Origin of the sequence: Pseudomonas sp. PONIH3, assembly GCF_002934345.1 — a bacterium.
GTDB lineage: Bacteria > Pseudomonadota > Gammaproteobacteria > Pseudomonadales > Pseudomonadaceae > Aquipseudomonas > Aquipseudomonas soli.
In genome coordinates, this window is the sequence record NZ_CP026386.1 from 5,647,451 (window position 1) to 5,704,177 (window position 56,727).

Genomic DNA, 56,727 nt, shown 5'->3' on the forward strand with positions numbered 1-56,727 from the left:
AGCGAGCCGGCGCGCCTGTCGGAAGGCGCGCAGATGTTCGCCAATCGCCTGCAGAAGAACTTCAAGCAGCTGGGCAAGTGGGCCCGTCGCGAGAAAGTCGATTGCTACCGCGTGTACGATGCCGACATGCCCGAGTACGCGCTGGCAGTCGACCTGTATCACGACTGGGTACACGTGCAGGAATACGCCGCGCCCCGCTCGATCGATCCGGACAAGGCCCAGGCGCGCCTGCTCGACGCGCTCAGCGCGATTCCCCAAGCCCTGGGCGTCGATCCGCAGCGCGTGGTGCTCAAGCGCCGGGAACGCCAGACCGGCACTCGCCAGTACGAACGCCAGGCCACCGAAGGACGCTTCCAGGAAGTCAGCGAAGGCGGCGTCAAGCTGCTGGTCAACCTCACCGACTACCTGGACACCGGCCTGTTCCTCGACCATCGCCCGATGCGCCTGCGTATCCAGCGCGAGGCGGCGGGCAAGCGCTTCCTCAACCTGTTCTGCTACACCGCCACGGCCAGCGTGCACGCAGCCAAGGGTGGCGCGCGCAGCACCACCAGCGTCGACCTGTCGAAGACTTACCTGGACTGGGCACGGCGCAACCTGTCGCTCAACGGTTTCTCCGAGCGCAACCGCCTGGAGCAGGGCGACGTCATGGCCTGGTTGGAGAACGCCCAGGACAGCTACGACCTGATCTTCATCGACCCGCCGACCTTCTCCAACTCCAAGCGCATGGAAGGGGTGTTCGACGTGCAGCGCGACCATGTGCAGCTGCTCGACCTGGCCATGGCGCGCCTGGCGCCGGGTGGTGTGCTGTACTTCTCCAACAACTTCCGCAAGTTCCAGCTCGACGAGCACCTGGCGACGCGGTATGCGGTGGAGGAAATCAGCGCCCAGACCCTGGATCCTGACTTCGCTCGCAACAACCGCATCCATCGCGCCTGGCAGCTGCGTTTGCGCTGAGCCGACGAGGTACATGGCGTGGCCACTGGCCAGCGGCTATAAAGCAGGACAGGGCGGGACAATACGCAGGACGCTGACGTTGCTGAGAGTCCTCTATGTCGAACCCAGGCGTACCTGCGAAGCCGCTTGGCCTGTTCGGTGACGAGCTGTCGGCCTGGGGCGTGGCCCTGGCGGCGCTGGTCGCCGGGGCGCTGCTCACGGCCGCGCTGGCCATGGCCACGCAGACCTTCTTCAAGCAGCAACTGCGCCAGCGTTTCGAGCTGTTGGCCAGTGAGCGCTACAGCCGTATCGTTGAACGATTCGAGGAGCAGGAGCTGCGCCTGGATGGCCTGCGCCGCTTTATCACATACTCCAGTGAAGTCACGCCCTACGCGTTCGATGGTTACGCACGCCCATTGCTGCATCGCACCCAGGCCTACTCCTGGGCACCGCGGGTAGCGTCGGGGCAGCGTAGCGCGTTCGAGCAGCGCTCCAGCGCCTTGCTGGGTCAGCCATACCAGATCCGTGACCTGGACGCCCAGGGCCGATTACAGCCGGCTGCGATGCGCGACCACTATTACCCGATCCTGTATACCCAGGCGGCGAGCCATGAGGCCCAGCCCTATGGTTTCGACCTGGGCGGGCAGGCGCCGCGCGCCGCGCCACTTGCCCGGGCCCAGGCACGCGGCAGCATGGCGGTGTCCGCGCCGCTGGACATGATCAATGTCCAGCCGACCTACACCCGTGGCCTGCTGATGGTCGCTCCCGTCTTTGGCGATGAGGCGTCTGCGAATGGGTTGCCCCGAGGTTATGTGATGGCCTTGCTGAGCCTGCACCAGTTGATTGCCGAGAGCCTGCCCACCGTAGCCGACGACAACCTGGTGGTGCGCATTCTCGACCTGTCCAACGAGGGTGGTCACGAGGTGCTGTTCGATTCTGGCGGGCCGCCTGCGCGCATGGGCCTTGCCAGCAGTCACCTGCTGCACCTGGCTGACCATCACTACCAGCTCGACATTCGCCCAAGCCAGGACTTTCTATTGGCCAACCAGTCGTCGGCGGTACCGGTGGTGGCATTGCTCGGCGGCCTGTTGAGCGTATTGCTGGCGCTGTTGCTTTACAGCCTGTTCAGCCAGCGCCAACGTGCCCTGGGCCTGGTCGCACGGCGTACTGCCGAACTACGTGTCAGCGAGCAGTCGTTGCGCGAGACTCACAATCAGTTGCGCAGCGTGCTTGATGCTGCGACTCAGGTTGCGATTATCGCCACCAGCTTGCGCGGGGTGATCGGCACTTTCAATGCGGGTGCCGAACGCATGCTGGGCTATTCGGCCAGTGAAGCCCTGGGCCAGCTGCGTCTGGAGGACCTGGTACTGGCTGATGAGCTGCACCAGCGCGCCCATGCCCTGAGTCAGCGTTTTGGTCGCGAGGTCGGCGCCGGCCAGGCGATGTTTGCCGAGACTGCGCAGGAAGGTGGCGCACAGCCAGCGGACTGGACACTGGTGCGCAAGGACGGCAGCCATCTGCTGGCCAACATGCTGGTGACGGCGGTGCTGGATGAGCAGGGGTTGTGGGTGGGTTACCTGGCAATCTGCATCGATGTCACCGAGCGGCGTCGGGTACACGAGGCCCTGGCGGCCCGCGACCGCTTGCTGGAGAAACTCAGTGCCGAGGTACCTGGCGGAATCTACCAGTATCGCCTGGATGCTGATGGACATTCCTGTTTCCCCTACGCCAGCCAGGGGCTGCACGAGATCTATGAAGTGGACCTGGCGGTGTTGCGCGAGGATGCCACGGCGGTGTTCGAGCGAATTCACCCGGACGACCTGGAGCGGGTACGGCGTTCGGTGCGCTATTCCGCCGAGCACCTGACGCCATGGCGGGAGGAGTACCGGGTGTGCCTGCCGCAAGCGGGGCTGCGCTGGGTGCGCGGGGAGGCGACGCCGGAGATCGGCGAGCACGGCAGCACGCTTTGGCATGGCTACCTGACGGATATCTCGGATCTCAAGCGGGTCGAGGAAGAGTTGCGCGCATTGTCGGTGACCGACGCCCTGACCGGCATTTACAACCGTCGCTATTTCCAGGAGCGGTTGCGCAACGAGCTGGATCGGGCGCAGCGCGAAGGTCTGGACCTGGCGGTGATCATGCTGGACATCGACCATTTCAAGCGTATCAACGATCAGTTCGGGCACGCGGTCGGGGATCATGTGCTGCGCAGCTTGTGCCAGCGGATCGCGCATCGGCTGCGGCGGACCGATGTGTTCTGCCGATTGGGTGGGGAGGAGTTCATGGTGTTGTGTCCCGGGAGCAGTGCCGAGCAGGCGCGGGTGCTGGCACAGGAGTTGTGGCGGGGGGTGCGCAGTGTGCCGGTGGAAGGCGTCGGGCGGGTCACCGCGAGTTTCGGGGTAGCGGGGTGGCGCGCTGGGGAGGGGGCGGATGCATTGTTGTTGCGGGCGGATGCTGGTGTATATGCGGCCAAGCAGGGGGGGAGGGATCGGGTTGAGGGGGAGTTGTTGTCTTGACTTAAGTTTGATGTTCTTGTTGATTCGCGAGTGGTAGTTAGTGTCGGTTTGAAGTTGCATGCGAATTCAGGTTGTATTTCGGTGCGTCGGTGTATTGTCTTATTTTCAATCGATAATTCTCCAAGTTTTGCTCTTGCTCTTGCTCTTGCTCTTGCTCTTGCTCTTGCTCTTGCTCTTGCTCTTGCTCTTGCTCTTGCTCTGCTTTTGCTTCTAAGTGCGCGATAGTTCAGGCGACACAAATTGCGACTTCAGGAGGCCGAACGCAGGTCTTGCGGAGGGAGGTGACGGGCATGGATGCCCGTCAAGCGCTGCGCCCCAGGATGGGGCGTTCAGCGCGGTCCTCCCGGGAGCAAGGCCGGAGTGAGGGGACCCCGGAGCGAAGCGTAGGGACCGGATGAATGGAGCGAGCATTTTTTGGTTCCTTTTTGATGCTTCAAAAAGGGACCCGCCGTAAGGGCGGAAAGGTGATTATGCGTCACTACCGAAAATGAATGCGCATATAACTTTCAAAACACACATTGTTTAAGTAAAAGTAAAAGTAAAAGTAAAAGTAAAAGTAAAAGTAAAGTCAATCGGCATCGGTTTTTATAGTTGTAAGTGCATTCATTTGCGATATCGACGCATAGTCACCTTTCCGCCCTTACGGCGGCTTACTTTGGTCATGGCCAAAGTAAGCAAAGCCGTGGCGCTCCATTCATCCGGCCCTCCGCTTCGCTCCGGGTTCCCTCACTCCGGCCTTGCTCCCGGGAGGACCGCGCTGAACGCCCCATCCTGGGGCGCAGCGCTTGACGGGCATCCATGCCCGTCACCTCCCTCCGCAAGACCTGCGTTCGGCCTCCTGAAGTCGCGAAGTTACGGGCGGCGCCTGGGCTGACGCAGCTGTCGCTAGCTGGGTATGGCGCTAGACTCCTGATCGGCAACGGCAACGGCAACGGCAACGGCAACGGCAACGGCAACGGCAACGGCAGTATCAAAGGTAATTTGAGCGTTCGTCGGCGCGCCGACGTGGTCGGCTATCACTTCTCTGTCACGTAACTGTATTGTTGGCTATTCTCCAATCTGTCCCAGTACACTTCGGAACTGTTACGGTATTCTGGCCCGCAGTGAGCCACACAAGAACAATGACCCGTCAGCGCTTCGAGAACACGCCATGACCAACCTGCTGCTGTACCAGCGCATTGCCCAGCAACTGGCCGATGACATCCGTCGGGGTGTCTACCAGCCGGGTGAGCGGGTGCCGTCGGTGCGCAAGATGAGCGCGCAGCTCAATGTCAGCCATGCCACCGTACTGCAGGCTTACGCCAATCTCGAGGATCAGGGTCTGATACGTGCCCGGCCGCAGTCCGGCTACTACGTCCACCAGACCCCGGCGTTGACGGCGCAGACCCCGGATATCGCGCGGGTCGAGCGCCCGGGCCTGGTCACCCGGGCAAGCATCATCCAGCAAGTGCTAGTCGAGGCGCGGCGCGATGGGGTTTTCCCGTTCGGCGCCGCGGTGCCGCATGTGGACTACCTGCCCGTGCGTGCCCTGCACCAGCAGTTGGCCAAGGTAACGCGCTTCCATAGCCCGCGTGCCTTCAGCTACATGTTCAGCCCGGGGTTCGAACCCCTGCGCCGACAGATCGCCATACGCATGCGTGATGCCGGCGTACTGGTCGATCCACGTGAGGTGGTGGTCACCCATGGCTGTGTCGATGCGCTGCAGATGGCGCTGCGGGTCCTTACCCGGCCGGGCGACCTGATCGCGGCCGAGTCGCCCACTTACTACGGCCTGCTGCAATTGGCCGACCTGCTGGGGCTCAAGGTCATCGAAATCCCCAGCGATCCCTCTACCGGTATCAGCCTGGAGGCCCTGCAACTGGCCGCCAACCAGTGGTCAATCAAGGCGCTGGTGTTGACGGCGCGTTTGAGCAACCCGCTGGGCGGCACCATTCCTGAGGAGCGGCAGAAGCAACTGCTGCGTTTGGCATCGGATTTCGACATACAGATCGTCGAGGACGATATCTACGGCGAACTGATGTTTGAGCAGGGGCGCACCAAGGCGCTTAAGGCGTTTGATCGTCTTGACCGGGTGATCTACTGCTCGAGCTTCTCCAAGACCTTGTCACCAGGGGTGCGGGTCGGCTGGATGATCGCCGGGCGCTACCAGGACGAGATCCAGCGCCTGCAGACCTTCACCACGCACTCGGCCTGTAGTGTCACGCAGATGGCGGTGGCCGCCTACCTGGAGAACGGGGGCTACGATCGCCACCTGCGCTACATTCGCCAGGAATATCGCAAGAACCTCAGTGCCTACCAGCTGGCGGTGCAGCAGCATTTCCCTGAGGGCACGCAGATGACCCGGCCCACAGGTGGCTTCATCCTCTGGGTGAGCCTGCCAGGGCGAGTCAATACTCAGGAGCTGCATGTGCGGGCGTTGGAGCAGGGGATCAGCATTGCGCCGGGCCTGATCTTCAGTAACACCGAGCAGTTCAATCACTGTATCCGGCTTAATTGCGGCATTCCCTGGAACCGCGAGGCGGAGCGCGCGGTGATGACCCTGGGGCTGCTGGCCCAACAATTGTGCCGTGAGCCTACAGGTTCACTTTTGTAGGCTTGTCAGATGAGTGGGGAACAGGGAGCATACGCGTTTTGCAGCTTACGTTCCCGGTACCCATGAACCTGTTTCGTCCTCTTGTCATTGCCCTGTGTTGCGCGTTGCCCTGGCTGCCGGCCGGAGCGGTGCAGGCTGCCGAGCCTGCTGCCAAGGCGCAGGGGGTGCACAAGTCGGCGGCCAAGACTGCAGCCAAGTCCAAGGCTAAACCAAAGGCCAAGCCCAAGGTGAAGGCCAAGCCTGTCAGCAAGGCTGTCGCCAAACCGCTGCACAAGCCGAAGATCGACCTGAGCCTGCCGAGTGAGATGGTCAGGCATCTCGAGCCGGACCTGGGTGGCGGGCCGGTGGTGCGCAAGCCTCTGCTGCCGTCGATGTTCCCCACCAAGCCGGAATCCGAAAGCAGCCCGTTCCAGCTCAACGGCCGACTGATCAGCAACGAAATGCAGCTGCAGTTGCGCAACGACAGCCGGCGCGATGTCGAAGGTGCAGCGATCGATTTCGAGTTTCGTAACTGACTGCCGGGTCACGGTCTTTTTCATTCGCTCGGCAATTTCAAACATATGTTTGAGCGGTTAGTATCCAGGGACGTTCGTCCCGTTTTGCTCCTGGGAGTCCTGTTGTCATGAAATGCCGCGAGGGCTGCGGTGCCTGCTGCATCGCCCCGTCCATCAGTTCGCCTATCCCCGGCATGCCCCAGGGCAAGCCGGCCGGCGAACGCTGTCTGCACCTTAATGTCGAAAACCTCTGTGCGCTGTTCGGCAAGCCCGAGCGACCGCAGGTGTGTGGCGGCTTCAAGGCGGAAGCGGACATCTGTGGCAACGATCGTGACGAGGCCATCCGCATCATCGGGTGGTTGGAGCAAATGACGGCGGCATGACAGGTTGGATCCTCGACAACAAGGAACAAGATGATGAGATCGATCAAGCGTATTGCACTGCTGTGTGGCATGGGTGTCGTGCTGGCACCCACGGCCTGGGCCGAGAACTGGCAGGTGGCCAAGGACGAGGAGGGGATCAAGGTGTCCCTCAGCGAGGTGGCCGGTTCCAAGTACAAGGCCTACCGTGGCGTGACCGTGATCAAGGCACCACTGGCCAAGGTCAAGGCGTTGCAGGAGGACGTGGTCGGGGCCTGCGCCTGGATCCACGAGTGCAAGTCGCAGAAACTGCTCAAGAGCGAGGGCGACCAGAGCTGGACCTACACTCAGTTCAATACGCCATGGCCGGTGACGCCACGCGATTCCGTCCTGCATGTGACCACTGTCCAGGAGGCTGATGGTAGCCTGACCCGCAAGCTTGAGGAGCAGCCGAAGTATCTGCCGGAGGAAAAGGGCTTCGTGCGCGTCGCCCAGGTAGAGGGCTACTGGAAGCTGGTGCCCAAGGGTGACAGCACCGAGGTGACCTACCAGGTGCACACCGAACCAGGTGGCAGCGTGCCGTCCTGGCTGGCCAACAAGTTCGTGGTGGATGCACCGTTCAATACCCTGAAGGGGTTGAAGGAGCGTGCCGAGAAACAGTGATCGGCTTTGGTAATGCAGAAACAAGAAAGGCTGCCCGAGGGCAGCCTTTTTGCGTTCGGCCGAAAAGGCTTACTTGCGGTCTTTCAGCTCGACGATGTCACGCTGCTCGTAGCCGGTGTAAAGCTGGCGCGGGCGGCCGATCTTGTACGGGCTGGAGAGCATTTCCTTCCAGTGCGAGATCCAGCCGACGGTCCGCGCCAGGGCGAAGATCACAGTGAACATGCTGGTCGGAATGCCGATGGCCTTGAGAATGATGCCCGAGTAGAAGTCGACGTTCGGGTACAGCGAGCGCTCGACGAAGTACGGATCGGTCAGGGCGATCTCTTCCAGGCGCATGGCCAGTTCCAGCTGCGGGTCGTTCTTGATGCCCAGCTCGTTGAGCACTTCGTCGCAGGTCTGCTTCATCACGGTGGCGCGCGGGTCGCGGTTCTTGTACACGCGGTGACCGAAGCCCATGAGCTTGAACGGGTCGTTCTTGTCCTTGGCCTTGGCGATGAACTTGTCGATGTTCGAGACATCGCCGATTTCATCGAGCATGGTCAGTACGGCTTCGTTCGCACCGCCGTGGGCAGGGCCCCACAGTGCGGCGATACCGGCGGCGATACAGGCGAACGGGTTTGCGCCCGAGGAGCCCGCCAGGCGCACGGTGGAGGTGGAGGCGTTCTGCTCGTGGTCGGCGTGGAGGATGAAGATCCGGTCCATCGCCTTGGCCAGCACCGGGCTGATCGGTTTGATCTCGCACGGGGTGTTGAACATCATGTGCAGGAAGTTTTCCGCGTACGACAGGTCGTTGCGCGGGTACATCATGGGCTGGCCCATGGAGTACTTGTAGACCATCGCGGCCAGGGTCGGCATTTTTGCGACCAGGCGTACCGCGGAGATTTCGCGGTGCTGCGGGTTATTGATGTCCAGCGAGTCGTGATAGAACGCCGACAGAGCGCCGACCACGCCGCACATCACCGCCATCGGGTGGGCGTCGCGGCGGAAGCCGTTGAAGAACGACTTCAGCTGCTCGTGAACCATGGTGTGGTTCTTCACGGTGCTGACGAACTGGGCCTTCTGCTCGGCATTCGGCAATTCACCGTTGAGCAGAAGGTAGCAGGTCTCGAGGTAGTCCGACTGTTCGGCGAGCTGTTCGATCGGGTAGCCGCGGTGCAGCAGCACGCCCTTGTCGCCATCAATGTAGGTGATCTTCGACTCGCACGATGCGGTCGCCATGAAACCTGGGTCGAAGGTGAAGTGGCCTGATGCCCCCAACCCGCGGACGTCGATAACATCGGGACCAACGGTGCCGGTTAAAATGGGCAGCTCGACGGGGGCAGCGCCCTCGATGATCAACTGCGCTTTTTTGTCAGCCATGTGGCCTCCTATTAATGCTTGAAATCATCAGACAGACCCCCCACGCAGGGCCCGCACCACTATAGAGGGATAAATTCGAATGTCAATTTGCCTAAAGGCTGGTTGAAACGCCCTCTGAGGCCTAATTTTTCACGAAATTCTCGCCCGTTTACGCCTTTTGTCCGTTAAAGGCAATGCGCTATTTGGGCTAGCCCCTCACGTTGTCATAAGCAGCCTAACTGTCTATACTCGGCAGCCGACTCCCAGGGGCTTTCAAGCCCGCCCTGCTGGGTGTCGTCGCTCTCCTGGGTGGTGGGTACCTGACCAGTACACTTACCAACAACTTTGCCCTGTTAGCTAGGGGCTCTTCAGTGTGAAAAAAGCCGTGAAAAGCCAACGACCTGTAAACCTAGACCTAAGGACCATCAAACTCCCGATCACCGCGTACACGTCCATTCTTCACCGTATTTCCGGCGTCATCCTCTTCCTCGGCCTTGCCATCATGCTGTACGCACTGGGCAAGTCGCTGGGTTCGGAGGAAGGCTTTGCCGAGGTGAAGGCGTGTCTGACCAGTCCGCTGGCCAAACTGGTGACCTGGGGCCTGCTGTCCGGCCTGCTGTACCACCTCGTGGCAGGTGTGCGCCACCTGATCATGGACATGGGGGGCGGTGAGACGCTGGAAGGCGGCAAGCTGGGCTCGAAAATCGTGATCGTCATCTCCGTGGTGCTGATCGTTCTGGCAGGAGTTTGGGTATGGTAACTAACGTCACGAACCTGTCGCGTTCGGGCCTCTACGACTGGATGGCGCAGCGCGTCTCGGCGGTCGTTCTCGCGGCTTACTTCATTTTCCTGATCGGCTACCTCGCCGCCCACCCGGGCATCGACTACGCCCAGTGGCATGCTCTGTTCACCAACAATGCGATGCGCATCTTCAGTCTGCTGGCCCTCGTTGCCCTGGGCGCACACGCCTGGGTCGGCATGTGGACCATTGCCACCGACTACCTGACGCCGATGGCGTTCGGCAAGTCGGCGACTGCGATTCGTTTCCTGTTCCAGGCGGTATGCGGCGTTGCGATGTTCGCTTACTTCGTCTGGGGTGTGCAGATTCTCTGGGGTATCTGATTCATGGCTAACATTCCAACCATTTCCTTCGACGCCATCATCATTGGTGGTGGCGGCGCGGGCATGCGCGCAGCACTGCAACTGGCTCAAGGCGGCCACAAGACCGCCGTAGTCACCAAGGTGTTCCCGACCCGTTCGCATACCGTTTCCGCCCAGGGCGGCATCACCTGCGCCATCGCTTCGGCCGACCCGAACGACGACTGGCGCTGGCACATGTACGATACCGTCAAGGGTTCCGACTACATCGGTGACCAGGACGCTATCGAGTACATGTGTCAGGAAGGCCCGGCCGCGGTCTTCGAGCTCGACCATATGGGCCTGCCGTTCTCGCGTACCGAAACCGGCCGTATCTACCAGCGTCCGTTCGGTGGCCAGTCCAAGGACTTCGGCAAGGGCGGCCAGGCTGCCCGTACCTGTGCAGCCTCCGACCGTACCGGTCACGCGCTGCTGCACACCCTGTACCAGGGCAACCTGAAGGCAGGCACCACCTTCCTCAACGAGTACTACGCCGTTGACCTGGTGAAAAACCAGGACGGCGCTTTCGTCGGTGTGATCGCGATCTGCATCGAAACCGGCGAAACCATGTACATCAAGTCCAAGGCCACCGTGCTGGCGACTGGCGGTGCTGGTCGTATCTACGCCTCCACCACCAACGCCCTGATCAATACCGGCGACGGTATCGGCATGGCCCTGCGTGCCGGCGTACCGGTGCAGGACATCGAGATGTGGCAGTTCCACCCGACCGGCATCGCCGGCGCCGGTGTATTGGTCACCGAAGGTTGCCGCGGTGAGGGTGGCTACCTGATCAACGCCCACGGCGAGCGCTTCATGGAGCGTTACGCGCCGAACGCGAAAGACCTGGCCGGCCGCGACGTGGTCGCTCGTTCCATGGTCAAGGAAATCATCGCCGGCAACGGCGTGGGCCCGAACAAGGACCACGTGCTGCTGAAGCTGGATCACCTGGGCGAGGAAGTGCTGCACAGCCGCTTGCCAGGTATCTGCGAGCTGTCCAAGACCTTCGCCCACGTCGATCCAGTAGTCGCCCCGGTACCGGTCGTGCCGACCTGCCACTACATGATGGGCGGCGTCGCCACCAACATTCATGGCCAGGCCATCACCATGGACGCCGAAGGCAAGGATCACATCATCCCGGGCTTGTTCGCCGTGGGTGAAGTGGCTTGCGTATCGGTCCACGGCGCCAACCGCCTGGGCGGCAACTCGCTGCTCGACCTGGTGGTGTTCGGCCGTGCCGCCGGCCTGCACCTGGAAAAGGCGCTGACCGAAGGCGTCGAGTACCGCGATGCCAGCGACACCGACGTCGATGTTGCCCTGAACCGCCTGAACAAGCTCAACGAGCGTACCAGCGGCGAAGACGTGGCAAGCCTGAAGCGCGAACTGCAGAGCTGCATGCAGAACTACTTCGGTGTATTCCGTACCGGTGAATACATGCAGAAGGGTATCGAGCAACTGGCTGGCCTGCGTGACCGCATCGCCAACGTCAAGATCAACGACAAGTCCCAGGCCTTCAACACTGCGCGTATCGAAGCGCTGGAGCTGCAGAACCTGCTGGAAGTCGCCGAAGCTACCGCCATCGCGGCCGAAGCCCGTAAAGAGTCCCGTGGCGCACACGCCCGTGAAGACTTCGAAGACCGTGACGACGAAAACTGGCTGTGCCACACCCTGTACTACCCGGGTGAGAAGCGCGTCGCCAAGCGTGGTGTCAACTTTGCGCCGAAGACAGTTCCTGCCTTCGAACCAAAAGTCCGGACTTACTAAGGGTGGCTGCTATGTTGAAAGTCGAAGTTTATCGCTACAACCCCGACACCGACTCGGCGCCCAAGATGGAGTCGTTCGACGTCGATACCGGCGGCAAGGACCTGATGGTTCTGGACGTGCTGGCACTGATCAAGGAAAAGGACGAGGGCTTCTCGTATCGTCGCTCCTGCCGTGAAGGCGTGTGCGGTTCCGATGGCATGAACATGAACGGCAAGAACGGCCTGGCCTGCATCACCCCGCTGTCGGGCGTGGTCAAGGGCAATAAGCTGGTACTGCGTCCGCTGCCTGGCCTGCCGGTCATTCGTGACCTGGTGGTCGATATGAGCATCTTCTACAAGCAGTACGAGAAGGTGAAGCCATTCCTGCAGAACGACACGCCGGCCCCGGCCATCGAGCGTCTGCAGTCGCCGGAAGACCGCGACAAGCTGGACGGTCTGTACGAGTGCATCCTGTGTGCTTGCTGCTCGACCTCCTGCCCATCGTTCTGGTGGAACCCGGACAAGTTCCTGGGCCCCGCCGCCCTGCTGCAGGCCTACCGCTTCCTGGCCGATAGCCGTGACACCAAGACTCAGGAGCGCCTGGCGTCCCTGGATGACCCGTTCAGCGTGTTCCGCTGCCGCGGGATCATGAACTGCGTGAACGTTTGCCCGAAGGGTCTGAACCCGACCAAGGCAATCGGCCACGTACGTAACATGCTGCTGCAAAGCGGCACCTGATTCAAAGCGTTGTACCTGCAGTAAGCCGAGGTGCGGGTGGTGAGCCCGCACTGAGGTAAAACCCGAGCAAGGGCTCACAAAGCCCGCGCTCATTACCTATGAAGATATGAGACCAGCAGGGGCTTCCGGGCTGGTACCCGGAAAATCAGCAGGATCCAGGTGGCGTGGTTCAGTCGCTGTGTTCGGACTTTTCCAGGTTTGCTGTGGCTCTCGCCGATCAGTCCCCTAACCGAGGGTGACCAAGCATGCAAGAAAGCGTGATGCAGCGCATGTGGGAAAGCGCCCACCTTTCAGGTGGTAACGCTGCATATGTGGAAGAGCTTTATGAGCTCTACCTGCACGACCCTAACGCTGTGCCAGAAGAGTGGCGCACTTACTTCCAGAAGTTGCCCGCCGACGGCAGCACCGCTACCGATGTCTCGCACTCGACGATCCGCGACCATTTCGTACTGCTGGCAAAGAACCAGCGCCGCGCCCAACCGGTTTCCGCCGGGAGCGTGAGCACAGAACACGAGAAGAAGCAGGTTGAAGTGCTGCGACTGATCCAGGCCTATCGTATGCGCGGCCATCAGGCTGCCAAGCTCGACCCGTTGGGGTTGTGGCAGCGTCCTGCGCCCGTAGACCTGTCGATCAATCATTACGGCTTGACCAATGCCGATCTTGATACGACCTTCCGTGCCGGCGACCTGTTCATCGGCAAAGAGGAAGCGAGCCTACGCGAAATTTTCGAGGCGCTCGAGAAGACATATTGTCGCACCATTGGTGCCGAATTCACCCACATCGTCGATTCCGAGCAGCGCAGCTGGTTCCAGCAGCGCCTGGAAAGCGTGCGTGGCCGCCCCGAGTTCTCCGCCGACGTGCAGGCACATCTGCTCGAGCGCGTCACGGCCGGTGAGGGCCTTGAGAAGTATCTGGGCACCAAGTACCCGGGCACCAAGCGCTTTGGCCTGGAAGGCGGTGAGAGCCTGATCCCGATGCTGGACGAAATGATCCAGCGCTCCGGTTCCTACGGTACCAAGGAAGTCGTGATCGGCATGGCCCACCGTGGCCGTCTGAACGTGCTCGTCAATACCTTCGGCAAGAACCCGCGCGAGCTGTTCGACGAGTTCGAAGGCAAGAAGATGAACGAGCTGGGCTCCGGTGACGTGAAGTACCACCAGGGGTTCTCCTCCAACGTGATGACCCCCGGTGGCGAAGTCCACCTGGCCATGGCGTTCAACCCCTCCCACCTGGAAATCGTCTCGCCAGTGGTGGAAGGTTCGGTTCGCGCCCGCCAAGATCGCCGCAACGACAGCGTTGGCGACAAGGTTCTGCCGATTTCGATCCACGGCGACGCAGCGTTCGCCGGCCAGGGCGTGGTCATGGAAACCTTCCAGATGTCGCAGACCCGCGGTTTCAAGACCGGCGGCACCGTGCACATCGTGATCAACAACCAGGTCGGCTTCACCATCAGCAATCCGCTCGACGCGCGTTCAACCGAGTACGCCACCGACGTTGCCAAGATGATCCAGGCGCCGATCCTGCACGTGAACGGCGACGATCCTGAAGCGGTGATGTTCGTCACCCAGCTGGCCATCGATTACCGCATGCAGTTCAAGCGTGATGTGGTCATCGACTTGGTCTGCTACCGCCGCCGCGGCCACAACGAGGCCGACGAGCCGAACGGCACCCAGCCGCTCATGTACCAGCAGATCAGCAAGCAGCGCACCACCCGTGAGTTGTACGCCGAGCAACTGATCAGCGCCGGCCGCATCGATGCCGAACGCGCCCAGGCCAAGATCGACGAGTATCGCAACGCCCTGGACAACGGCCTGCATGTAGTCAAGAGCCTGGTCAAGGAGCCGAACCGCGAGCTGTTCGTCGACTGGCGTCCCTACCTGGGCCATGCCTGGACCGCGCGTCATGACACCCGCTTCGACCTCAAGACCCTGCAGGAACTGTCGGCCAAGCTGCTGGAGCTTCCAGAAGGCTTCGTCGTCCAGCGTCAGGTCGCCAAGATCTACGAAGATCGCCAGAAGATGCAGGCCGGTGGCTTGCCGATCAACTGGGGCTACGCCGAGACCATGGCCTACGCCACCCTGCAGTTCGAAGGGCACCCGATCCGCATGACCGGCCAGGACATCGGCCGTGGCACCTTCTCGCACCGTCACGCGGTGCTGCACAACCAGAAGGACGCCAGCACCTACGTACCGCTGAAGAACCTGTTCCCGGGCCAGCCGCGCTTCGAACTGTACGACTCCTTCCTTTCGGAAGAAGCCGTGCTGGCCTTCGAATACGGCTACTCGACCACCACGCCGAACGCGCTGGTGATCTGGGAAGCCCAGTTCGGCGACTTCGCCAACGGTGCGCAAGTGGTGATCGACCAGTTCATCACCAGCGGTGAGCACAAGTGGGGCCGCCTGTGCGGTCTGACCATGCTGCTGCCACACGGTTATGAAGGGCAAGGTCCGGAGCACTCCTCCGCGCGTCTGGAGCGTTACCTGCAGCTGTGCGCCGAGCACAACATCCAGGTTTGCGTGCCGACCACCCCGGCCCAGATCTACCACCTGCTGCGTCGCCAGGTCATCCGTCCGCTGCGCAAACCGCTGATCGTGCTGACGCCGAAGTCGCTGCTGCGCCACAAGCTGGCCATCTCGACGCTGGAAGATCTGGCCGAAGGTTCGTTCCAGACCGTGATCCCGGAAATCGACAACCTCGATCCGGCCAAGGTCGAGCGTCTGGTCCTGTGCGGTGGCAAGGTCTACTACGACCTGCTGGAAAAACGCCGTGCCGAAGGCCGCGAAGACATCGCCATCGTGCGTATCGAGCAGCTGTATCCGTTCCCTGAGGACGACCTGGTCGAAATCCTGGCGCCTTACACCAACCTCAAGCATGCAGTGTGGTGTCAGGAAGAGCCGATGAACCAGGGCGCCTGGTACAGCAGCCAGCATCACATGCGCCGTATCCTGGGCCGCCACAACAAGGCACTGGTTCTGGAATACGCCGGCCGCGACGCTTCCGCCGCGCCAGCCTGTGGTTACGCATCGAAGCACGCCGAGCAGCAGGAAAAACTGCTGCAAGACGCGTTCACCGTCTAACGCCTTCGCGCACCTGAAACCGAATTTAAGGAAACACAGATAATGGCTATCGAGATCAAAGCCCCAACCTTCCCGGAATCGGTTGCCGATGGCACCGTTGCCACCTGGCACAAGCAGCCGGGCGACGCCGTCAAGCGTGACGAGCTGATCGTCGACATCGAAACCGACAAGGTCGTCCTTGAAGTCCTGGCCACTGCCGACGGCGTGCTGGGCGCCATCGTCAAGGGCGAGGGCGACACCGTCCTGTCCGACGAAGTGCTGGGTTCGATCGTGGAGGGCGGCGCTGCCGCCGCTGCTCCGGCTGCTGCCCCGGCCGCTGCCGCTCCAGCCGCCGCTGCCGCCGACGCTGGTGAAGACGACCCGGTTGCCGCCCCGGCTGCGCGCAAGCTGGCCGAAGAGAACGGCATCGACCTGGCTACCGTTGCCGGCACCGGCAAGGGCGGTCGCATCACCAAGGAAGACGTCGTTGCCGCCGTCGCCAACAAGAAGTCCGCCCCGGCTCCAGCGGCCAAGCCTGCCGCCGCAGCCGCCGCTGCCCCGGTTGTCGTTGCCGCCGGCGACCGTACCGAGAAGCGCGTGCCGATGACCCGTCTGCGCGCCAAGATTGCCGAGCGTCTGGTCGAAGCCCAGTCGAACATGGCGATGCTGACCACCTTCAACGAAGTCGACATGACCGAGGTCATGGCCCTGCGTTCGAAGTACAAGGACTTGTTCGAGAAGACCCACAACGGCGTGCGCCTGGGCTTCATGTCGTTCTTCGTCAAGGCCGCCACCGAGGCGCTCAAGCGCTTCCCGGCAGTCAACGCCTCGATCGACGGCAACGACATTGTCTACCACGGTTATGCCGACGTCGGCGTCGCCGTGTCCAGCGACCGTGGCCTGGTGGTGCCGGTACTGCGTAATGCCGAGTCGATGAGCCTGGCTGAGATCGAGAACGGCATCGCCACCTTCGGCAAGAAGGCCCGTGACGGCAAGCTGGCCATCGAAGAGATGACCGGCGGTACCTTCACCATCACCAACGGTGGTACCTTCGGCTCGATGATGTCGACCCCGATCGTCAACCCGCCGCAGGCCGCGATCCTGGGTATGCACAACATCATCCAGCGCCCGATGGCCATCAATGGCCAGGTCGTGATCCGTCCGATGATGTACCTGGCGCTGTCTTATGACCACCGCCTGATCGACGGCAAGGAAGCGGTAACCTTCCTGGTGACCATCAAGAACCTGCTGGAAGATCCGTCTCGCCTGCTGCTGGACATCTAATCAACTAGCTGCGCGCCGCCGGCCCCGTTCTTCAAGAGACGGGGCCGTGCGGTACGCGGCTTGTAGCTTGTAGCTGATAAGGAATCTTTTATGACCCAGAAATTCGACGTAGTGGTGATTGGTGCAGGTCCTGGCGGCTATGTTGCCGCCATCAAGGCTGCCCAACTCGGTCTGAAGACTGCCTGTATCGAGAAATACACCGACGCCGAGGGCAAGCTGGCCCTGGGCGGCACCTGCCTGAACGTAGGTTGCATTCCTTCCAAGGCACTGCTGGACAGCTCCTGGAAGTACAAGGAAGCCAAAGAGAGCTTCAACGTCCACGGTATCTCCACGGGTGAAGTGAAGATGGACGTCGCCGCGATGGTTGGCCGCAAGGCCGGCATCGTCAAGAACCTGACCGGCGGTGTTGCCACCCTGTTCAAGGCCAACGGCGTCACTTCGATCCAGGGCCACGGCAAGCTGCTGGCCGGCAAGAAAGTCGAAGTTACCAAGGCTGACGGCACTACCGAAGTCATCGAAGCCGAGAACGTGATCCTGGCTTCCGGCTCGCGCCCGATCGATATTCCTCCGGCTCCGGTCGACCAGAAAGTCATCGTCGACTCCACCGGCGCACTGGAATTCCAATCGGTTCCTAAGCGCCTGGGCGTCATCGGTGCCGGCGTTATCGGCTTGGAACTGGGTTCGGTCTGGGCGCGCCTGGGTGCCGAAGTCACCGTGCTCGAGGCCCTGGACACCTTCCTGATGGCTGCCGACACTGCCGTGTCGAAAGAGGCCCAGAAGACCCTGACCAAGCAAGGCCTGGACATCAAGCTGGGCGCTCGCGTCACCGGCTCGAAAGTCAACGGCGACGAAGTCGAAGTTACCTACACCAATGCCGAAGGCGAGCAGAAGATCACCTTCGACAAGCTGATCGTCGCGGTCGGCCGTCGCCCGGTGACCACCGACCTGCTGGCCGCCGACAGCGGTGTGACCATTGACGAGCGTGGCTACATCTTCGTTGACGATCACTGCGCCACCAGCGTTCCTGGCGTGTTCGCCATCGGCGACGTGGTGCGCGGCATGATGCTGGCGCACAAGGCCTCGGAAGAGGGCATCATGGTCGTCGAGCGCATCAAGGGCCACAAAGCCCAGATGAACTATGACCTGATTCCTTCCGTCATCTACACCCACCCGGAGATCGCGTGGGTCGGCAAGACCGAACAGGCGTTGAAAGCCGAAGGCGTTGAGGTTAACGTGGGCACCTTCCCGTTCGCGGCCAGCGGCCGTGCGATGGCAGCCAACGATACCGGTGGTTTCGTCAAGGTCATCGCCGATGCTAAAACCGATCGTGTGCTGGGTGTACATGTGATCGGCCCATCCGCTGCCGAGCTGGTCCAGCAAGGCGCGATCGCAATGGAATTCGGCACCAGTGCCGAGGATCTGGGCATGATGGTCTTCAGCCATCCGACCCTGTCCGAAGCGCTGCATGAAGCAGCGCTGGCGGTGAATGGCGGTGCCATTCACGTCGCCAACCGTAAGAAGCGTTAATTATAAGAAACCACGGCGGGCTGCCCGTCGTGGGTCTTGCGTGCAAGACTCACCGCGGAACGTCCGCCGGACCGGATCACATGGGAAAACCCAGGGTCAACGGTCACAGGTGGTGCGGCGCCAGTAATGGCGCAGCGCCGAAGCGCAGTACCTAACGAAGACGGTAAAAAGCATGAATCTTCACGAGTATCAGGGTAAGCAGCTGTTCGCTGAGTACGGCCTGCCAGTTTCCAAGGGTTTCGCAGTCGACACCCCTGAAGCTGCAGCAGAAGCCTGCGACAAGATCGGCGGTTCCGAGTGGGTTGTAAAAGCCCAGGTCCACGCCGGTGGTCGCGGTAAAGCGGGCGGCGTCAAGCTGGTTCGCAGCAAGGAAGACGCCAAGGCGTTCGCTGCACAGTGGCTTGGCAAGAACCTGGTTACCTACCAGACCGACGCCAATGGTCAGCCAGTTTCCAAGATCCTGGTCGAGTCCTGCACTGACATCGCCAAAGAGCTCTACCTGGGCGCTGTAGTCGACCGTTCGAGCCGCCGCATCGTGTTCATGGCCTCCACCGAAGGTGGCGTGGACATCGAGAAAGTCGCTCACGACACTCCTGAGAAGATCCTCAAGGCCACCATCGATCCACTGGTCGGTGCCCAGCCGTTCCAGGGTCGCGAGCTGGCGTTCCAGCTGGGCCTGGAAGGCAAGCAAGTTCAGCAGTTCGCCAAGATCTTCGTAGGCCTGGCCAAGCTGTTCAAGGATCACGATCTGGCCCTGCTGGAAGTGAACCCGCTGGTGATCAAGGCCGATGGCGATCTGCACTGCCTCGATGCCAAGATCAACATCGACGCCAACGCCATGTACCGTCAGCCGAAGCTGAAGACCTTCCACGATCCGTCGCAGGATGACGCCCGTGAAGCCCACGCCGCCAAGTTCGAACTGAACTACGTTGCCCTCGAAGGCAACATCGGCTGCATGGTCAACGGTGCCGGCCTGGCCATGGGTACCATGGACATCGTCAACCTGCACGGCGGCAAGCCTGCCAACTTCCTCGACGTTGGCGGCGGCGCTACCAAAGAGCGCGTTACCGAAGCGTTCAAGATCATCCTGTCCGACAGCAATGTCGCGGCCGTACTGGTCAACATCTTCGGCGGCATCGTTCGCTGCGACATGATTGCCGAAGGCATCATTGGCGCGGTGAAAGAGGTCGGCGTCAAGGTTCCGGTCGTCGTTCGCCTTGAAGGCAACAACGCCGAACTGGGCGCTAAAGTACTGGCAGAAAGCGGTTTGAACATCATTGCGGCAACCAGCCTGACCGACGCTGCTCAACAAGTTGTCAAAGCTGCGGAGGGCAAGTAATGAGCGTCCTGATCAATAAAGACACCAAAGTCATCTGCCAGGGCTTCACCGGCTCGCAGGGTACCTTCCACTCCGAACAAGCCATCGCCTACGGCACCAAGATGGTCGGCGGCGTCACCCCGGGCAAGGGTGGCACCACCCACCTGGGCCTGCCGGTGTTCAACACCGTGAAAGAAGCTGTGGAAGCTACCGGCGCTGACGCGTCGGTCATCTACGTACCGGCTCCTTTCTGCAAGGACTCGATCCTGGAAGCCGCCTTCGGTGGCATCAAGCTGATCGTCTGCATCACCGAGGGTATCCCTACCCTCGACATGCTGGACGCCAAGGTCAAGTGCGACGAGCTGGGCGTGACCCTGATCGGCCCGAACTGCCCAGGCGTGATCACTCCGGGCGAGTGCAAGATCGGCATCATGCCAGGTCACATCCACCTGCCAGGCAAGGTCGGTATCGTTTCGCGTTCCGGCACCCTGACCTATGAAGCTGTCAAGCAGACCACCGACGCCGGCTTCGGCCAGTCGACCTGCGTCGGCATCGGCGGTGACCCGATCCCGGGCTCCAACTTCATCGACATCCTGAAGCTGTTCCAGGAAGACCCGAAGACCGAAGCGATCGTCATGATCGGTGAAATCGGCGGTTCCGCTGAAGAAGAAGCCGCGGCCTACATCAAGGCCAACGTGACCAAGCCTGTCGTTTCCTACATCGCCGGTGTTACCGCACCTGCTGGCAAGCGCATGGGCCACGCTGGCGCCATCATCTCCGGTGGCAAGGGTACTGCGGACGAGAAGTTCGCCGCCCTGCAGGACGCTGGTGTGAAAACCGTGCGTTCCCTGGCTGACATCGGCAAGGCTCTGGCCGAGCTGACTGGCTGGGAAGTCAAGAAGTAAGTAACACGCAATACCCCCCACGCGCACAAAGGCCACCTTCGGGTGGCCTTTGTCGTTAACGGGGATCGCTTGGAAGATGGGGCTGCACACCTTCGGAAATTCCGATGGTCGCTATCAGGATTTTCAACCAGACATTCGTTTGAATACGCAATAAATTGTCGCTGAACACGTTCAACAAGACGACAAACACATACGCACATCGGACAAGCAGCACTGTGCCAGTGCGTTTGTCAGGCAAAACAGGTAGGCTACGCGTTCACTCTGTGCCCGTACCCCAAAAGGGAACGACACGCTAAACGGGTCTGGCTCACCAAGCCGGGCAGCATTTCCCTTCATCCTATGGGAAATCCCCTCCGACTCCCGATTTCAGCAGTGTGGTATTTCCTTAAATGAAAGTGTTAAAAGGCCAGGATATCCTGGCGCTTGGCTTTATGACGTTTGCGCTTTTCGTAGGCGCCGGCAACATCATCTTCCCACCTATCGTCGGCCTGCAGTCTGGCCCGAACGTATGGATGGCCGCACTCGGCTTCCTGGTCACCGCCGTGGGCCTGCCGGTCATCACCGTGATCGCCCTGGCCAAGGTCGGTGGCGGCATGGATGCCCTGAGCAGCCCGATCGGCAAGTTCTTCGGCGGCCTGCTGGCGGCGGTGTGCTACCTCTCGGTCGGCCCGCTGTTCGCCACCCCGCGCACTGCGACCGTGTCGTTCGAAGTGGGCGTGGCACCGCTGACCGGTGAAAGCCCGCTCGCTCTGCTCATTTACAGCGTGGTGTACTTCGCGGTGGTCCTGGCCGTGTCCATGTACCCGGGCAAGCTGCTCGACACCGTAGGGCGTTTCCTCGCGCCGTTGAAGATCATCGCCCTGGCTGTGCTGGGCATCGCGGCGTTCGCATTGCCGGCCGGCACCATCGGTGAGGCCCAGCCTGCCTACGCCGCCGCTGCGTTCTCCAAAGGTTTCTCCGATGGTTACCTGACCATGGACACGCTGGGGGCACTGGTCTTCGGTATCGTCATCGTCAATGCCATCCGTTCGCGTGGTGTCGAGTCGCCGAAGCTGATCACCCGCTATGCCATCATTGCGGGCCTGATTGCCGGCCTGGGTCTGGTCCTGGTGTATGTCAGCCTGTTCCGCCTCGGCGCGGGCAGTCATGACATCGCAGCCGATGCCACCAACGGTGCGATGGTATTGCATGCCTATGTGCAGCACACCTTCGGTTCGCTGGGCAGTGGTTTCCTGGCGGTACTGATCGCGCTGGCCTGCCTGGTCACCGCCGTGGGTCTGACCTGCGCCTGTGCCGAATACTTCAGCCAGATCCTGCCGCTGTCGTACCGTGCGCTGGTGGTGATCCTGGCTGGTTTCTCGCTGGTGATCTCCAACCTGGGCCTGACCAAGCTGATCATGTTCTCGATTCCCGTGCTGACGGCGATCTATCCGCCGTGCATCGTGGTCGTGGGCCTGAGCTTCGTGAAGGACCTGTGGAACTCGCCAACCCGCATCCTGGCGCCGGTCATGCTGGTGTCGCTGGTGTTCGGCGTTGTCGACGCCATCAAGGGCAGCAGCTTCGCCCACGCACTGCCTGACGCCCTGGCTCACCTGCCGTTCAGCAACGAAGGCATGGCCTGGCTGGTGCCTTCGGTGGTGACCCTGGCTGTCGCCGTGGTCTGCGACCGCATGCTGGGCAAGCCGCGCGAGGCGCTGGCCTGATGGATTGAAACCTGATGGACGGGGCGCTGGCCAAAAGCCAAAGGGCCCCCGTCAAAGGTGGTTATCGAGACCCCGCTGCCGAAAGGCGCGGGGTTTTTTGTGGCCTGGACCGACGCTAGCGCGCGATGGCGTATCTTTTAACGAATCCGGGCGTCGAACACCGGTCTGTTTCTCTTTAAGGGATTCCTGCATGACCTTCATCCAAAACAACCTTGGCAACCTCCTGGCCGTCTGCTGGTTCGCCATCTGCTGGGGCGGCTACACCCGCTATGCCACCTGGAAGGGGCGCGACACCGCGTGCCTGGCCAGCGTGTTGCACCTTTACCGCGAGGATTGGATGCGCCGCATGCTGCTGCGCGACAACCGCATCGCCGATGCCAGCGTGATAGGCAACCTGGAGCGCAATGCATCGTTCTTCGCCTCCAGCACCCTGATCATTCTTGCCGGCATCCTCACCGTGCTCGGTGCGTCCGACCGCGCGTTGTCGCTGCTGGCCGACCTGCCGCTGGTACAGCAGGCGTCCCAAGGCATGTCAGAAATCAAGCTGCTGTGCCTGGCGACGGTGTTCGTCTATGCGTTCTTCACGTTCAGCTGGTGTATGCGTCAATACAACTTCGCCGCAGTATTGGTGGGCTCGGCGCCGATGATAGGCGAACGTCAGGTCAACGAACTGGAACGCAAGGCTTTCGCCTCCCGGGCGGCGCGGGTGCTGTCGCTGGCCGCCAACCAGTTCAACCTGGGGTTGCGCTCGTATTACTTCGGCATGGCCATGTTGAGCTGGTTCATCAGCCCCTGGCTGTTCATGGCCATGAGCGTGGGCGTGGTGTTCATTCTGTATCGCCGTGAGTTTCATTCCCATGTACTGGAAGTGATGGTGTTCACGCCCACCGAAAGTGCACCGGTAGAGGCGAGCAGGGACACTTCCGACAGTGCAAGCTGAAGCCTTTCAGCGTTAAATGACAGATATAAAAAAACCCGACAGTGTCGGGTTTCTTTATGTCGCTCGATTACTGCTTGGCTGGCTCGGCAGGTGCAGTGGTCGGCGCTGGCGTGGAAGGCGCAGCTTCCTCGGCGGCCTTCTGCTGCGCTTCGGCCTGATCTTTGGCGGCTTCGGCGTTTTCCTTGGCGGCGTCGTTCATCTTATCCTGAGCTTCGCCCATCTTCTCTTGGGCTTGCTCGGCATGTTGCTGTGCGTCCTGGGCTTTGTCTTCGCTCGCTTTATCGCAAGCAGCCAGGCCCATGGCAGCGGCCAGCATCAGAGCAAAAGCAAAAGGTTTACGCATGGGGTGTTTCTCCTGGGTGGAATAACTTTGTATGTTCCTTCGAGTACCCTGCCGGCGAATAAGTTCAACGCAGGTTACAGATATATAACTGCCTGGCCTATATAGACTTTTTACCCATTTTATGCGGCGGCGGACAATGAACGAGACTCCATTGATGGCGATGGCCGAGCGCTTTCTGTCGGCATTGAAACATTGCCAGGTACTACAGATGCGGGTGCAGCATGCCGACGCCGATGGCATGACCCTGGTGCTGCCCTGGTCGCCGGCCATTGTCGGCAATCCGCAGAATGGCGCGGTGCATGGTGGTGTGCTGACCACGCTGATGGACACCACGTGCGGCATGGCTACGCTCTGCGCGCTGCCCAGCTTCGAGGTATGTCCGACCTTGGACCTACGCATCGACTACATGCACCCGGCCGAGGCGGGCAAGGACATCCATGGCCATGCCCAGTGCTACCGTGTGACCCGCGATGTCATCTTCACCCGGGGGACAGCCTACCAGGATGACCCTGCGCAACCGATCTGCCAGGTAGTCGGCACCTTCATGCGCCTGGGGCAGGACGTCAAAGGCGGCATCCGCTTCGGTAACAGCCTCAAGGAGCGCCGCACGTGATCCCCAGCGATATCCGCCAGCAACTGAACCAGGCCCACGCCCGGGGTGATTACCAGCCCTTGCTGGCGTTGATCCCCTATGCCGGATTGATCGGTATCGAATGCGAGCGCCAGGGCGAAGACCTGCTGTTCCGTCTGCCGGCCAATCCGGACAATATCGGCAACCCGTTGCTGCCGGCCATCCATGGCGGCGTGATCGCCGGGTTCATGGAGCTGTCCGCGGCGCTCTACCTGCTGATCTACAGCGAAAGCGCGAGCATTCCGAAGATCATCGATTTTTCCATCGACTACCTGCGTGCTGGCCTTTACCGCGATACCTACGCCCAGTGCCAGCTGTGGCGCCAGGGGCGACGGGTGACCAACGTCGCCATTACCGCCTGGCAGGGCGATCGCGACACCCCGATCGCCACGGCACGCGCGCATTTCAAGATTGAACCGGAAAAGCCCTTGAAATAGTCAGGGCTGCCCCCATCTGCTGGACATCCGCCATCAAAACGGCCCGCTGGCCGCCAGGCGTCACCAACCAACAGATTGGAGTTTTGAAGACCATGAGTGTGGAGACTCAAAAAGAAACCCTGGGCTTTCAGACCGAGGTAAAGCAACTGCTGCACCTCATGATCCATTCCCTGTATTCGAACAAGGAGATCTTCCTGCGCGAGCTGATCTCCAACGCCTCCGACGCCGCTGACAAGCTGCGCTTCGAGGCCCTGGCCAAGCCTGAGCTGCTCGAAGGCGACGCCGACCTGAAGATCCGCCTCAGCTTCGACAAGGCTGCCAACACCGTTACCCTCGAGGACAACGGCATCGGCATGAGCCGCGAAGACGTGATCGCGCACCTGGGTACCATTGCCAAGTCCGGTACCGCCGACTTCATGAAGAACCTCACCGGTGACCAGAAAAAGGACTCGCACCTGATCGGTCAGTTCGGTGTGGGCTTCTACTCCGCGTTCATTGTCGCCGACAAGGTCGACGTGTTCAGCCGTCGCGCCGGCCTGCCGGCCGCCGAGGGCGTGCACTGGTCATCCAAAGGCGAGGGCGAGTTTGAAGTCGCCACCATCGACAAGCCGCAGCGCGGTACCCGCATCGTCCTGCACCTGAAGAAGGGCGAGGATGAATTCGCCGATGGCTGGCGTCTGCGCAACGTGGTCAAGAAGTACTCCGACCACATCGCCCTGCCGATCGAGCTGCCCAAGGAGCAGGCCGAGGCCGCCGAAGGCGAGGAAAAGCCGGAGCAGGAATGGGAAACCGTCAACCGCGCCAGCGCCCTGTGGACCCGTTCGCGCACCGAGGTGAAGGACGAGGAGTACCAGGAGTTCTACAAGCACATCGGCCATGACTTCGAGAACCCGCTGGCCTGGAGCCACAACAAGGTCGAAGGCAAGCTCGAGTACAACTCGCTGCTGTACGTGCCGGCCCGCGCGCCGTTCGACCTGTATCAGCGCGAAGCGCCACGCGGCCTGAAACTGTACGTGCAGCGCGTGTTCATCATGGACCAGGCAGAGTCGTTCCTGCCGCTGTACCTGCGCTTCATCAAGGGCGTGGTCGACTCCAACGACCTGTCGCTGAACGTTTCCCGCGAGATCCTGCAGAAAGACCCGATCATCGACTCGATGAAGACCGCGCTGACCAAGCGTGTGCTGGACATGCTGGAGAAACTGGCGAAGAACGAACCCGAGCAGTACAAGGGCTTCTGGAAAAACTTCGGTCAGGTGCTCAAGGAAGGCCCGGCCGAGGACTTCGCCAACAAGGAGAAGATCGCCAGCCTGCTGCGCTTCGCCTCCACCCATGACGACAGCGGCGAGCAGAGCGTCGCCCTGGCCGACTACCTGGCCCGCGCCAAGGAAGGCCAGGACAAGATCTACTTCCTTACCGGCGAATCCTACGCCCAGGTCAAGAACAGCCCGCACCTGGAAGTCTTCCGCAAGAAAGGCATCGAAGTGCTGCTGCTCACCGACCGCATCGACGAGTGGCTGATGAGCTACCTCAACGAGTTCGACGGCAAGGCCTTCGTCGACGTCGCCCGCGGCGACCTGGACCTGGGAAGTCTGGACTCCGAAGAGGACAAGAAGGCCCAGGAAGAAGTCGCCAAGGACAAGGAAGGCCTGGTCGAGCGTCTCAAGGGCGCGCTGGGTGACAGCGTTGCCGAGGTGCGTGTCTCGCACCGCCTGACCGACTCGCCGGCGATCCTGGCCATCGGTGAACAGGACCTGGGCTTGCAGATGCGCCAGATCCTCGAGGCCAGCGGGCAGAAGGTGCCGGAGTCCAAGCCGATCTTCGAGTTCAACCCGAGCCACCCGCTGATCGAGAAGCTCGATGGCGAGCAGAGTGAAGACCGCTTCGCCGAGCTTTCGCACATCCTGTTCGACCAGGCGGCCCTGGCGGCCGGTGACAGCTTGAAGGATCCGGCGGCCTACGTACGCCGTCTCAACAAGCTGCTGGTCGAGCTGTCGGCTTGACCTGAGGCAAGAAAAGCCCGCTTCGGCGGGCTTTTTCATGTCTGCCGTTGCCACGAATACATCTATCCTGTCCTGACCCGTGAACGCCCAAGGAGAGCTGAATGAGCAAGGTCATCGTCGAGTCGTTGGTTTATCACCTGTCAGGCAAGGCTTACGAAAGCCGCCTGGTCTACGCCCCGGGCGCGCTGCCGCAGCCGGGCCTGGTGATGGCGCCGAACTGGATGGGTATCGGCGAGGGCGCCGAACGTATCGCCAAGGAAGTGGCCGAGCAAGGCTATGTGGTGCTGATTGCCGACTTGTATGGCCAGTCGGTGCGGCCGTCCAATGCTGACGAAGCCGGTACGGCGATGATGCCGCTGAAGAACGACCGCGCCGAACTTCGCAAGCGCATGCAGGAAGCGTTGGCGCAATTGCTCGGGCAGTCCAAGGCGCTGCTCGAGCCAGGCAAGGTCGCGACGTTCGGTTTCTGCTTTGGCGGCTGCTGTGCCCTGGAGCTTGCCCGCACCGGCGCCGATCTGAGGGCAGCGGTGTCGTTCCACGGCACGCTGGATACCCCGAACCCCGAGGATGCCAAGCGCATCAAGGGTTCGGTGCTGGTGCTGCATGGTGCCTCCGACCCATTGGTGCCAAGGGAACAGTTGCCAGCCTTCGAAGAAGAGATGAATGCTGCCAAGGTTGACTGGCAGTTGCTCAGCTATGGCGGGGCGGTGCACTCGTTCACCGATCCGAACGCCAATGTGCCGGGCAAGATGCAGTACGACCGGCGCACCTCGGAGCGGGCATTCCGCTCGATGCATAACTTGCTCAAGGAAGTGTTCGCAAGCTGAAGGCTCAGGGGCCGCCAAGCGGCCCCAATCAGCGCGGCAGTTCGATCCGCCCGCTTTCTCCCGGCACCACCGGCCAATCCCCAGCCGCCCAGCGCGCCCGTGCCGCTTCTATCAATCCCGGGTCACTGGCGACGAAGTTCCAGTTCATCCGCCGCGGTCCGTCTAGCGGCGCGCCGCCGATCAGCACCAGCTGGCACTCATCTTCGGCATACAAGCTCACGACTTCGCCCTCGGGTAGCACCACCAGGCTGCATGGCTCGACGTCCTCGTTATCCAGCAGCAACTCACCTTCGAGCAGATACAGCGCGCGCTGCACGTGTTCCGTCGGCACGATCAGGGTGGTGGCCGCCTGCATGTGCACATGGGCGTAGAGCGTGGGGGAGAGCACCGGTACCGGTGAGGCCAGGCAGAAGCCTGTGCCGGCGATCATGCGGATCCGCACGCCGAGGCTGTCACTGGCCGGCAGGCTGTCGGCCGGATGATGACTGTAGCTTGCCGGGCCCTGCTCGTCGGACTTCGGCGAGGCCAGCCAGACCTGCAGCCCATGCAGCCGCGAGCCGCGCTCGAACACCTCGGCCGGCGTGCGCTCGACATGCGCCACGCCCGCTCCGGCGGTCATCCAGCTGACGTCTCCTGGGCGCACGCGCTGGTCCGAGCCGAGGCTGTCCTTGTGCTGGATTTCACCCTCGAACAGGTAGGTGAGGGTGGAAAGGCCAATATGAGGGTGCTGGCGAATGTCCATGCCATGACCCGGCGCGTAGTCGGTTTCCAGCATATGGTCGAAGAACACGAAAGGGCCTACGCTGCGGCACTGCGCCGAGGGCAGCGGGCGCAGGATCGGCTGGCCCTCGACCGATTCGGCGCGTGGGCGGATGACCAGGGGGCTGCTCATGGCGACACTCCTTGAGGGATGCCTGCAAGCATAGCGTTTTGCCGTCCGTGGCTGAACCGTCGCGAGCGCTGCCCGGTCTACTCTTGCGGTACCGGCAAAGGAGCCTGAGATGATTGCCCGCACATTGGCCTGCCTGCTGTTGAGTGCAAGTCTGTTCGACACTGCGCAAGCCCGCGACTACCGCTACAGCGACGCCCATCTGCACTACGTGGATTTCTTCCAGGAAACCGAAGGCATGCCGGCCTTGCTCAAGGCCATGGACGAGGCCGGGGTGGAGCAGTCGATGATCTCCGGCATCCCGGTGGCGAAGAAATGGCACGAGGACGAACCCAAGCGTCCGCGCTACTACGCCGGCGACGATGCCGATGCCTACTGGTACAGCGCCACCGACCTGTACGTCGCCGCCGCTCTGGAAAAGCTGCCTGCTGAGCAGCGCAGGCGTTTCCACCCGTTTCTCACCGGCTTCAACCCGGTGGACAAGAACGCCGTCAGCCATATCGAGCGCATGCTCGAGCTTTATCCGGGGTTGTGGCAGGGCATCGGCGAGGTATTTACCCGCCATGACGACCTCACCGCCCTGACCAGCGGCGACACGCCTCGCGCCAACAACGAGGCCATGACCCGCATCTATCACCTGGCTGCCGAGCGCGACCTGCCGGTGTTGCTGCACTCGAACATCACCTCCAAGCGCGAGCGCAACCCACTCTACTTGGCGGAAATCGAAGAGCCGTTGCGTAACCACCCGCATACCCGCTTCATCTGGGCCCATGCCGGCAGCAGCATGGAGATTCACCGGCACCAGGAGCGCATGGACTTTCTCCTGCCGGTGCTCAACCGATTGCTCGAGGACTATCCCAACCTGTACGTGGACCTGTCCTGGAGCGTGCTTGAGCCCTATCTGCTGGATGAGCAGGGCGTGCCACGCCAGGACTGGGTCGAGTTGGTCGTGCGCTTTCCCGAGCGCTTTATGCTCGGGTCCGATGTGGTGGGGCGCTTTGGCAGCATCGGCGAGCAGATGCACGCTTTCGATCCATTCCTCGATGCCTTGCCCGAAGCGGTGGCAGAGCGGGTGAGCAGGAAAAATTTTATTGAGCTGCTGCCAAAACGCACGAAATAGCGAGTTTCATGAGCAGATGTCGTTTTGATATCGCCTTTTCGTCTTACGCAATTTCCATGTGGCCCGATACCTTTTTTAAGCAACGGACTATCACGCTTGGGAGGGATCCTGGAAATGAGCTTGAGACGCTTGAATATAGCGCCGCGCGCTGGGCTTGGCTTTGGCATCATGGCGCTGCTGGTGGTGGCGCTGGGTGGCTTCGCATTGCAACAGATGACCAATATGCGCCAGCAGTCCGAGCAGGTGGACAACAACTGGCTGCCGAGCGTGATCTCGGTGGGCAGCATGACCCAGGACATGTTACGCATCCGCGCCTTGACCTTGCGGTTGTTGGTCAATACCGACCCGGTTGCCCAGCAGCAGAACCGTGCTCGCATAGACGAGGTCAAGGGCGGCCTGAGCAAGGCGCAGAGTCACTACGATGCCTTGATCGTGCTTCCTGAAGAGCGGACGTTGTTCGATCGCTACCAGGTTCTCGAGCGCCAATACATGACCTTGCAAGGGCAAGTCGTACAACTGGCCACCGATGGGCATGTCCAGGCGGCGGCGACGCTGGTCAACGGCGAGATGAACCAGTTGGCCGATCAGATGACTGCGACCCTCAACGAGTTGATCGAGCTGAACAACCATCAGGCCAACTCAGCCACCGACATGGCCGAGGCTGTGTACAACGGTGCGAAAGTTTGGGTCGGCGTGTTGCTGGTGATTGCCCTGAGCCTGACTGTGGTGCTCGCCCTGGCTTTGACCCGCAGCATCGTGCGGCCGCTAGGTCAGTCGCTGAGGGTTGCCGAGACGGTCGCCACCGGCGACCTCACACCGCAGATCACCGTGCAGGGCGACGATGAGCCAGCACGCTTGCTGGCAGCCCTCAAGAGCATGCAGCAGAGCCTGCGCGAGACCATTGGGAGAATCTCAGACTCGGCCAACCAGTTGGCCTCGGCTTCCGAAGAACTGAGCGCGGTCACTGAGGACGCGACCCGTGGCCTGCAGCAACAAAGCATGGAAATCGAGCAAGCCGCCACTGCGGTTAACCAGATGACTGTGGCAGTGGAGGAGGTGGCGAGCAACGCGGTGGCTACCTCCGAGGCTTCGCGTGAGTCAGACCAGATCGCTCGCCGCGGGCGCGAGCAGGTGCAGGCCACGGTCACTGCCATCGAGGCATTGGCCAGTGGCGTGGCGGGCAACGCCGAGGAGGTGGGGCAGTTGGCCCAGCAGGTGCACGACATCAGCAAGGTGCTGGATGTCATCGGCTCGATCGCCGAGCAGACCAACCTGCTGGCGCTCAACGCTGCCATCGAGGCAGCGCGCGCCGGCGAAGCCGGGCGAGGATTCGCCGTGGTCGCCGACGAGGTGCGGGCGTTGGCTCACCGTACGCAGACCTCGACGCAGGAGATCGAGCAGATGATCGTGGCCATCCGTAGCGGTGCCGAGCGGGCGGTGCAGGGCATGCAGCATAGCGATGCCCAGGCCCGTTCGACCCTGGACGGGGCCCATGCCGCGGGCCAGGCGCTGGAGGCGATCGCTGCGGCCATCGGCCAGATCAACGAGCGCAACCTGGTGATCGCCAGTGCCTCGGAGCAGCAGGCCCAGGTGGCGCGGGAGGTGGACCGTAACCTGACCACCATCCGCGACCTGGCGCATCAGTCGTCGGCGGGGGCCGAGCAGACGTCTGCAGCGAGCCAGGCCCTGTCGCGGCTGGCGGTGGACCTCAATACCCTGGTGCAGCGCTTCTCGGTGTAAGGGCCCTCGCGGGGCAAGCCAGCTCCCACGCCATCGGCTCAAGGTCATGTGGATGTGGGCTGCCCCCAGAAACTGGACATCAATCCAACCCTGGCGGGCAGTCCATGGCGTGGGAGTGGGCTTGCCCCGCGATGAGGGCCGGCAGGGCACAAACAAAAACGCCCGGACCAAGGTCCGGGCGTTCTCGTTCAGCGTGTCAGCCTATCACTTGCCTTCCCAGCGCTTGAGCACCAGGGTGGCGTTGGTGCCGCCGAAGCCGAAGCTGTTGCTCATCACGGTGGTGAGCTTGGCGTCTTCGGTCTTGCGCACGATCGGCAGGTCCGCGACTTCCGGATCCAGCTCGTCGATGTTGGCGGAGCCGGCGATGAAGTTGTTTTCCATCATCAGCAGGCAGTAGATCGCCTCGTGCACGCCTGCGGCGCCCAGCGAGTGACCCGACAGGCTCTTGGTCGAGCTGATCTTCGGTGCCTTGTCGCCGAACACTTCACGTACGCCCTTCATCTCGGCGACGTCGCCGACCGGGGTGGAGGTGCCGTGGGTGTTCAGATAGTCGATCGGGGTATCGACGGTGGACAGCGCCTGCTGCATGCAGCGGATAGCGCCTTCGCCGCTTGGAGCGACCATGTCGTAGCCATCGGAGGTCGCGCCGTAGCCGACGATCTCTGCGTAGATCTTGGCGCCACGGGCCAGGGCGTGCTCAAGTTCTTCGACCACGACCATGCCGCCGCCGCCGGCGATGACGAAGCCGTCACGATCGGCGTCGTAGGCGCGCGAGGCCAGTTCGGGGGTTTCGTTGCGCTTGGTCGACAGGGCGCCCATGGCATCGAACAGGAACGACTGGCTCCAGTGCTCTTCTTCACCGCCGCCGGCGAACACGATGTCCTGCTTGCCCCACTGGATCTGCTCCATGGCGGTGCCGATGCAGTGTGCAGAGGTCGCGCAGGCCGACGAGATCGAGTAGTTGATGCCCTTGATCTTGAACGGGGTGGCCAGGCACGCCGACACGGTGCTGCCCATGGTGCGGGTGACGCGGTACGGACCAACGCGCTTGACGCCTTTCTCGCGCAGGGTGTCCAGGGCTTCCATCTGGTTCAGGGTGGAAGCGCCGCCGGAGCCGGCCACCAGGCCGGTGCGCGGGTTGGAGATCTGCTCTTCGCTCAGGCCAGAGTCCTTGATCGCGTCCTGCATCGCCAGGTAGGCGTAGGCTGCGGCATGGCCGACGAAACGGTAGACCTTGCGGTCGATCAGCTCTTCGAGGTTCAGGTCGATGGAACCGGAAACCTGGCTACGCAGCCCCATTTCCTTGTATTCCGGGTTGTAACGGATACCCGGACGGCTGTTGCGCAGGTTTTCGGTGACGGTCTCTTTGTCATTGCCCAGGCACGATACGATGCCCAGACCAGTGATAACGACGCGGCGCATGCGAATAACCCTTAGAAATTGTCAGTGGAGGTGAACACGCCGACCCGCAGGCCTTCGGCGGTGTAGATCTCGCGGCCGTCGACGCTGACCGAGCCATCGGCGATGGCCATGTTCAGTTTGCCCTTGAGGACGCGCTTGATGTGGATGTTGTAGGTGACTTTCTTGGCGGTGGGTAGTACCTGGCCGAAGAATTTCACTTCGCCCGAACCCAGCGCACGACCGCGGCCCGGCAGGCCCTGCCAGCCGAGGAAGAAGCCGACCAATTGCCACATGGCGTCGAGGCCCAGGCAGCCTGGCATTACCGGGTCGCCTTCGAAGTGGCAGGCGAAGAACCAAAGGTCTGGATTGATATCCAGCTCGGCGACCAATTCACCTTTGCCGAACTTGCCGCCTTCCTCGCTGATATGGGTGATGCGATCGACCATCAGCATGTTCGGGGCGGGCAGTTGCGCATTACCGGGGCCGAACAGCTCACCGCGACTGCAGCGCAGCAGGTCTTCCCGAGTAAAGGCGTTTTGTTTGGTCATGCGAGCTCCTCAATAACCCCCTGTGGCAGGGGACGAATCTTCCCGGCCGGCCCGAAGCGCTTTGCATCCGAGGCGGCAGCCTACAGGTAGACTATTGCGTTGTGGTGAAAGTCACAGCGCACCTGGCAAAAGAAGTACAGGTGTGCACTGAAATGTTATTTTCCGGCCCAGCGACGGTCCTGTCCAGTCCTTAAGACTGCCGCAATTTAGCATTTATCGCCAGTCGCAACTGCCTGACCGGGCAACCAACGCCGCAGGATGCGCTGCAGGTCGGTACGTTTGAATGGCTTGCTCAGGTAATCGTTCATTCCGGCGGCCAGGCAACGTTCACGGTCGCCCTGCAGCGCGCTGGCGGTCAGGGCGATGATCGGCAGCCCTTCTGCCTGGGGCAGCAGGCGGATGCGACGGGTAGCCTCGTATCCGTCCACCTGGGGCAGGCGGCAATCCATCAGCACCGCGGCGAAACGCTGCTGGCCGACCAGGTCGATCGCCTGGGCACCGTCCATGGCCAGGCTGACCTCAAAACCCAGGCTGCGCAGCATCGCTTCGATGACGCTCTGATTGACCGGATTGTCCTCAACCAGCAGGATCCGCCCGCCGTCGTCAGCCGCAGCGCTGTCCACTAGCGTGCTGCCGGGCAGGACGGAAGTGGCGCTGGCCAGTACCAGCGGCATTTCCAGGGTGAAGGTCGAGCCCAGGCCTTCGCGGCTTTCGCCGCGCAGCTGGCCGCCCATCCGTTCGGCCAGGGTGCGGGCGATCGACAGCCCCAAGCCGGTACCGCCGTAGCGTCGGGAGATGGTGTTGTCGGCCTGCTGGAAGGCCACGAACATCATTTCCAGGCGGTTGCTGTCGATGCCGATGCCGGTATCGCGCACGGTGCAGGTCAGCCAGATCAGTTGGCGGTCGAGCACCTGCCAGCGCGCGTCGATGGCCACCTCGCCTCGCTCGGTGAATTTCAGCGCATTACCCACCAGGTTCAACAGGATCTGGCGGATCCGCGTCGGGTCGCCCACCACCTGAAGCTGGTTCATGGCGCAGGGCAGTTGCAGGCGCAGGTCGAGGTCGCGCTGCTGGGCGGTGTGCTGGAACGACTGCACGCTGCTGGTGATCAGGTCGCCCAGGTTGAACTCGATGTGCTCCAGTTCCAGCGCCGCGCGCTCGATCCGCGAGAAGTCGAGGATGTCGTTGATTACCTTGAGCAAGTGCCCTGTGGATTCGCTGGCCACGGCGGTGTATTCGGCCTGCTCGCCAGTCATCTCGGTGGTTTCGAGCAACTGCAGCATGCCCAGCACGCCGTTCATGGGTGTACGCAGCTCGTGGCTCATCATTGCCAGGAAGTCGGACTTGGCGCGGTTGGCTTGCTCGGCCTCTTCGCGCGCCTGGATCAGCTGGCCCATGGCCTGCTGTTGTTCATGGGCGGCCTGATCGAGGGCGCTGGCGAGGTTGTTGATGTGCCGTGCCAGGTGGCCCAGTTCGCTGTCGTCGACCACTGGCAGGGGGGCGTTGAAGTCGCCCTGTTGGATGGCGCGAACCGCGTGGCCCATCTCGCTGATCGGCCGGGACAGGCTGGTGGCCAGGCGACGGGCTAGCAGGAAGGTGAACAGCAGGGCGAACAGTGCGAGGATCGCGGCCTTGATCACGATTTCCTGCTGGCGCTGGCTGAAGGCGTCGTCGGACATCCCGACGATCACTCGCCCGAGGTAGTCGTCGCCAATGTTTGGTGGCGCCGCCTTGCCCTGCAGGAAGTCGTTGTCCAGGCGGATTTGCTGCAGGCGGATCGGCGCCTGAAACACCTCGACTCGTTGGGCGCGGTTGAGGCTTTCATCGGGCTGCTCGACATACACCAGAATATGGTTGCGGCTGTCCTGGACCTCGAGAAAGCGCACGTGGGGAATGCTCAAGGTCGCGCGCATGAGGCTCTCGAGCACTTCGTTGTTGCCCGAGATCACCCCGTATTCGGACGCCGGCGCCAGCTGGTTGGCAATCAGTTGCCCGGTGTGGTTGAGCTCCTGGCGCAAATCCTGGATGCGCACGAAGGTGAAGAAACTGATCAGCAGCAAGGTCAGCAGCAGGGCGGGACCCAGGCTGATGATCTGGGTGCGCGTATGGATATCCCAGCTCAGGCGCTTGCTCATGGCGTGGAGGCTCCTGCGGCGAGGGCCAGTGCGGCGGCGTCCGGATCGATCGCTTCCAGACCCAGCGCCCGGGCCACCTGTTGGTTCCCGCTGACACCAAAGTGCGCGGGGTACAGGCTGCGGGGCCAGCGGGCCGACGGTTGCTCGAGCAATTGCTCGAGTACCGCCAGCCAATCGTCCTGGTCGCTGTAGGTGCTGGCCAGGGCGCCGGCGCGGACGAAACCGACGTTGGGGCCGATCAGCGCCATCTGCCTGCCATAGCTGCTGAGCAGGACATTCTTGGCTGATTTCGAGTTGTACAGGTCCGGGTCGTCCAGCCCGAGCAGCACGTCACTGTTATTGAGTACGTGTTGCAATGGCCGACTGTCGCGCAGGTCGGGCCAATCCTGGGCGACGATTTCCAGCCCCAAGGGGTGGGCGGCCTGGCGCAGTTCGTCGAGCAGGAAGCGGCTGTGTTCGCCATACAGCACGCCAATGCGCCGGGCCTGCGGCAGCAGATAGCGGGCCAGGCGCAATTGGCGGGCCAGCGGCGGGTCACTCCACAGCAGGGTGAGATAGGCGGGACGCGAAGTGCCCAGGCGTTGTTCGGCCTGGACCCGGCTGACCCGCAGCGCCAGGGCTGAAGGGCCTGCGGCCTCCGCAAGGCGCCATTCCAGAGCTGGGGTGTCGAGCAGTACCAGTCGCGTGTCAGCCTTGAGTTTACCTGGGCCAGGTAGCTGTTCGACGGTCTGGAACCGCACCTGGTCGTGGGGCCTGCGCTTTTCCAGGGCTGCGACGAAGCTGCGGATGCCGGGCTGGTCTTCGCCGCCGACCAGCAGGATTTCGCTGGCCGACAGTGATCCCAGGGGCCACAGGCACAGCAGCAGCAGGCGCAGCAGGCGCACCATCAGAACTCCAGCTCCGCGCTGACGCTCAGGCGGTGGCGGCTGTCATAGCGGTTCTGCTCGAGGGTGACCGGTTCGTCATCCAGGCGCTGCTGCCACAGTGCGGCCAGTTCCAGGTTGCTGCCGTGGATCTTGAAGCGCTTGGCCACGCGCAGGTCGACCCGCTCGTAGCGGTACTGGTTGAGGGCATCGTCGCCGTAATAGAAGAGGGCGCTGGACCAGCCCTCGCCCCAGTCGCGCAGCCAGCCGGCCGAGCCGCTGTTGCGGGCACTCAGGCGGCGATCGGCCGGGTTGCTGGCCCAGGCGTCGACATAGGCATAGGTCAGGCGCAGGCGGTCGCGCTGGGTGGCGCGCCAGTCGAACTGCGCCTCGCTGCCGCTGAAACGGGCCTTGTTGGCGTTGCTGGCGATGAACTGGTTGTTCTTTAACGGCTCGCTGATCATGCCGGTGATTTCGTCGTAGAACAGTTTCACGTCGACGTTCAGGTCGATGTCGCTGAAGGCGCCGTTGTAGCCGAGTTCTCGCGAACGCATGCGCTCCTGGTCGAGGTTGCCGGGGCCGCGGGTCTTGACGAAATATTCGCCGTTCTGCAGCCCGTACAGGTTGGGCGAGAGGTTCTTGACCGTGTAGCTCCAGTTGACGTTGTTCTCGAACATGTCCGGCGAGCGAATGGCCTCGGAATACACCGCGCGCAAGCCATGGCGAGGAGTGATCAGGTAGTTCACCGCCACACGCGGGGTCAGCGAGTTGCCCGACAGCTGCGAATGTTCGTACATGGCGCCGCCCTGGAGGATCCAGTGCTCGTCGGCGCGCCATTCGAGCTGGCCGAACAGGCGCCAGGTCTGGTCGTCGATGCTGCCGTTGAAGTAGGTCTGCGAGTCGGCGCGGTCGTAGCGGTAGTTCATGCCGCTGACCAGGCGCAGGCTGTCGGTGAGGCTCAGGGTGTCCTGGATTTCCAGGTCATAGCGGGTTTCGCGGGTGCTCTGGTCGACGTCGCCGCAGATCGTGTTGCGCCCGCCGCTGGCCCACTGGCTCTGCACCTGGCCCATCAGCGAGCCGAGCACCGGATTGGTGGTGCTGGGCAGGTTGCCGGTGTACAGATTGCGCGCGACCTTCTCGGCGAAGTTCGGGTCGAGCTGCCACAGGCGTGTCAGCTCGGGGCTGAAGGCAATTGCCGCATCGCAGGCGCGCCACACCTGCTGACGGTCGAAGTGCTGCGCCGAACCCTGCACATAGAGGCTGTGCTCGGGGTTGAGGTCGAGGTTCCAGCGCACCGAGCCTGCATAGTCCTTGGCGTTGACGTCGGCGTTGTCGCCGGCGCGGTAGTTGCCGAACACCGGCTGGTAGGTGTAGGGGCGCTGGTTGCTGCCTTCCTTGGCCGCCAGTTGCCATTCCAGGGTCTGGTCGGGCGCCAGGGTATGCACGGCATTGATGTTGATGCGGTTGGCACGGCGGCTGTCGCGGTAGTCGTGGCCGAACTGGTCCTGGTCGAAGCCGTCGTCCTGCTGGCCGGAGAGCGACAGGCGCAGGTCGCCGCTGTCCCAGCCGAAGCCCTGGCTTGCGTAGTAGTCGTTGATGCCGTCCTGGCCGCGAGTCAGCTTGACCCGCGTGCCATGGCTGTCGGCGGGGTTGCGGGTGAGGATGTTGACCACCGCCATCAGCGCGTTAGCGCCGTAGCTGACGGTGTTCGGGCCGCGGAACACCTCGATGCGCTCGATATCCTCGATGGCCACCGGGATGTCGCTCCAGTCCACCGTGGCCAGCCCTGCGCGGTACACCGAGCGGCCATCGATCAGCACCTGCATGCGCCGGGCGTCGCTGACGTTGCTGCCGTGGTAGTTGACCGTCGGCTGGTTTCCGGCGCCGTAGCCGATCATCATGCCCGGCACCAGGCGCAGCAGCTCGGGGATGTCGCGGGCACCGCTGGCACGGATCAGCTCGTTATCGAGCACGGTCATGCTGCCTGGAACCGCCGCCGGGGATTGTTTCAGGCGCGTGGCGGTCAGAACCTGCGGCAGGTCCTGGTTGTCGATGAACAGGTCCTCGGCCATGGCCGGGCCGCCCAGCAGGGCAGTCAGCAACAGCAGGCGTGGATAGGGTGGCGTGCCAGGGAACACGAAACGGCCTTGTTTCAGAAATTTATCAGGCATGTTAACCGACCATGCGGCTTTTGCCAGTGCGACACCATGACAGGCCCGCCCTGCAATGGGCAGGTACTGCCACTGGCTCTGGCGCATGCGCGCCGTATAATGCGCACGTCGCCACTTACTTTATTGGTTAACGGATTGGATATGACTGAACAGCAACCTGTTGCAGTTCTTGGAGGCGGCAGCTTCGGCACCGCCGTGGCGAACCTCTTGGCACAGAACGGCCATCCGGTGCGGCAGTGGATGCGCGACCCGGCGCAAGCCGAGGCAATGCGCGTCGACCGCGAGAATCCGCGTTACCTCAAGGGCATCCGCCTGCATGACGGCGTCGAACCGGTCAACGACCTGCTCGCCACCCTCCAGGGCAGCGCACTGATCTTTGTCGCCTTGCCCTCCAGCGCCTTGCGCAGCGTGCTGGCGCCCCACGCCGAGCTGCTGCGCGGCAAGGGCCTGGTCAGCCTGACCAAGGGCATCGAGGCGAACACCTTCAAGCTGATGAGCCAGATCCTCGAAGAGATCGCCCCCCAGGCACGCATCGGCGTGCTGTCAGGCCCCAACCTGGCCCGCGAGATTGCCGAGCATGCATTGACCGCCACCGTGGTCGCCAGCGAGGACGAAGCGCTATGCCAGCAGGTGCAGGCTGTGCTGCATGGCCGCACGTTCCGTGTCTACGCCAGCAGCGATCGCTTCGGCGTCGAGCTGGGCGGCGCGTTGAAGAACGTCTACGCCATCATCGCCGGCATGGCCGTGGCCCTGGGGATGGGCGAGAACACCAAGAGCATGCTGATTACCAGGGCCCTGGCCGAGATGACCCGCTTCGCCGTGAGCCAGGGCGCCAACCCCATGACTTTCCTCGGGCTGGCCGGGGTCGGTGACCTGATCGTCACCTGCTCCTCGCCCAAGAGCCGCAACTACCAGGTCGGCCATGCGCTGGGCCAGGGCCTGAGCCTCGAGCAGGCGGTCAGCCGACTGGGTGAAGTTGCAGAAGGTGTCAACACTCTCAAGGTGCTCAAGGCCAAGGCCCAGGAGGTGGGCGTGTACATGCCGCTGGTGGCGGGCCTGCACGCGATCCTGTTCGAGGGCCGCACGCTCAACCAGGTGATCGAGCACCTGATGCGCGCCGAGCCGAAGACCGATGTCGATTTCATTTCCACCAGCGGTTTCAACTGAGGGAGAAACGTATGAACGATACCCCGGAGCGCGCCCAGCGCGAGTCGATCATCCTGCGCGTGCTGTGGATGCTGGTGTTCCTGGTGGCCTGGCAACTGGCCGAGCTGCTGCTTGGCGGCCTGGTGCTGGTGCAACTGATCTACCGCCTGATCTACGGCGCGCCCAGCGCCAGCCTGATGAACTTCGGCGACAGCCTGAGCCAGTACCTGGCACAGATCGGTCGTTTCGGCACCTTCCACAGCGACCAGAAACCCTGGCCGTTCGCCGACTGGCCGACCCCGCGCACCCCGGAAGGCGAAGCGCCCCACGCCGTGGCCCCGGCGCCACACCCGGTGCGTGACGAGGAGCCCAAGCTGTGAAGCTGTGGGTGCTGCGCCATGGCGAGGCCGAGCCACGGGCCAACAGCGACGCCGAGCGGCGCCTGACCGCCCACGGTCGCGAGCAGGTGCTGCGCAGCGCCGCGCACCTGTTGGGCCAGCCGTTGCAGGCAATCATTGCCAGCCCGTACGTGCGCGCCCAGCAGACCGCCGCCCTGGTGCACGGCGCCCTCGGTTTTTCCGAGCCGGTGCGTACCGTGGCCTGGCTGACGCCAGAGAGCGCTGTACAGCAGGTGATCGGCGAGATCGAGCACCTGGGGCTCGAGCATCTCCTGCTGGTCAGCCACCAACCCCTGGTGGGCAACCTGGTTGGTCAGCTCGAGCACGGCCATGCCCAGCAACCGGCACCGTTCAGCACGGCCAGCCTGGCCGAACTGGAGGGCGACTGGCCGCTGGCCGGCCTGATGACCCTGCGCAGCCTCAACCACCCTGGCTGACACCTGGCAACTGACATTTATGCCAGTTGCCGTTCGGGTCGCGCGGGCCTTAGCGTGGCGGCGTGCATGATCACAACGCCGCGCAAGGAATCATGGATGAGCAGGCAACGCCTGGAGCTGGTGCGCTCCGTCAATCCCCAGAGCGTGATCGACAAGCTGGACAGCCCCGCTGCGCTGGACTTCGCCGAGTACTGCCTGTTGCGCGACTGTGCCGACGCCAAGCTCGACCAGATGCTGCGCCGCTTCGAAGGCCAGTACGAGCTCGAGCAACTGCGCCAGGCCGGCATCCGCATGGCGCACCTGCTGCAATCCAGCTGCCTGGCGCTGCGCCGGCTGGCGGATACTCAGCAGGACCGTCAGCTGGCCCGCGAAGCCCTCGAGTGGCAACTGGCCTACATGCGTGCCTGCCTGCACCGTTCGATGGCCAGTTTCGACTCGCGATGACCTGATCGTCACTGGCGATGACCGTTCAGGACGTTGCCGCCAGCCGGTCGCTTGCCGACAATGGGCCATCCATCCCCCGTGCAGAGCAGGCGGCCATGTCGCAGCAGATCTTCTTCGCCCACGCCAATGGCTTCCCTTCGGCCACCTACGGCAAGCTGTTCGCCGCGCTGGCGCCGGACTACCAGGTGCATCACCTGGAACAGCACGCCCACGATCCGCGCTTTCCGGTCAACGACAACTGGCAGAACCTGGTGGACGAACTGCTGCATCACCTGGAGCGGCAGGACGCACCGGTCTGGGGTGTCGGTCACTCCCTGGGCGGTGTGCTGCACCTGCATGCGGCGCTGCGTCGGCCGGAGTTCTACCGCGGGGTGGTGATGCTCGATTCGCCGGTGCTGACCCGCGCCGACGAATGGCTGATCCAGGCCGCCAAGCGTCTGGGTTTCATCGACCGCATCACTCCGGCCGGGCGTACCCTGGGCCGGCGCGAGGCCTTTCCCGACCGAGACAGTGCGCGCCGTTACTTTACCGGCAAGACCCTGTTCCGCCACTTCGATCCGGAGTGCCTGGAGGCGTACCTGAAGCATGGCCTGGAGCAAGGCGAGGACGGTTTGCGCCTGCGCTTCGACCCCGCTACCGAAATCAGCATCTACCGCAGCATTCCGCATGTCAGCCCGGCCCGGCCACGTCAGTTGCAGGTGCCCCTGGCGATGGTGCGCGGGGCCCAGAGCCGGGTGATCCGCAAACACCACGCCCTGGCCGTGCGCGGCATGGCCAAAGGCGAGTACCACAGCCTGCCGGGTGGGCACATGTTCCCCCTGGAGCGGCCCACCGACACCGCCAGCCTGATCAAGGGCCTGTTCGACCGCTGGAGCCAGGCATGAGCGCCCAGGTCGAGGAGATCCGCCTGACGCTGGGCCACATCGAACTGGCCGCGCACCTGTTCGGTCCGGCCGACGGCCTGCCGGTGATCGCCCTGCATGGCTGGCTGGACAACGCCAACAGCTTCGCCCGTCTGGCGCCGCAGCTGAAAGGGCTACGCATCGTCGCCCTGGACCTGGCCGGGCATGGTTACTCCGAGCATCGCCCGGTCGGTGCCGGCTACGCCCTGGCCGACTACGCCCACGACGTGCTGCGGGTTGCCGAGCAACTGGGCTGGGAACGCTTCGGCCTGCTCGGTCATTCGCTCGGCGCGATCATCTCGGTGCAACTGGCCGGCGCCTTGCCCGAGCGGGTCAGCCACCTGGCGCTGATCGACGGCGTGATCCCGCCGACGCTCAGCGAACAGGACGCTGCCGAGCGCCTGGGGCTGGCCTTGCAGGCGCAGCTGCGCCTGGAGAGCAAGCGCAAGTCGGTGTACCCGACCCTGGAGGAGGGCGTCGAGGCGCGCATGAAGGGCATGGTCGCGGTGAGCCGCGAAGCCGCCGAGTTACTGGCCCAACGCGGCCTGATGCCGGTGCCCGGCGGCTACAGCTGGCGCAGCGACAGCCGCCTCACCTTGCCTTCGCCCACCCGGCTGAACCAGGACCAGGCCATGGCCTTCGTCAAGCGCATCGCCTGCCCGGCCTATCTGGTGGTGGCTGCCGACGGCATGCTGGCGCGCCACACGGAATTGCTGGAGCAGCTACCCTTCGAGCAGGTGACCCTGCCGGGCGGGCACCATCTGCACCTGAACGACGCCGAGGGCGCGGCCCTTGTCGCAGACTGTTTCAATCGCTTCTTTGGCATTCCTTGACTTGCACCGGACAAGTGTCGAGGCTTGGCGGGTTGAAAGGGAGACAACCATGTACATGCCAGACATCCACGCACCTTGCCCCGCCACCTGCGAGGGCGGTCGATGAGCGCACCTGTTTTCGTTCGCGGCGCCATCGCCGCGTGCCTCGCCATCGCCAGCCCGCTCCTCTGGGCTGGCAGCCTGCCGGTACCCGCAGACGCCAAGGTGGTCGACCAACGCCCGGCAGTGGAGCAGGAACGCGTCTACCCCATGGGCCCGCTGCGCAAGATCAGTGGCCGGCTACGGGTCGAGGACAAGGTCGAGAGCCGTGGCCAGGTCAGTTCGGTGACTTACGAACTGCCGGTCGAGCGCAGCGCCCGCGAAGCCTTCACCAGCGCCCGCGAGGCATTGCAGCAGGACGGTGGCTATCCGTTGTTCTGGTGCCAGGGCCGCGACTGCGGCGAGGCCAGCCTGTGGGCCAACGACGTGTTCGCCAACGCCCGCCTCAATGGCGGTGACGAGCAGCAGGCATTCATCCTGTTGCGCCGCTCCGCCGAAGAAGCCGACACCCTGGTGGCGCTGTACAGCGTTACCCGCGGCAACCGCCGCGCTTACCTGCATGTCGAGGAGTTCGTCGCCGGCAGTCCGTTGGGCGAGCTGCTGCCCACCGCCGCCACGGTGCTGCGCGAACTGCGCGACACCGGCAAGCTCGACTATCCTGACCTCGCCGAGCCCCAGGCCGCCTGGTCGACGCTGCTGGCCCGCAGCCTTAACCTGGACAGCACCCTGCGCGCCAGCCTTAGTGGCAAGGGCGCCGAAGCCTGGCGCGAGCAACTGGTCAAGGCCGGCGTGCGCAGTGCCCGGCTCGAGGTAGGCGACGCCCCGACCGAAGGCCTGCACCTGGAACTGATCCGTTGAGTGAGCGCCACCATGGCCAACAATGACCGCCTGTTGATCCAGATCCTGCTGCTCACCCTGCTGGGTGCCGCGCTGTGGGTGATGGCGCCATTCATCTCGGCGCTGCTGTGGGGCGCCATCCTGGCCTTTGCCAGCTGGCCGCTGATGCGCTTGCTGACCCGTGTGCTGGGCGGCCGCGAAACCCTCGCCGCGAGCCTGCTGACTACGGTGTGGATCCTGCTGGTGGCCTTGCCCCTGGTGTGGCTGGGTTTCAACCTGGCCGACCATGTGCGTGATGCCACCGCGTTCATTCGTGATGTGCAGGTTGATGGCCTGCCGGACGCGCCCGCCTGGGTGGCCGGGATTCCGTTCGTGGGCGAGCGCCTGGTCGGCTGGTGGGAGTCCTTTGACCAGCAGGGCGCGGCCTTGTTGGCCTCGGCCAAGCCGTACCTGGGGCAGGTCGGCAACTGGTTGCTGGCCCGCAGCGCGCAGATCGGCGGCGGGGTGCTGGAGCTGACCCTGAGCCTGGTGTTCGTGTTCTTCTTCTACCGCGACGGGCCACGCCTGGCGGCGTTCGTGCACCGCTTGCTGCAACGGCTGGTGGGCGAGCGCGCCGAGTACTACGTCGACCTGGTCGCCGGCACCGTGCAGCGGGTGGTCAACGGCGTGATCGGCACCGCTGCCGCCCAGGCGCTGCTGGCACTGATCGGCTTCCTGATCGCCGGCGTGCCGGGGGCCATCGTGCTGGGCCTGGTGACCTTCATGCTCAGCCTGATCCCCATGGGTCCGCCGCTGGCCTGGATACCGGCCACCGCCTGGCTGGTGTGGAAGGGCGACTACGGCATGGCGGTATTCCTGGGCGTCTGGGGCACCTTCATCATCAGCGGCGTGGACAACGTGCTCAAGCCGTACCTGATCAGCCGCGGCGGTAACCTGCCGCTGGTCATCGTGCTGCTCGGCGTGTTCGGCGGCCTGATCGCGTTCGGCTTCATCGGGCTGTTCATCGGGCCGACCTTGCTGGCGGTGGGGTACAGCCTGCTGCTGGACTGGAGCCGCAATACCGCGCAGCACACACCGCAGCGCTGATCTCCATCGCGGGCTTGCCCCGCGATCTATCAGCGATCTTTACGCTTTCTTTATGCCTTGACCCCACCCCCCATCTCGCCCCTTTACGCCCCTCCCTCGGACAATTTCCCCAAAGCGGCCTTCACGCCGCAACTAGGGGAGATTGCACATGTACATGCTCGACGGGCTGTCACTGCTTCTGGCGGTGGCGTTGGCGGTTTACCTGCTGGTGGCGCTGCTGCGCGCCGATCGCGGCTAAGGGGCGACCATGCACAGTTACGATTACCTGCTGCTGCTGGCGTTCTTCGCCATCGTGCTGTTGCCGGCGCCCTGGCTCGGACGCTTCTACTACAAGGTGATGGAAGGCCAGCGTACCTGGCTGTCTCCCCTCCTTGGACCGGTGGAGCGGGGGTGCTACCGCCTGGCCGGGGTAGATGCCGAACAGGAGCAGGGCTGGAAGCAGTACACCCTGGCGCTGCTGGCGTTCAACCTTGCGGGCTTCCTGCTGTTGTTCGCCGTGCTGCTGCTGCAAGGCTCGCTGCCACTGAACCCGCAGCACCTGCCGGGCCAGGAGTGGTCGCTGGCGTTCAACACTGCGGTCAGCTTCATGACCAACACCAACTGGCAAGCCTATAGCGGTGAAGCCTCGGTCAGCTACCTGACGCAAATGATCGGCCTGACCGTGCAGAACTTCGTCAGTGCCGCCACCGGCCTGGCTGTGCTGGTCGCCCTGTGCCGGGGTATTGCCCGCCGGTCTGCCAACACCCTGGGCAACTTCTGGGTCGACCTGACCCGCGCCACCCTCTACGGCCTGCTGCCGCTGTGCCTGGTGCTGGCGCTGCTGCTGGTCTGGCAAGGCGTGCCGCAGACCTTTGCCGACTACGTCCACGCCCTGACCCTGCAAGGCACCGACCAGACCATCCCGCTGGGCCCGGCCGCCAGCCAGATCGCCATCAAGCAGTTGGGCACCAACGGCGGTGGCTTCTTCGGCGTCAACTCGGCGCACCCGTTCGAGAACCCCACGGCCTGGAGCAACCTGTTCGAAGTGGCCTCGATCATCCTGATCCCGGTGGCCCTGGTATTCACCTTTGGCCACTATGTGAAGGACCTGCGCCAGAGCCGCGCGATCATCGCCTGCATGCTGGCGCTGTTCCTGATCGGTGGCAGCACCGCGCTGTGGTCGGAACACCAGCCCAACCCGGCCCTGGAAAGCGCCCAGGTGCAACAAGGCGCGCCGCTGGAAGGCAAGGAAAGCCGCTTTGGCACCACCGGTTCGGTGCTGTGGACGGTGACCACCACCTCAGCTTCCAACGGTTCGGTCAACGCCATGCACGACAGCCTTAACCCACTGACCGGCATGGTGGCGATGGTCAACATGATGCTTGGCGAGGTGATCTTCGGCGGCGTCGGCGCCGGCCTCTACGGCATGCTGCTGTTCGTGTTGATCGCCGTGTTCCTGGCCGGCCTGATGATCGGCCGCACCCCGGAATACCTGGGCAAGAAGCTGCAGGCCCGTGAAGTGCAACTGCTGGTGGCGACCCTGCTGGTGATGCCGGTGGGCGTGCTGGTGCTCGGCGCCATCGCCGCCAGCCTGTCCGGACCTGCCGGCGCGGTGACCAACCCCGGCGCCCACGGCTTCAGCCAACTGTTGTACGCCTACACCTCCGGTACCGCCAACAATGGCTCAGCGTTCGCCGGCTTCGGTGCCAACACCCCGTTCCACAACGTGATGATTGGCCTGGCCATGCTGATCGGCCGCTTCGGCTACATCCTGCCGGTGCTGGCCCTGGCCGGTAGCCTGGCGGCCAAGAAGAGCGCGCCACAAGGCCTGAACAGCTTCCCCACCCACGGCCCGCTGTTCACCACGCTGCTGCTGGTGACCATCCTGCTGGTAGGTGGCCTGACCTTCCTGCCGACCCTGGCCCTGGGGCCGATTGCCGAACACCTGAGCCTGGGTTTCTGAGGAACACACCATGAACATGCCCATTCCCGAAGTGAAGGCGCGTCATAGCGCCAAGGACCAGACCCGTTTCGCCGCCCTGTGGCGCCCGGCGCTGGTGCAGGCCTTCGTCAAGCTCGACCCGCGCCAGCTCAGGCGCGCCCCGGTGATGCTGGTGGTGGCCCTCACTGCCATGCTGACCACGGTGCTTTGCTTTGCCCCTGAAAGTGGCGTGAGCACTTCAGTGGCCGTGCAGATCACCGTGTGGCTATGGTTCACCGTGCTGTTCGCCAACTTCGCCGAAGCCCTTGCCGAAGGCCGTGGCAAGGCCCGCGCCGACAGCCTCAAGGCTGGCAGCCAGGGCCTGGCCGCCAAGCGTCGCAAGAGCGACGGTACGTTCGAGACCGTCGCCGCCACCCAGTTGCGCAAGGACGACGTGGTGCGCGTGGTGGCCGGTGAGCTGATCCCCGGCGACGGCGAGGTGCTCGAAGGCATCGCCGCGGTCAACGAGGCGGCCATCACCGGCGAGTCCGCGCCGGTGATCCGCGAGTCCGGCGGTGACCGTTCGGCCGTTACCGGCAACACTCGCCTGGTCTCCGACTGGCTGCTGATCCGCATCACCAGCAACCCCGGCGAGTCGACCCTGGACCGCATGATCGCCTTGGTCGAAGGCGCCAAGCGGCAGAAGACCCCCAACGAGATCGCCCTCGACATCCTGCTGATCGGCCTGACCCTGATCTTCCTGATCGTGGTGGTGACCCTGCAGCCGTTCGCCCGCTTCGCCGGCGGCGAGCTGCCGCTGATCTTCCTCGCCGCGCTGCTGGTGACGCTGATCCCCACCACCATCGGCGGCCTGTTGTCGGCCATCGGCATCGCCGGTATGGACCGCCTGGTGCGCCTGAACGTGATCGCCCGCTCTGGCCGCGCCGTGGAAGCGGCAGGCGACGTGCACACGCTGATGCTCGACAAGACCGGAACCATCACCTTCGGCAACCGTCGCTGCAGTGCCCTGCATGCAGCTTCGGGCGTGACCGCCAAGGAGCTGGGGGAGGGCGCCTTGCTCGCCTCGCTGGCCGACGACACTGCCGAGGGCAAGTCGATCGTCGAGTACCTGCGCCAGTTGCACGACTTCGCGGAACCTGCAAGCAATCAGTACGAAGCCATCGCCTTCAGCGCCGAGACGCGCCTGTCGGGCATCGATTTCCAGCAGCGCCGCTACCGCAAGGGCGCCGTCGACGCGGTGCTGGCCTTCTGCGGCCTGCAACGCCTGGAGCTGCCCGCCGCCCTGGCCCGTGAAGTGGAGCGCATCGCCCAGAGCGGCGGTACCCCGCTGCTGGTATGCGTCGACAAGCACCTGCTCGGCGTGATCCACCTCAAGGATGTGGTCAAGCCCGGTATCCGCGAGCGCTTCGCCGAACTGCGCAAGCTCGGCATCCGCACCGTGATGGTCACCGGCGACAACCCGCTGACCGCCGCCGCCATCGCCGCCGAGGCGGGCGTCGATGACGTGCTCGCCGAGGCTACCCCGGAGAAGAAGCTGGCGCGTATTCGCCAGGAGCAGAACGACGGACGCCTGGTCGCCATGTGCGGTGACGGCGCCAACGACGCGCCGGCCCTGGCCCAAGCTGACGTGGGCATGGCGATGAACGACGGCACCCAGGCTGCACGCGAGGCCGCCAACATGGTCGATCTCGACAGCGACCCGACCAAGCTGCTGGACGTGGTGCAGGTGGGCAAGGAGCTGCTGGTCACCCGCGGCGCGCTGACCACCTTCTCCATCGCCAACGACGTGGCCAAGTACTTCGCCATCCTGCCGGCGCTGTTCGCCGCCATCTACCCGCAGTTGGGCGTGCTCAACCTGATGCACCTGGCCAGCCCGCAGAGCGCGATCCTCTCGGCCATCGTGTTCAACGCGCTGATCATCATCGTGCTGATCCCCCTGGCGTTGCGCGGTGTGCGGGTGCAGGCCGCCAGCGCCGCCCATTTGCTGCGGCGCAACCTGCTGGTCTACGGCCTGGGCGGCATTGTCGTGCCGTTCGCCGGGATCAAGCTGATCGACATGCTGCTTACTGCGCTGCACCTGGTCTGAGGAGAGACTGACATGACCGCTTATGTACGCCCGGCCCTGAGCCTGGTCCTGCTGATGACCGTGGTCACCGGCGCGCTGTATCCCCTGGCGGTGACCGGCATCGCCCAGGTCGCCTTCCCTGAGCAGGCCAACGGTAGCCTGGTGCGCGATGACCGTGGTCAGGTGCGCGGCTCGGCGCTGATCGCCCAGGAATTCAAGGGCGATGGCTGGTTCCAGTCGCGGCCTTCGGCGGGCGCCTATGTCACCGTGGCCAGTGGCGCGAGCAACCTGGCGCCGAGCAACCCGGCGCTGGCCGATCGGGTCAGGACTGACGCCTCCCAGCAGTACCAGGCGCAGCAGGGGCCAGTGCCCCAGGCGCTGTTGACCACCTCCGGCAGCGGGCTGGACCCGCACCTGCCGCCCGAGGCCATCGCTTACCAGCTGCCGCGCGTGGCGGCGGCGCGGCAGGTCTCGGAGGAGCGCTTGCAAGTGCTGGTGAATGACGCCACCCTGCGCCCATTGGTCGGGCCGCCGGTGGTCAATGTGCTGGCGTTGAACCAGGCGCTTGAGCGTCTTGCTCCGAGCCACTGAAGCCGAGGCCGCTTTGCGGCCCATCGCCGCAGGCCCTCATTCGTGACATTTTGAAGGATGAAGCATGAGCAACCCCACTCGCGCCGATGCGCTGCTGGCCGGCCTGCCCCGCGAAGGTCGCGGCAGGCTCAAGGTGTTCCTCGGCGCCGCGCCCGGGGTCGGCAAGACCTTTGCCATGCTCCAGGCCGCCCACGCCCAGCAGCGCCAGGGCTTGCAAGTGGTGGCCGGAGTGGTCGAGACCCACGGCCGCGCCGAGACCGAAGCCCTGCTCGGCGGGCTGACCCAACAACCTCTGCTGCGCCGCGAATATCGCGGCGTGATGCTCGAGGAAATGGACCTCGACGGCTTGCTCAAGGCCGCGCCTGCGCTGGTGCTGGTCGATGAGCTGGCGCACACCAACGCCCCCGGCAGCCGCCACGCCAAGCGCTGGCAGGACGTGCAGGAACTGCTCGCCGCCGGCATCGACGTATACACCACGGTCAACGTCCAGCACCTGGAAAGCCTCAACGACAAGGTCCGCGACATCACCGGCGTGCAGGTGCGCGAGACATTGCCCGACTGGGTGCTGCAGGAAGCCTTCGAACTGGTACTGATTGACCTGCCGCCGCGCGAGCTGCTCGAGCGCTTGCGCGAGGGCAAGGTCTACGTGCCCGAACAGGCACGGGCGGCCATCGAGGCCTATTTCTCCCAGACCAACCTCACTGCCCTGCGCGAGCTGGCCATGCAGACCGCCGCCGCCCAGGTGGACGCGGACCTGGCCAGCGGCTACCGCCAGCGCGGCCAGGAAGCCCCGGCCCTGCGCGGCCGGCTGCTGGTGGGCATCGATGGCGACGAGCAGGCCGAACGCCTGGTGCGCCATGCCTGCCGCGTCGCCCAGCGTCGCCATCTGCCATGGAGCGTGGTCCATGTCGATAACGGGCGCTTGCGCGACGAAACGGCCCGCCATCGCTTGCAGGCCGCCCAGCAACTGGCCGAGCGCCTTGGCGGCGAAGTGGTGCTGTTGCGCGCCGGCGAAGTGGCGCGCACGCTGATCCAGCACGCCGCCGAGCGCCGCGCCAGCCTGGTGCTGGTGGGCCAGTCCCGTGACCTGTTGCGTCGGCGCCTGGTCGGCGCCGGCGTGGCGGCGCGCCTGCTGCGTGAGAGTCACGGCCTGGAGATCAACGTACTCGACCGCGATGCCCAGCCGCCAGCGGCGCGCACGGCAGCAAAGCGCGTATGGGTATGGCGCCATTATGTGCTGGCGCTGGTTGCCACGCTGCTGGCCGCAGGCCTGGCCTGGGCCGTGTCGAGCGTGCTGGCGCTGCCCAACATTTCCCTGGTGTTTCTTGCCGCCGTGCTGCTGGTGGCGGTACGCAGCAGCCTGGGGCCGGCGCTGGCGTGCGCGGCGCTGTCGTTCCTCACCTACGACTTCCTGTTCATCCCGCCGAACTTCTCCTTCGCCATCCAGCGCGAAGAGGACGTGCTGACCCTGGTGTTCTTCCTGCTGATGGCCGCGCTTACAGGCAACCTCGCCGCGCGCCAGCGCCGCCAGTTGCAGGCGCTGCGCGAGACCCAGGCAGAGACCCGCCAGTTGCTCGACCTGTCGCGCCGCCTGACTGTGGCCACCGACCGCCAGGCGGTGTTCAGCGCTGCCGGCCAGCATATGGATGGTTGGCAGGGCGTGCAGGTGTGTCTGCTCGAACGCAGCGCCGACGGCCTGTTGCAAGTGGCCAGTGGTGGCTCGCCAGCCTTCACCGACAATGAACGCGCCGCGGCCGAATGGGCCTGGCAACATGGCCAGGCCGCGGGCTTTGGCAGTGACACCTTGCCCCACGGTCGTTGGTGGTGGTGGCCGCTGGCCGTGGAGGAACAGCCCCTGGCCCTGCTCGGCATTCGCCCACGCGACGGCGAACCACTGAGTGATCCGCGCCGTCGGTTGTTGATGGCCCTGGCGCAGCCCCTGGCCCAGGCCCTGGCCCGTGCCCGCCTGGGCGAGCAACTGGAAGCCGCCCGCCTGCACGGTGAAACCGAGCAACTGCGCAGCGCCTTGCTCGCCTCGGTCTCCCATGACCTGCGCACGCCGCTGACGTCGATGCGCGGCAGCATCGACAGCCTGCTGGCGCTGGGTGACGCCATCCCCCCGGACGACCGCCGCGAGCTGCTGGAAGGTACCCGCAACGAAGCCGAGCGCCTGGATCGCTACATCCAGAATCTGCTGGACATGACCCGCCTGGGCCACGGCACGCTCAAGCTGGCCCGCGACTGGGTAGCCCCGGCTGATATCGTCGGCAGCGCCCTCAACCGCTTGCGCGTGGTGCTGGCGCCCCTGCGCGTGCACACCGAAGTCCCGCCCGAGCTGCCGCTGCTGTTCGTGCACGCGGCGCTGATCGAGCAGGCGCTGATCAATGTGCTGGAAAACGCTGCACGCTTTTCCCCGGCCAACGGTCGGCTGCAACTGCAGGTCTCGGTGCACGACGAACAGCTGTGCCTCGCAGTCGCCGACGAGGGCCCCGGCATCCCCCAGGACGAGCGCGAAAAGATCTTCGACATGTTCTACACCGCCGCCCGCGGCGATCGGGGCGGGCAGGGCACCGGCCTGGGCCTGGCGATCTGCCAGGGCATGATCGGTGCCCATGGCGGCCGCATCCTGGTCGATGACGGCATCGATGGCCACGGCACCTGCATCACTCTATGCTTGCCGCTGCCGACCCAACCCGTTACCGAAAGTGAAGCCCCATGAGCCAAGCCGCCACCTTGCTGGTCATCGACGACGAGCCGCAGATCCGCAAGTTCCTGCGCATCAGCCTGGCGTCCCAGGGCTACAAGGTGATCGAGGCCGGCACGGGCAGCGACGGCTTGGCCCAGGCCGCCTTGAACAAGCCCGACCTGGTGGTGCTCGACCTCGGCTTGCCGGACATGGACGGTCAGCAAGTGCTGCGCGAGCTGCGTGAATGGAGCACGGTGCCTGTGATGGTGCTGTCGGTGCGTGCCAGCGAAGTGCAGAAGGTCGATGCGCTCGACGGTGGGGCCAACGACTACGTGACCAAGCCGTTCGGTATCCAGGAATTCCTCGCCCGGGTGCGGGCTTTGCTGCGCCAGGCGCCTCAGCTTGGCAGCGTGGCCGCTGCGGCGGGCTTCGGGCCGCTGACGGTGGACTTCGCTTTTCGCAAGGTCACGCTGGACGGCCTGGAGATAGCCTTGACGCGCAAGGAATACGCGCTGCTGGCGCAGCTGGCCGGGCATCCCGGGAGGGTCATCACCCAGCAGCAACTGCTCAAGGACATCTGGGGGCCGACCCATGTGGACGACACCCACTACCTGCGTATCGTGGTAGGGCACCTGCGGCAGAAATTGGGTGACGACCCTACGGCGCCGCGGTTCATCATCACCGAGGCGGGCGTGGGGTACCGGTTGGTCGCGCCGACCGACCCGTGACCAGGCCCGGCGCTGGCGTCATCGTTATGTAACACCCGTTAGCGCGGGTTCCGTTACTACCCGATTACGTCCCTGGGCCTTGGCTTGATAGAGCATCCGGTCCGATCGTTCCAACGCGGCTGACATCGGTTCGCCCGCTTTCCACATGGCCACCCCCAGCGAGATCGTGATATGCCCGACAGTATCGAATTGCGCCGCCTCGATCACTGCTCGGAGCCGTTCGGCGACCTCTGCGCCGGTCGCAATCGAACCATTGGGCAAGAGCAGCAGGAACTCCTCGCCGCCCACACGGCATACCATGTCGTCCGGGCGCGATACCTGTCTCATCAACCGGGCGACGGCGCGGACGGTTTCATCCCCGGCGCCATGGCCATAGGTGTCGTTGACGCGCTTGAAATGGTCGATGTCCACGGCGATCGCAGCGAAGGTTTTCAGGGATTGCTGCCATAGCGCCATGGTTTCCTCCATGGCCCGGCGATTCGCCAGTCCGGTCAGCGGGTCGCTATGTGCCTGCTGGTTGAGCCGCCCAATCTTCTCCTGCAGCAGGGCCGCTCCCAGGAGCAGCGCGCGGCGGATCTGCCAGCTTTCAACGTAGTCCGCAGGAACCGCGAGGATCCGTTCGTAGCTTTCAGGTGCATCCAGGCGCTTGGCGTTCTCCGCCAGTCGGGAGAGAGGGACGGAAATTTTCACGCCCAGCCACCAGATCAACAGCAGTCCGAACAGACCGAGGGGGACGATGCCTTTGGCAACTTTGATCGTCGTCGCCTTCAGCGTTGCCTCAATGTTCGATAGAGGCCGCTGTGAAATCACGCTCCAACGACTGCTGGGGATACTGGCATAACCCGCGAGCATTTCGTTGCCACTGCCGTCCTTCGCCCGCAGCGAACCGTGGTCTTGCTGCAGCGCGGCATCGACGATAGGGTCAGCGGCCAGGTTCGTCCCGATGCGCCGCGGGTCCGGGTGGTAAAGCACTTGTCGATGGCTATCGACCAGGTAGACATGCGCGCCATCCTCGCGGATGTTCAGGTCCATGAGCGCTTGCAACGTGTTTTTCTGTTCCAGGCGGATGCTTCCGCCGACAAGCCCGAGGTATTCGCCGTCGGGGCTGAAAACAGGGTGGGAGACGAACACGACCAGATTGCCTGCCAGGGACTTGAATGCGTCGCTGATCATCGGTTCTCGCCTGGTCAGAGGGGAACGACGTTGCAGCGCCTTTCCGTCCAGTTGCAGGCTGCTGGGGGCCGAAGCGATGATCTTTCCTTGTGCGTTGGCTATCAGTACCGAATTGAAGCTGTGGTCCTGGTTCAGCAGGCGGTGTGCCTCGTCGTGCAGGGCAGTTCGGTCTGCGAAGGCATGGCCGATGAGTGTGGATGCAAACCCCAGGCGATCCAGTTCGGAACTCAGCACTTCCTCCACACTGGTTGCGATCCGGGCAGCGTAAGCCTGGTTGGTCTGCAGGGCGTTTTCCGCCAGCTCGGATCTCTGGGTGGTGAACATCACCCAGAAAGTATTGGCCAGGGTTGCGACAGCACAGATCAGCGCGAACGCCAGCAGCAGCGTGCGCAAGGTGAGCTTGGGGCGTGGCCGTGTAGGCATGTGGCGCATCCGGATGCTGAAGGCATGCGATTTGGTGAAGCGGCGTCGCCGTGGGGTTGGAAACGCGCTCCTTGCGCCTTCTGGCGTATCCTGATTGGCCTTCTGCAACAAAACGCGGAGAGTTCGGATCAAGTATCTCACATCTGCTTTCGAGCCACCATTTTGACATGGTTTCGACGGCGGATCGCCTTCCGCCGATCCGCCACCGACAATCACTAGCCCCTGCCGGCTAGTCGAACTGCTCGAGCTGCAACAATTCCTCGACCCTCTGTCTCCGGCGAATCATGCGCAGTTGACCCTGATCGAGCAGGAACTCTGGCAACAACGGTCGGCTGTTGTAGTTCGACGACATGGATGCGCCATAAGCCCCTGCATCGTGAATTACCAGCAGGTCACCGACCTTGGCCTGGGGCAAGTCGTGGGGGGTCAACTCCTCGTCGTTCTGGGTGAACACATCCCCCGACTCGCACAGCGGCCCGGCTACGACGGTTGGCTGCAATGGGCGGCTCACGGGCCGGCCCACTGCGTCGAACAGGCTCATGCGGTGGTAGGCCCCGTACATGGCCGGGCGCATCAGGTCGTTGAAGCCGGCATCGACCAGGATGTAGTGGCGCTCACCCATCTGCTTGACCGCGCGCACCTCGGTCACCAGGCAGCCAGCTTCGGCGACCACGAAGCGCCCAGGCTCGATCTCCATGCGTACCGGGTGACCGAGCATCGTCTCGATCTCCGAGCGGGCCACCGCCCAGGTTCGGGCGTAGCGCTGCAGGTCCACTGGTTGGTCGCCGTCGCGGTAGGGGGTGGACAGGCCGCCCCCGATGGAGAAGGCTTCGATATCCATGCCCAGCCGGCCGATCAGCTCGACCATCGCGCTGGCCACTTGCTCCAGGTGCTGGTAGTCCACCCCCGAGCCGATGTGCATGTGCACGCCCACCAGGTGCAGGCCGTGTTGTTTCACGCAAGCCAGCGCATCGGGCAGTTGTTCGTGCCAGATGCCGTGCTTGCTGTTCTCGCCGCCGGTATTGGTTTTGCGACTATGGCCATGGCCGAAGCCGGGGTTGATGCGTAGCCACACCCGGTGGCCGGGGGAGCGCTCGCCGAGCTGGCGGAGCATGTCGATAGAGCCGGCATTGACCTCGATACCGGTCTGCACCACCCGCGCCAGGGTCGGTTGGTCCAGCACGTCGCAAGTCAGCACCACGCCGGCGGGGTCGCCGCCCACCGATGCGCCGGCGGCAAAAGCGCGCTCCATTTCCCCCAGGGATACCGCGTCGAGCACCAGGCCGCGTTCACGGATCAGGCGCAGCACGTGCAGGTTGGGGTTGGCCTTCTGCGCGAAGCGCACGGTGTCGAAGTGCTGCTTGAGCTGGTCGATGCGCTGGTGGATGGTCGGGGCGTTGTAGGCCCACAGCGGCGAGCCATGCTGGCGGACTGCTTCGGCCAGGAGGGTAGTGGTCATGGTGGCGTTCCTTGTTTTGGATGCGCCGATAGTGGGGGATTTTATAAATTCAGAAAAATAGATTTTTTTCTGCTAGATATTCATATCTGATATCAGCTCAAGCAACCAAGTTGCTGACACGCTTACTCTCTTTACCACCGAGCAACCATGAAACTCTCCATCCGCCATATCGAGGTATTCCGCGCCATCATGGCTGCCGGCAGCGTCACCGGGGCTGCGCGCCTGCTGTTCACTTCGCAGCCCACGGTGAGCCGCGAACTGGCGCGCATGGAGCAGGTCACCGGGCTGAACCTGTTCGACCGCGAGGGCGGGCGCCTGGTGCCCAGCGCCCAGGCTTTGCTGTTGATCAAGGAGGTCGAGCGGGCCTTTGTCGGCCTGGAGCGCATCGACCGCTTCGCCCAGGCCATCCGCAACTTCGAACAAGGCCGGCTGGCCATCACCTGCCTGCCGCTGTTCTCGCAAACCCTGCTGCCGAAGGCCTGCAAGGCGTTTCACCAGCACCATCCCGGCGTCAGCCTGAGTATCACCGCCCAGGAGTCGCCGTTGCTTGAGGAGTCGCTGGTTGCCCAACAGCACGACCTTGGCCTCACCGAGACCGCGCAGGTACCGCGGGGCGCGGTCGGCGAACTGTTGTTCAGTGCCGACATGGTCTGCGTGCTGCCCGCGCAGCACCCCCTGCTGGCCAAGCCGTTACTCCAGTTGCAGGACTTCCACGAGGTCGATTTCATCAACCTGGCCAGCCTGGACCGCTACCGGCAGCAACTCGACCGGCATTTTCGCGAGGCCGCAGTGAACCGCCGCACGATCATCGAGACCACCAGCGCCGCCTCGGTGTGCGCCATGGTCCGCCAGGGGCTGGGTGTAGCGATCATCAATCCACTGAGCGGGCTGGAGGCCGGGCAAACTGGGCTGGCGATCCGCCGACTGGGCCTGTCGGTGCCGTACCAGGTGATGCTGATCCGGCCCGAGCTGCGGCCCGCATCTTCGGTGCTGGAGCCGTTCTGCCAGGCGCTGCGGGGGCAGGCCAGGGCAATGGAGGCGGCCTTGGCGCAAGGCGTCTGAGTGGCCGGGCGAACGATTGGAACGTTCTCAACCACGCCAAGGTCAACCCCATCAGCAGTGATCGAAAATGCTCCACAGCATGAGGAATCGCCAATGAGTACGCTGACGATCGAAGGCTGGTTCAAAGGTGAGGGTGATCGCAGGTCCAC

The 56,727-nt window shown here is 63.5% G+C and carries 50 protein-coding genes (2 of these 50 only partly in view); 40 read left to right on the plus strand and 10 right to left on the minus strand.

The features are described 5' to 3' along the window. The 7 genes from rlmKL to C3F42_RS26175 form a co-directional block, all read left to right on the plus strand. Positions 1–954 carry the end of a bifunctional 23S rRNA (guanine(2069)-N(7))-methyltransferase RlmK/23S rRNA (guanine(2445)-N(2))-methyltransferase RlmL gene (gene rlmKL, locus C3F42_RS26150; RefSeq protein WP_094012044.1) on the plus strand. The gene continues 1,245 nt to the left of window position 1, outside the view, so only the last 954 of its 2,199 coding nucleotides appear in the window; the start codon falls outside the window, past its left edge; it ends in the stop codon at positions 952–954. A 95-nt stretch (positions 955–1,049) separates the two neighbouring features. Continuing rightward, positions 1,050–3,449: a diguanylate cyclase gene (locus tag C3F42_RS26155; RefSeq protein WP_094012045.1), complete on the plus strand. Its 2,400-nt coding sequence runs from the start codon at positions 1,050–1,052 to the stop codon at positions 3,447–3,449. Between the two features lie 798 nt (positions 3,450–4,247). After that, positions 4,248–4,484, plus strand: coding sequence for a hypothetical protein (locus C3F42_RS29500; RefSeq protein ID WP_158659595.1), 237 nt, complete (start codon positions 4,248–4,250; stop codon positions 4,482–4,484). 115 nt (positions 4,485–4,599) lie between these two features. Beyond that, positions 4,600–6,042, plus strand: coding sequence for a PLP-dependent aminotransferase family protein (locus C3F42_RS26160; protein WP_038706507.1), 1,443 nt, complete (start codon positions 4,600–4,602; stop codon positions 6,040–6,042). 62 nt (positions 6,043–6,104) lie between these two features. Then, positions 6,105–6,557 (plus strand): hypothetical protein, encoded by a 453-nt coding sequence (locus tag C3F42_RS26165; RefSeq protein ID WP_094012047.1) that lies wholly within the window; start codon positions 6,105–6,107, stop codon positions 6,555–6,557. 107 nt (positions 6,558–6,664) lie between these two features. Continuing rightward, positions 6,665–6,919 carry a YkgJ family cysteine cluster protein gene (locus C3F42_RS26170; protein WP_023628900.1) on the plus strand — a complete coding sequence of 85 codons (255 nt, stop codon included), beginning with the start codon at positions 6,665–6,667 and terminating at the stop codon, positions 6,917–6,919. Positions 6,920–6,952: 33 nt separating this feature from the next. Then, positions 6,953–7,558 (plus strand): START domain-containing protein, encoded by a 606-nt coding sequence (locus tag C3F42_RS26175; RefSeq protein WP_023628899.1) that lies wholly within the window; start codon positions 6,953–6,955, stop codon positions 7,556–7,558. A 69-nt stretch (positions 7,559–7,627) separates the two neighbouring features. Here C3F42_RS26175 and gltA read toward each other — a convergent pair whose 3' ends face one another. Beyond that, positions 7,628–8,917, minus strand: a complete 1,290-nt coding sequence (gltA, locus tag C3F42_RS26180; protein WP_023628898.1) for a citrate synthase — start codon at positions 8,915–8,917, stop codon at positions 7,628–7,630. Positions 8,918–9,269: 352 nt separating this feature from the next. Here gltA and sdhC point away from each other — a divergent pair, with 352 nt between their 5' ends. From sdhC to C3F42_RS26235, 11 genes are all read left to right on the plus strand, one after another. Continuing rightward, complete coding sequence (gene sdhC, locus C3F42_RS26185) at positions 9,270–9,656, plus strand: succinate dehydrogenase, cytochrome b556 subunit (protein ID WP_104445103.1); 387 nt, start codon at positions 9,270–9,272, stop codon at positions 9,654–9,656. After that, the gene (gene sdhD / locus C3F42_RS26190; protein ID WP_023628896.1) at positions 9,650–10,018 is read left to right on the plus strand and encodes a succinate dehydrogenase, hydrophobic membrane anchor protein; all 369 of its coding nucleotides are present in this window, start codon (positions 9,650–9,652) and stop codon (positions 10,016–10,018) included. The genes sdhC and sdhD overlap by 7 nt, the downstream gene beginning before the upstream one ends. Before the next feature lie 3 nt (positions 10,019–10,021). Beyond that, positions 10,022–11,794, plus strand: coding sequence for a succinate dehydrogenase flavoprotein subunit (gene sdhA, locus C3F42_RS26195; protein WP_023628895.1), 1,773 nt, complete (start codon positions 10,022–10,024; stop codon positions 11,792–11,794). An 11-nt stretch (positions 11,795–11,805) separates the two neighbouring features. Then, positions 11,806–12,510 carry a succinate dehydrogenase iron-sulfur subunit gene (locus C3F42_RS26200; RefSeq protein ID WP_012315348.1) on the plus strand — a complete coding sequence of 235 codons (705 nt, stop codon included), beginning with the start codon at positions 11,806–11,808 and terminating at the stop codon, positions 12,508–12,510. Between the two features lie 245 nt (positions 12,511–12,755). Then, complete coding sequence (locus C3F42_RS26205) at positions 12,756–15,587, plus strand: 2-oxoglutarate dehydrogenase E1 component (protein ID WP_023628894.1); 2,832 nt, start codon at positions 12,756–12,758, stop codon at positions 15,585–15,587. A gap of 42 nt (positions 15,588–15,629) precedes the next feature. Then, on the plus strand, positions 15,630–16,850 hold the full coding sequence (gene odhB / locus C3F42_RS26210) for a 2-oxoglutarate dehydrogenase complex dihydrolipoyllysine-residue succinyltransferase (RefSeq protein ID WP_094012048.1): 1,221 nt from the start codon (positions 15,630–15,632) through the stop codon (positions 16,848–16,850). A 90-nt stretch (positions 16,851–16,940) separates the two neighbouring features. Next, positions 16,941–18,377 carry a dihydrolipoyl dehydrogenase gene (gene lpdA, locus C3F42_RS26215; protein WP_038706504.1) on the plus strand — a complete coding sequence of 479 codons (1,437 nt, stop codon included), beginning with the start codon at positions 16,941–16,943 and terminating at the stop codon, positions 18,375–18,377. Positions 18,378–18,549: 172 nt separating this feature from the next. Further along, entirely contained in the window at positions 18,550–19,716 is a 1,167-nt protein-coding gene (gene sucC / locus C3F42_RS26220; RefSeq protein ID WP_023629628.1) for an ADP-forming succinate--CoA ligase subunit beta, read from the plus strand. Further along, positions 19,716–20,600, plus strand: a complete 885-nt coding sequence (sucD, locus tag C3F42_RS26225; RefSeq protein ID WP_004376004.1) for a succinate--CoA ligase subunit alpha — start codon at positions 19,716–19,718, stop codon at positions 20,598–20,600. The genes sucC and sucD overlap by 1 nt, the downstream gene beginning before the upstream one ends. A gap of 389 nt (positions 20,601–20,989) precedes the next feature. Continuing rightward, positions 20,990–22,303: a branched-chain amino acid transport system II carrier protein gene (gene brnQ / locus C3F42_RS26230; RefSeq protein ID WP_023629627.1), complete on the plus strand. Its 1,314-nt coding sequence runs from the start codon at positions 20,990–20,992 to the stop codon at positions 22,301–22,303. 190 nt (positions 22,304–22,493) lie between these two features. After that, on the plus strand, positions 22,494–23,243 hold the full coding sequence (locus C3F42_RS26235) for a DUF599 domain-containing protein (RefSeq protein WP_094012049.1): 750 nt from the start codon (positions 22,494–22,496) through the stop codon (positions 23,241–23,243). Between the two features lie 67 nt (positions 23,244–23,310). Here C3F42_RS26235 and C3F42_RS26240 read toward each other — a convergent pair whose 3' ends face one another. After that, the gene (locus tag C3F42_RS26240; protein ID WP_023629625.1) at positions 23,311–23,586 is read right to left on the minus strand and encodes a hypothetical protein; all 276 of its coding nucleotides are present in this window, start codon (positions 23,584–23,586) and stop codon (positions 23,311–23,313) included. Positions 23,587–23,722: 136 nt separating this feature from the next. Here C3F42_RS26240 and C3F42_RS26245 point away from each other — a divergent pair, with 136 nt between their 5' ends. The 4 genes from C3F42_RS26245 (at position 23,723) to C3F42_RS26260 (ending at position 27,481) form a co-directional block, all read left to right on the plus strand. Further along, the gene (locus C3F42_RS26245; RefSeq protein WP_023629624.1) at positions 23,723–24,199 is read left to right on the plus strand and encodes a PaaI family thioesterase; all 477 of its coding nucleotides are present in this window, start codon (positions 23,723–23,725) and stop codon (positions 24,197–24,199) included. Then, positions 24,196–24,654 (plus strand): PaaI family thioesterase, encoded by a 459-nt coding sequence (locus C3F42_RS26250; RefSeq protein WP_023629623.1) that lies wholly within the window; start codon positions 24,196–24,198, stop codon positions 24,652–24,654. Before C3F42_RS26245 ends, C3F42_RS26250 begins: the two co-directional genes overlap by 4 nt. Positions 24,655–24,746: 92 nt before the next feature. Beyond that, positions 24,747–26,654 carry a molecular chaperone HtpG gene (htpG, locus tag C3F42_RS26255; protein ID WP_094012050.1) on the plus strand — a complete coding sequence of 636 codons (1,908 nt, stop codon included), beginning with the start codon at positions 24,747–24,749 and terminating at the stop codon, positions 26,652–26,654. Between the two features lie 101 nt (positions 26,655–26,755). Further along, positions 26,756–27,481, plus strand: a complete 726-nt coding sequence (locus C3F42_RS26260) for a dienelactone hydrolase family protein (RefSeq protein WP_023629622.1) — start codon at positions 26,756–26,758, stop codon at positions 27,479–27,481. A 28-nt stretch (positions 27,482–27,509) separates the two neighbouring features. On the opposite strand, the gene C3F42_RS26265 is transcribed toward C3F42_RS26260, so the two are convergent. Then, positions 27,510–28,373 (minus strand): pirin family protein, encoded by an 864-nt coding sequence (locus C3F42_RS26265; protein WP_094012051.1) that lies wholly within the window; start codon positions 28,371–28,373, stop codon positions 27,510–27,512. Between the two features lie 109 nt (positions 28,374–28,482). Between C3F42_RS26265 and C3F42_RS26270 the strand changes: the two genes are divergently transcribed. Both C3F42_RS26270 and C3F42_RS26275 read left to right on the plus strand, forming a co-directional pair. Further along, the gene (locus tag C3F42_RS26270; RefSeq protein ID WP_094012052.1) at positions 28,483–29,490 is read left to right on the plus strand and encodes an amidohydrolase family protein; all 1,008 of its coding nucleotides are present in this window, start codon (positions 28,483–28,485) and stop codon (positions 29,488–29,490) included. Between the two features lie 114 nt (positions 29,491–29,604). Further along, positions 29,605–31,230 (plus strand): methyl-accepting chemotaxis protein, encoded by a 1,626-nt coding sequence (locus C3F42_RS26275; RefSeq protein WP_038706501.1) that lies wholly within the window; start codon positions 29,605–29,607, stop codon positions 31,228–31,230. Between the two features lie 204 nt (positions 31,231–31,434). On the opposite strand, the gene fabB is transcribed toward C3F42_RS26275, so the two are convergent. The 5 genes from fabB to C3F42_RS26300 all read right to left on the minus strand — a co-directional run bounded on the left by fabB (position 31,435) and on the right by C3F42_RS26300 (position 38,348). After that, the gene (gene fabB / locus C3F42_RS26280) at positions 31,435–32,652 is read right to left on the minus strand and encodes a beta-ketoacyl-ACP synthase I (protein WP_038706500.1); all 1,218 of its coding nucleotides are present in this window, start codon (positions 32,650–32,652) and stop codon (positions 31,435–31,437) included. A gap of 11 nt (positions 32,653–32,663) precedes the next feature. Beyond that, the gene (gene fabA / locus C3F42_RS26285; protein WP_023631260.1) at positions 32,664–33,179 is read right to left on the minus strand and encodes a 3-hydroxyacyl-[acyl-carrier-protein] dehydratase FabA; all 516 of its coding nucleotides are present in this window, start codon (positions 33,177–33,179) and stop codon (positions 32,664–32,666) included. A gap of 206 nt (positions 33,180–33,385) precedes the next feature. Continuing rightward, positions 33,386–35,314, minus strand: a complete 1,929-nt coding sequence (locus C3F42_RS26290; protein ID WP_023631259.1) for a response regulator — start codon at positions 35,312–35,314, stop codon at positions 33,386–33,388. Beyond that, on the minus strand, positions 35,311–36,201 hold the full coding sequence (locus C3F42_RS26295; protein WP_023631258.1) for an ABC transporter substrate-binding protein: 891 nt from the start codon (positions 36,199–36,201) through the stop codon (positions 35,311–35,313). The genes C3F42_RS26290 and C3F42_RS26295 overlap by 4 nt, the downstream gene beginning before the upstream one ends. Then, positions 36,201–38,348, minus strand: a complete 2,148-nt coding sequence (locus C3F42_RS26300; RefSeq protein ID WP_201755073.1) for a TonB-dependent siderophore receptor — start codon at positions 38,346–38,348, stop codon at positions 36,201–36,203. The genes C3F42_RS26295 and C3F42_RS26300 overlap by 1 nt, the downstream gene beginning before the upstream one ends. 141 nt (positions 38,349–38,489) lie before the next feature. Between C3F42_RS26300 and C3F42_RS26305 the strand changes: the two genes are divergently transcribed. The 14 genes from C3F42_RS26305 (at position 38,490) to C3F42_RS26370 (ending at position 52,461) form a co-directional block, all read left to right on the plus strand. Next, the gene (locus C3F42_RS26305) at positions 38,490–39,515 is read left to right on the plus strand and encodes an NAD(P)H-dependent glycerol-3-phosphate dehydrogenase (RefSeq protein ID WP_038706499.1); all 1,026 of its coding nucleotides are present in this window, start codon (positions 38,490–38,492) and stop codon (positions 39,513–39,515) included. 11 nt (positions 39,516–39,526) lie between these two features. Further along, positions 39,527–39,874 carry a DUF4389 domain-containing protein gene (locus tag C3F42_RS26310; protein ID WP_038706498.1) on the plus strand — a complete coding sequence of 116 codons (348 nt, stop codon included), beginning with the start codon at positions 39,527–39,529 and terminating at the stop codon, positions 39,872–39,874. Next, positions 39,871–40,329 (plus strand): phosphohistidine phosphatase SixA, encoded by a 459-nt coding sequence (gene sixA / locus C3F42_RS26315; protein WP_038706497.1) that lies wholly within the window; start codon positions 39,871–39,873, stop codon positions 40,327–40,329. Before C3F42_RS26310 ends, sixA begins: the two co-directional genes overlap by 4 nt. Before the next feature lie 96 nt (positions 40,330–40,425). Continuing rightward, positions 40,426–40,773 (plus strand): hypothetical protein, encoded by a 348-nt coding sequence (locus tag C3F42_RS26320; RefSeq protein WP_023632132.1) that lies wholly within the window; start codon positions 40,426–40,428, stop codon positions 40,771–40,773. Positions 40,774–40,868: 95 nt separating this feature from the next. Next, positions 40,869–41,657: an alpha/beta fold hydrolase gene (locus C3F42_RS26325; RefSeq protein ID WP_094012053.1), complete on the plus strand. Its 789-nt coding sequence runs from the start codon at positions 40,869–40,871 to the stop codon at positions 41,655–41,657. Beyond that, on the plus strand, positions 41,654–42,508 hold the full coding sequence (locus C3F42_RS26330; protein WP_094012054.1) for an alpha/beta hydrolase: 855 nt from the start codon (positions 41,654–41,656) through the stop codon (positions 42,506–42,508). The genes C3F42_RS26325 and C3F42_RS26330 overlap by 4 nt, the downstream gene beginning before the upstream one ends. 102 nt (positions 42,509–42,610) lie before the next feature. Then, positions 42,611–43,405 carry a DUF4892 domain-containing protein gene (locus C3F42_RS26335; protein ID WP_038706495.1) on the plus strand — a complete coding sequence of 265 codons (795 nt, stop codon included), beginning with the start codon at positions 42,611–42,613 and terminating at the stop codon, positions 43,403–43,405. 12 nt (positions 43,406–43,417) lie between these two features. Further along, positions 43,418–44,470 (plus strand): AI-2E family transporter, encoded by a 1,053-nt coding sequence (locus tag C3F42_RS26340; protein ID WP_038707582.1) that lies wholly within the window; start codon positions 43,418–43,420, stop codon positions 44,468–44,470. 148 nt (positions 44,471–44,618) lie between these two features. After that, complete coding sequence (gene kdpF, locus C3F42_RS26345; RefSeq protein WP_011534724.1) at positions 44,619–44,708, plus strand: K(+)-transporting ATPase subunit F; 90 nt, start codon at positions 44,619–44,621, stop codon at positions 44,706–44,708. A gap of 9 nt (positions 44,709–44,717) precedes the next feature. After that, complete coding sequence (kdpA, locus tag C3F42_RS26350; RefSeq protein WP_094012055.1) at positions 44,718–46,412, plus strand: potassium-transporting ATPase subunit KdpA; 1,695 nt, start codon at positions 44,718–44,720, stop codon at positions 46,410–46,412. Positions 46,413–46,422: 10 nt separating this feature from the next. Continuing rightward, on the plus strand, positions 46,423–48,477 hold the full coding sequence (kdpB, locus tag C3F42_RS26355) for a potassium-transporting ATPase subunit KdpB (RefSeq protein ID WP_094012056.1): 2,055 nt from the start codon (positions 46,423–46,425) through the stop codon (positions 48,475–48,477). A 12-nt stretch (positions 48,478–48,489) separates the two neighbouring features. After that, positions 48,490–49,047: a potassium-transporting ATPase subunit KdpC gene (gene kdpC / locus C3F42_RS26360; RefSeq protein WP_094012057.1), complete on the plus strand. Its 558-nt coding sequence runs from the start codon at positions 48,490–48,492 to the stop codon at positions 49,045–49,047. A 64-nt stretch (positions 49,048–49,111) separates the two neighbouring features. After that, complete coding sequence (locus C3F42_RS26365; RefSeq protein WP_038706491.1) at positions 49,112–51,766, plus strand: sensor histidine kinase KdpD; 2,655 nt, start codon at positions 49,112–49,114, stop codon at positions 51,764–51,766. Next, positions 51,763–52,461 (plus strand): response regulator, encoded by a 699-nt coding sequence (locus C3F42_RS26370; RefSeq protein ID WP_094012058.1) that lies wholly within the window; start codon positions 51,763–51,765, stop codon positions 52,459–52,461. The genes C3F42_RS26365 and C3F42_RS26370 overlap by 4 nt, the downstream gene beginning before the upstream one ends. Positions 52,462–52,485: 24 nt before the next feature. Here the strand turns inward: C3F42_RS26370 and C3F42_RS26375 are convergent, their stop codons facing one another. Together C3F42_RS26375 and lysA are read right to left on the minus strand one after the other, a co-directional pair. Next, a complete protein-coding gene (locus tag C3F42_RS26375; RefSeq protein ID WP_256586235.1) occupies positions 52,486–54,189 on the minus strand; it encodes a diguanylate cyclase in 1,704 nt (567 codons plus the stop codon). Between the two features lie 97 nt (positions 54,190–54,286). After that, positions 54,287–55,516, minus strand: a complete 1,230-nt coding sequence (gene lysA, locus C3F42_RS26380) for a diaminopimelate decarboxylase (protein ID WP_094012059.1) — start codon at positions 55,514–55,516, stop codon at positions 54,287–54,289. 147 nt (positions 55,517–55,663) lie between these two features. Between lysA and C3F42_RS26385 the strand changes: the two genes are divergently transcribed. Both C3F42_RS26385 and C3F42_RS26390 read left to right on the plus strand, forming a co-directional pair. Further along, on the plus strand, positions 55,664–56,578 hold the full coding sequence (locus tag C3F42_RS26385) for a LysR family transcriptional regulator (protein WP_094012060.1): 915 nt from the start codon (positions 55,664–55,666) through the stop codon (positions 56,576–56,578). A gap of 93 nt (positions 56,579–56,671) precedes the next feature. Further along, positions 56,672–56,727: the beginning of a hypothetical protein gene (locus tag C3F42_RS26390; protein ID WP_023630235.1), read on the plus strand. Its footprint extends 283 nt past the window's final position; 56 of the gene's 339 nt are visible here — the first part of the coding sequence; the start codon lies at positions 56,672–56,674; its stop codon lies beyond the right edge, outside the window.

Excerpts from the sequence above, each read along its gene's own strand:
- C3F42_RS26320 (WP_023632132.1), top strand. The coding sequence starts at position 40,426 with ATGAGCAGGCAACGCCTGGAGCTGGTGCGCTCCGTCAATCCCCAGAGC.
- C3F42_RS26335 (WP_038706495.1), top strand. The coding sequence starts at position 42,611 with ATGAGCGCACCTGTTTTCGTTCGCGGCGCCATCGCCGCGTGCCTCGCC.
- C3F42_RS26170 (WP_023628900.1), top strand. The coding sequence starts at position 6,665 with ATGAAATGCCGCGAGGGCTGCGGTGCCTGCTGCATCGCCCCGTCCATC.
- C3F42_RS26275 (WP_038706501.1), top strand. The coding sequence starts at position 29,605 with ATGAGCTTGAGACGCTTGAATATAGCGCCGCGCGCTGGGCTTGGCTTT.
- C3F42_RS26310 (WP_038706498.1), top strand. The coding sequence starts at position 39,527 with ATGAACGATACCCCGGAGCGCGCCCAGCGCGAGTCGATCATCCTGCGC.
- C3F42_RS26340 (WP_038707582.1), top strand. The coding sequence starts at position 43,418 with ATGGCCAACAATGACCGCCTGTTGATCCAGATCCTGCTGCTCACCCTG.
- C3F42_RS26175 (WP_023628899.1), top strand. The coding sequence starts at position 6,953 with ATGAGATCGATCAAGCGTATTGCACTGCTGTGTGGCATGGGTGTCGTG.
- C3F42_RS26240 (WP_023629625.1), bottom strand. The coding sequence starts at position 23,586 with ATGCGTAAACCTTTTGCTTTTGCTCTGATGCTGGCCGCTGCCATGGGC.
- C3F42_RS26165 (WP_094012047.1), top strand. The coding sequence starts at position 6,105 with ATGAACCTGTTTCGTCCTCTTGTCATTGCCCTGTGTTGCGCGTTGCCC.
- sucD (WP_004376004.1), top strand. The coding sequence starts at position 19,716 with ATGAGCGTCCTGATCAATAAAGACACCAAAGTCATCTGCCAGGGCTTC.
- C3F42_RS26325 (WP_094012053.1), top strand. The coding sequence starts at position 40,869 with ATGTCGCAGCAGATCTTCTTCGCCCACGCCAATGGCTTCCCTTCGGCC.
- lpdA (WP_038706504.1), top strand. The coding sequence starts at position 16,941 with ATGACCCAGAAATTCGACGTAGTGGTGATTGGTGCAGGTCCTGGCGGC.
- gltA (WP_023628898.1), bottom strand. The coding sequence starts at position 8,917 with ATGGCTGACAAAAAAGCGCAGTTGATCATCGAGGGCGCTGCCCCCGTC.
- sdhA (WP_023628895.1), top strand. The coding sequence starts at position 10,022 with ATGGCTAACATTCCAACCATTTCCTTCGACGCCATCATCATTGGTGGT.
- lysA (WP_094012059.1), bottom strand. The coding sequence starts at position 55,516 with ATGACCACTACCCTCCTGGCCGAAGCAGTCCGCCAGCATGGCTCGCCG.
- C3F42_RS26235 (WP_094012049.1), top strand. The coding sequence starts at position 22,494 with ATGACCTTCATCCAAAACAACCTTGGCAACCTCCTGGCCGTCTGCTGG.
- htpG (WP_094012050.1), top strand. The coding sequence starts at position 24,747 with ATGAGTGTGGAGACTCAAAAAGAAACCCTGGGCTTTCAGACCGAGGTA.
- C3F42_RS29500 (WP_158659595.1), top strand. The coding sequence starts at position 4,248 with ATGCCCGTCACCTCCCTCCGCAAGACCTGCGTTCGGCCTCCTGAAGTC.
- kdpA (WP_094012055.1), top strand. The coding sequence starts at position 44,718 with ATGCACAGTTACGATTACCTGCTGCTGCTGGCGTTCTTCGCCATCGTG.
- C3F42_RS26305 (WP_038706499.1), top strand. The coding sequence starts at position 38,490 with ATGACTGAACAGCAACCTGTTGCAGTTCTTGGAGGCGGCAGCTTCGGC.
- C3F42_RS26200 (WP_012315348.1), top strand. The coding sequence starts at position 11,806 with ATGTTGAAAGTCGAAGTTTATCGCTACAACCCCGACACCGACTCGGCG.
- C3F42_RS26265 (WP_094012051.1), bottom strand. The coding sequence starts at position 28,373 with ATGAGCAGCCCCCTGGTCATCCGCCCACGCGCCGAATCGGTCGAGGGC.
- kdpB (WP_094012056.1), top strand. The coding sequence starts at position 46,423 with ATGAACATGCCCATTCCCGAAGTGAAGGCGCGTCATAGCGCCAAGGAC.
- C3F42_RS26330 (WP_094012054.1), top strand. The coding sequence starts at position 41,654 with ATGAGCGCCCAGGTCGAGGAGATCCGCCTGACGCTGGGCCACATCGAA.
- sdhD (WP_023628896.1), top strand. The coding sequence starts at position 9,650 with ATGGTAACTAACGTCACGAACCTGTCGCGTTCGGGCCTCTACGACTGG.
- C3F42_RS26365 (WP_038706491.1), top strand. The coding sequence starts at position 49,112 with ATGAGCAACCCCACTCGCGCCGATGCGCTGCTGGCCGGCCTGCCCCGC.
- brnQ (WP_023629627.1), top strand. The coding sequence starts at position 20,990 with ATGAAAGTGTTAAAAGGCCAGGATATCCTGGCGCTTGGCTTTATGACG.
- C3F42_RS26155 (WP_094012045.1), top strand. The coding sequence starts at position 1,050 with ATGTCGAACCCAGGCGTACCTGCGAAGCCGCTTGGCCTGTTCGGTGAC.
- C3F42_RS26370 (WP_094012058.1), top strand. The coding sequence starts at position 51,763 with ATGAGCCAAGCCGCCACCTTGCTGGTCATCGACGACGAGCCGCAGATC.
- C3F42_RS26300 (WP_201755073.1), bottom strand. The coding sequence starts at position 38,348 with ATGCCTGATAAATTTCTGAAACAAGGCCGTTTCGTGTTCCCTGGCACG.
- C3F42_RS26205 (WP_023628894.1), top strand. The coding sequence starts at position 12,756 with ATGCAAGAAAGCGTGATGCAGCGCATGTGGGAAAGCGCCCACCTTTCA.
- C3F42_RS26295 (WP_023631258.1), bottom strand. The coding sequence starts at position 36,201 with ATGGTGCGCCTGCTGCGCCTGCTGCTGCTGTGCCTGTGGCCCCTGGGA.
- odhB (WP_094012048.1), top strand. The coding sequence starts at position 15,630 with ATGGCTATCGAGATCAAAGCCCCAACCTTCCCGGAATCGGTTGCCGAT.
- fabA (WP_023631260.1), bottom strand. The coding sequence starts at position 33,179 with ATGACCAAACAAAACGCCTTTACTCGGGAAGACCTGCTGCGCTGCAGT.
- C3F42_RS26270 (WP_094012052.1), top strand. The coding sequence starts at position 28,483 with ATGATTGCCCGCACATTGGCCTGCCTGCTGTTGAGTGCAAGTCTGTTC.
- C3F42_RS26385 (WP_094012060.1), top strand. The coding sequence starts at position 55,664 with ATGAAACTCTCCATCCGCCATATCGAGGTATTCCGCGCCATCATGGCT.
- kdpF (WP_011534724.1), top strand. The coding sequence starts at position 44,619 with ATGTACATGCTCGACGGGCTGTCACTGCTTCTGGCGGTGGCGTTGGCG.
- sucC (WP_023629628.1), top strand. The coding sequence starts at position 18,550 with ATGAATCTTCACGAGTATCAGGGTAAGCAGCTGTTCGCTGAGTACGGC.
- fabB (WP_038706500.1), bottom strand. The coding sequence starts at position 32,652 with ATGCGCCGCGTCGTTATCACTGGTCTGGGCATCGTATCGTGCCTGGGC.
- kdpC (WP_094012057.1), top strand. The coding sequence starts at position 48,490 with ATGACCGCTTATGTACGCCCGGCCCTGAGCCTGGTCCTGCTGATGACC.
- C3F42_RS26160 (WP_038706507.1), top strand. The coding sequence starts at position 4,600 with ATGACCAACCTGCTGCTGTACCAGCGCATTGCCCAGCAACTGGCCGAT.
- C3F42_RS26290 (WP_023631259.1), bottom strand. The coding sequence starts at position 35,314 with ATGAGCAAGCGCCTGAGCTGGGATATCCATACGCGCACCCAGATCATC.
- C3F42_RS26245 (WP_023629624.1), top strand. The coding sequence starts at position 23,723 with ATGAACGAGACTCCATTGATGGCGATGGCCGAGCGCTTTCTGTCGGCA.
- C3F42_RS26260 (WP_023629622.1), top strand. The coding sequence starts at position 26,756 with ATGAGCAAGGTCATCGTCGAGTCGTTGGTTTATCACCTGTCAGGCAAG.